This window comes from Streptomyces sp. NPDC026301 (assembly GCF_055567935.1).
On record NZ_JBVHPN010000017.1, the window covers coordinates 57,672 to 114,278 of the forward strand.

Here is a 56,607-nt window from a genome sequence, read left to right on the forward strand (position 1 = left end):
GCCCTCGGACGCACTGTCCGGGGGCGCGAGCGCGGGGAGGTCGTCCAGTACGCGGTGCAGGCGGGCGGCCTCCAGCCGCCACTTGCGGTCGACGACCTCCTCCGGATAGCGGTCCCAGGCGACCGGCGACCAGTCGGGGCCGCTCTCGGCGGGGCCGCCGTGGAAGAGCCGCGCGGCCAGCAGGGAGGCGGCGCGGTCGATGGCGCCGGGCTCCTCCAGCAGGTCACAGGCCGGGCGCTCGCCCAGCCGGGACGCGAAGCCCTCGGCGAGGCGGTCGCGGCGGGAGAGCTCGGTGAGCGCGGAGACCACGCCGGCGTCCAGCCGGGCGGGCCAGCGGCCCATCCGCCAGGCGGGCAGCGCGACGCGGGTCAGCAGCCGGTCCCAGCCCGCGTACGCCAGGCCCACCTGCTCCTGCGCGACGATCCGCAGGCCGTAGTCCACGCCCTGCGCGCGCTCGGAGGCCGCGGCCGCGACGCCGCGCTCCATCTGTGCGGCGTGCTCGCCGCAGCCGCGCAGCAGCAGCCGCGCCACCCGGCCGACGAAGCGCAGCGGTATCCCGCGCAGCGTCCCCCGGGCGCGCGCCGCGACCGCCACGGCGGCGTCCAGGCCGCGGACGAAGCGGCGCGCTGCCGCTATGTCGGGGTGCGCCGAGGGGCCCGTACCGGCGACGACGGGAGCCAGCAGGGCGCGCAGCTCGCCGACCCGCATCCACCACAGGAACGGGGAGCCGATGACCAGGACGGGCGCCGGCACCTGCCGGCCCGCCGCGGCGCCGCGCGACGCGGGCGCGGCGCGCCGGGACGCCTGGGCGCCGCCGGGCGGGGCGTGCGCGCGGTGCGTACGGTCCTCCAGCCAGCTGTCGCAGTCCGGCGTGAGCGCTATCGCGGAGGGCGCGGGGACGTCCAGCCGGTCGGCGAGGTCGCGCACCAGTCGGTACAGATCGGGCGCGGACTCCTCGGCGACCGGGACGGTGGGACTGAGCGCGGGCCTGGCCCGGGCGACCACGGTGGCGACCAGCGCCGCCAGCAGCAGCGCCACCACCGCGAACCCCGCCACGATCCAGCGCGCGAGGACCCAGCCGCCCGAATCCCAGGAGCCGAGCCCACCGGTCGCTGCCCCGGCGAAGAGCACCACGGCCAGCGCGGCCGGCAGCACGGCCGCGCCCAGCGCCGCGCCGCGGATCCGCAGCACCGCGAGCGCCCGGGCGCGCGCTGCCTGTTCGCCTGCCTCCGGACCTGCCACGAGCCTGTACACCCCCTGCTGTCCTGCTTGAACGGGACGGAGAGAACACGGGAAGGAAGAGACCGGGCAACGTGCCCGCGGACGCTCGCGACCGTCGGCGCGCTGCTCACTCCCCACCACTCTGGCACCAGCCACTGACATCGCAATGCCGGTGAGCCACTTGCCGGACGTCGCACGGGCAGCCGGGCCGGGAACCGGAAAGGCCACCGGAACGGGCACCACAGGACGCTTGCGCGGAACCCTAGTTGGGGCACCGTCGCACGTCAGCCGTTAACCGGTTTGGTCACTCGATGGAATGGCTTTGGGTAAAGCAGGGAACCGGCCACACGAAGCGACCGGTTCCTCAGACAGGGGGCCGGCCTCTCGAAGGAGGCGGGCCGGGGCGGGGCGACGCTCAGCCGGCCTGCTCAGCGGCCTTGGCGTCGGCGGCGGCCTTGGCGGCGATGTCCGTCCGGTGGTGGGACCCCTCCAGGGAGATCCGGCCGACGGCGGTGTACGCGCGGTCCCTGGCGGTGGCCAGGTCGGACCCGGAGGCGGTGACGGACAGCACCCGGCCACCGGCGCTGAGCACCCGGCCGTCGGCGTCGTAGCGGGTACCGGCGTGCAGGACGTACGCGTGCGGGGCGTCCTGCTCGGCCACCGCGTCCAGGCCGGTGATCGGGTCGCCCGTGCGCGGCGCTTCCGGGTAGTTGTGCGAGGCGATGACGACCGTGACGGCCGCGCCGTCGCTCCAGCGCAGCGGCGGGAGAGCGGCGAGGTTGCCGGTCGCCGAGGCCATCAGCAGGCCCGCGAGCGGGGTCTTCAGGCGGGCGAGTACGACCTGGGTCTCCGGGTCGCCGAAGCGCGCGTTGAACTCGATCACGCGGACGCCGCGCGAAGTGATCGCCAGGCCCGCGTACAGCAGCCCGGAGAACGGCGTCCCGCGCCGCCGCAGCTCGTCCACGGTCGGCTGCAGCACGGACTGCAGGACCTCGTCGACCAGCTTCGGGTCGGCCCACGGCAGCGGGCTGTAGGCACCCATGCCGCCGGTGTTCGGGCCCGCGTCGCCGTCGAGGGCGCGCTTGAAGTCCTGGGCGGGCTGGAGCGGCACGACGGTCTCGCCGTCGGTGATCGCGAAGAGCGAGACCTCGGGGCCGTCGAGGAACTCCTCGATCACCACGCGGTCGCAGGCCAGGGCATGTGCACGGGCCGTTTCGACGTCGTCCGTCACGACGACGCCCTTGCCGGCCGCGAGGCCGTCGTCCTTGACCACGTACGGGGCGCCGAACGCGTCCAGGGCCTCGTCGATCTCGGCGGGGGTGGTGCATACGTAGCTGCGCGCGGTCGGCACGCCGGCGGCCGCCATGACGTCCTTGGCGAACGCCTTGGAGCCCTCCAGCTGCGCGGCCTCCGCCGAGGGGCCGAAGACCGGGATGCCACGGGCACGCACGGCGTCGGCGACACCGGCCACGAGCGGCGCCTCCGGGCCGACGACGACCAGCTCCGCCCGCAGGCTCACGGCCAGCTCGGCCACGGCCGCGCCGTCGAGGGCGTCCACCGGGTGGAGCTCGGCCACCTCGGCGATGCCGGCGTTGCCGGGAGCGCAGTGCAGCGCGGTGACGTCGGAATCGAGGGACAGAGAGCGGCACAGGGCATGTTCGCGGGCGCCGCCGCCGATGACGAGGACCTTCACAGGTGCAGCCTAGACGCCCTTTGGGCGGAGGCACGAAGTGGGCCGCGCTCGCCCCTTGGAGGGAGGCACGAACGGGGCGGGGGGACGGCCGCGTCCGTAGAGGGCGCGGCCGGGCCTCCGAGGAGGCTGGTCCGGGCGGCGAGTACAGGTGGCCACGCGTCGCGAAAACGTCCTCAGCCTGTGTACCTAAGTGGGGGCCATGGGGTGTAGCAACTCTTTCGAGTGAGGGCGGGAACTGGCCTATACCTGATCCCGCGCCACTTCCGGGCGGAAATAGCTGGATTCTGGCGGCAACGCCAGCCGTTCGGCGGTAGGAAGGGTGTCGCGCGCCACGGCCATCTCATTCGCCTCGCGCGCACCGCACGTATCTTCAACAGGGAGTGCACGGGTGAGCCAGCCGGAGATGCAGCCCGAGAGGCCGCCCGAGGGGCCTCCTCGGGCGGAAGGCGAGGACGCACAAGGGCGGGATCGCGGTGATCTAGCCGGCCGTGCCTTTCCGCTCGGTGACTGGGGGGAGCCGGCCGAGCGCCTGGACGAGCTGTACCAATGGGCCGAGACCGGCGCGCTGCACGTGATCGACTGGTACCTCGCGGACCGCGTCGCCAAGCGGCGCACCGCCCGGATACTGCGGGCCGGCGCCGCCGCCGGGGTATCGGCGGGGGCGCTGCTGCCCCTGCTCGGCGTCAGCGGCGTCCTGGACGGCGGCGCCGAGTACGGCTATCTGGCGCTGCTGCTCGCCGCCGTCTGTATGGGCTGCGACCGGTTCTTCGGCGTGACGGCGGGCTGGATGCGGGACGTGGCCGCCGCGCAGGCCGTGCAGCGGCGGCTGGAGGCGTTGCAGTTCGACTGGGCGTCGGAGAGCGTCCGGGAGGTGCTCGGCCCGACGGAGGGCACCGCCTCGGAGGCGGCCGAGCGCTGCCTGACCGTGCTGCGGCGCTTCCACGAGGACATCGCGGAGCTCGTGCGCTCCGAGACCGCCGACTGGATGATGCAGTTCCGTACGGGCCCGGTGCCGACGGCCGGCCAGACGGCGCCGGCCCCCTGGGGGCCGCCGCGCCAGGAGGCCGCGCCGGACCGCACGGGCCGGATCGTGCTCCCCCCGGGCACCCGCCCGAACATGCCCCGCCAGCGACCGCCGGAGCCGCCGCGGTGAGGGAGCCCGATCAGCGGCGGGGCGACACAGTCAGCGGCGGGTGACTCGGTCAGCTGAAGACGATCATCGAGCCCTGGCCGAGGCTGCGGGTCGCCGCCGCGTGCAGCCCGAGCCAGACATGGCGCTCACGTGCGAACGGGCTGTCGTCGGCCCCCGTCGTCCCCGCCCGCTCCTCCAGCGTCGTGGGCCCTTCCGGCGGGGTCGGTGCGGCGGGCGGGTTGGCCGGGTCGATGCCGATGACCGGCGCGACCACTTCGAGCTCCCGCAGCAGCCCGTGCGAGGAGCCCAAGGGGCCGCCGCCCTCGAGCAGTTCATCGTTTGCGAGCGGGTGCGGGAAGTCCACCGGGACGTACGCGCCCGCGTGGTCGTAGTGCCACACCAGGTGTGATTCCTGGGCCGTGCTCTCGAACATCTCCAGCAACTGTTCGTAGTCGCTGCCCAGTTCGTCCACCGGCGACACGGCGAGCCCGCAGACCTGGAGGAGGTACGCGCGGCGCAGGAAGTGCAGCGCGTCGTAGTCGAAGCCGGCGACCGGCGCGACGTCCCCCGACAGGCCCGGCATGTAGTTGAAGATCGGTACGGGCGGCAGTCCCGCATCGGTCAGCGCTTTGTCGTAGGCGGCGAGCTCTTCGGAGAAGGGATTGTCGGGGCTGTGGCACAGCACGTCGACTAGGGGGACCAGCCACAGGTCACACGCCACAAGTTCTCGCTTCCGTTCGGTTCCGGGAGACCAGGCCATCGAACGCCTGGCGATCGACAAAGCCGATGGTCGGGACAGCGTAGTGCTAGGCGAGGTTCTCGACGAGGGCGAGGGAGTGGGCGTTGTACTCGCGTACCAGGCGCTGCGCGGTGACCAGGTCGCGGTGGACGACCGCCGCCGCCAACTCCTGGTGTCCCTGCCACAGATGTACGCGCAGGTCGGCTTTGTCGCGCAGCATCGGCACGGCGAACACCCAGCCCTGTATCCGCATCCGGTCCAGGAAATCCGCGATGTAGGGGTTCCCCACCAGATTGCCGAACTCGCGCCAGAACCGCAGGTCGTAGCCGATCAGTACGTCCAAGTCGCCGCACCGGGCGGACCGTTCCGCCTCCTCGGCGCGGCGCCGGAGGGAGACGAGCATGTCGGAGGTGACGCTGCGGGCCAGCTCCTCCGCGCTCGTACGGAACACGCCCTCCACGACGAGCGTGCGGGCCTCGACCATGGCGCGGTAATCGGCGGCCGTGAACGTGTGGACGCAGAAACCGCGGTGCTGCTCCACGTCCAGGAGGCCCTGCGCCGAGAGGTCGAGCAGCGCCTCGCGCACGGGGGTCGCGGAGACCCCGTACTGCTCGGCGATCTCCTTGACGGTGAACTGGCGTCCCGCGGGCAGCCGTCCGGCCAGCACCTCGTCGCGCAGCGCGTCCGCGATCTGCTGACGCAGGGTGCTGCGCTGGATGACTCCGCTGACCGGCCCGGCGGGCATCGTGTCCGTCTCCTTCCGCGACCGCACGGCAGGAACGCGGCCCTCGCCCTCACGATAGGCGAGCGCCGCACGAGACGGATGAGGCAGTGGGTACTAAAGGGCGAGTGGAGGGGGTTTGCCCGGTGAAACGACGCGGGGGGGGGGGGAGGGGGGGGTGCTGCCCCCCCCCCCCCCCCCCGCGGCCGGTCGGGCGGTCGGGCGGTCGGTCGGGCGGGCGGTCGAGAGGTCGGCCGGTCCGTCAGTCCGTCAGTCCGTCTACTCGGTCAGACCGTGTACGCGTCTGCCGTGGTCAGGGCCTCGTCGAGGGCTGCCAGGCCCTCCTTCGCCTCCGTCTCGGTGATCGTGCACGGCGGGACGACGTGCGTACGGTTCATGTTCAGGAACGGCCACAGCCCCCGCTCCTTGCACGCCGCCGCGAACTTCGCCATCGGGGCGTTGTCCGCGCCCGACGCGTTGTACGGCACCAGCGGCTCGTGCGTCTCACGGTTCTTGACCAGCTCGAGCGCCCAGAAGACACCCATGCCGCGCACCTCGCCCACCGACGGGTGGCGCTCGGCGATGTCCCGCAGCGCCGGGCCGATGACCTTCTCGCCGATCTCGGCCGCGTTCTCCACGATCCGCTCCTCCGCCATCGCGTTGATCGTCGCGACCGCGGAGGCGCAGGCCAGCGGGTGGCCTGAGTACGTCAGGCCGCCCGGGTAGGGGCGCTGGTCGAAGGTCGCGGCGATCTCCGCCGAGATCGCGACACCGCCCAGCGGCACATAGCCGCTGTTCACGCCCTTGGCGAAGGTCACCAGGTCGGGCACGACGTCGAAGTGGTCGAGCGCGAACCAGCGGCCCGTCCGCCCGAAGCCCGCCATGACCTCGTCCAGGATGAAGACGATGCCGTACCGGTCACAGATCTCGCGGACCCCGGCGAGGTAACCGGGCGGCGGGACCATGATGCCGGCGGTGCCCGGAATGGTCTCCAGGATGATCGCGGCGATCGACTGCGGGCCCTCGTAGGCGATGGTGTCCTCGAGGTGGCGCAGGGCGCGCTCGCACTCCTGCTGCTCGCTCTCCGCGTGGAACGGCGAGCGGTAGAGGTACGGGCCCCAGAAGTGCACCACGCCGGCCGACGCGGTGTCCGAGGGCCAGCGGCGCGGGTCCCCCGTGAGGTTGATCGCGGCCGCGGTGGCGCCGTGGTACGAGCGGTACGTGGAGAGCACCTTGGACCGGCCGGTGTGCAGCCGGGCCATGCGCACGGCGTTCTCGACCGCCTCGGCGCCGCCGTTGGTGAAGAAGATCTTGTCCAGGTCGCCGGGCGTGCGCTCGGCGATCAGCCGCGCGGCCTCGGACCGCACGTCCACGGCGAAGCCCGGCGCCAGGGTGCAGAGCTTGCCGGCCTGCTCCTGGATGGCGGTGACGACCTTCGGGTGCTGGTGGCCGATGTTGGTGTTGACCAGCTGCGAGGTGAAGTCGAGGTAGCGGTTGCCGTCGTAGTCCCACATGTACGAGCCCTCGGCGCCCGCGATCGGCAGCGGGTCTATCAGGCCCTGCGCCGACCAGGAGTGGAAGACGTGGGCACGGTCGGCGGCCTTCACGGCCGCGCCGACGGCGGGGTCTGGTTGCGTCGTGGTCACGGTCACTACCTCGGATCGCTCAGGGCCGCCAGGAAATCAGGAACGCGAGAACGCTGGACTGCGAGAACGCGGTAACGCGGGGCGGCGGACCCTCTCAGCCTAAGGATCACCACGACCGCGCCGGTACCGACAGTGTGTATGGCACTCACCACGCGCTCTGACAGGTTGTCGATCGTCGCTCGCGGCGGTCGGCAGCCGTCGGGCGCGGCCGGGCGCCGCCGGGCGTAGGCGGTTGCCGGTCGCCGTCACCTGCCGCCGGGCGCCTGGGGCTCAGTCGTCATCGTCGTCGTCATCGTGATCGCTGTCGGCTATGGGTACCGCCTTGGGGCGGCCGTCGTCGCACCGGACCGCGTACGTGAGGTCGTCGCCGTCGTCCAGCGGCTCGAACTCGATCGTCGCGACGTCGGAAGGCCCTCGCTTCACGGAGTCCATGTGGTACCCCGACGCCGGGCTCCACACCGTGAGGTACACCGTGCCGTCGGGACGGCATTCGGCGGTGGCGCTGCCGCCGGTGACATTGACGGTCCCCGTCCGCGCGGCGGAGCCGGGGGATGACGCCTCGCTGGAGGACGGCGTGGCGCCGTCGGAGGGCGAGCCGGACCCGCCGGAATCGGGGGCACCGGACTCGGCGGCGCCGCTGCCCGGATCAGAGGAGCCGGGAGGCCGCGCTGACGTACGCGCGGCCGCGAGCTTCTGGCGCACCCCGTCGTCATCGAGTGGCTCGGCCCGGCTGTTCCGCACCCCCATGTCGGCATTGGCCAGCGACCACGCGCCCAGCCCGCCCGCTCCCGCGAACGCGCAGACCCATACGGCGGTCACCACCGCGCTTCGCCACTTCATCGCGCGCCCCTCCCTTCCCGTACTCATCGATGCCTCGTCCCGGCCTCGGTCTTTTCTCACTCTGCCTGCTCGATCCGGCCCGCGTCGGTTTTCCACAGGCCCGATTTCACGTCCCGCCGCGATCATCGGCCTCGATCGGGTGAGCCGGTTGTCCACAGCGCCCGGTCCGCGCCTTCCGCGCCGCAGCGGGGAGGCGCGGACCAGGCACGATCCAGCCTCCCGCAGCTTTCCCTAACGCCCGGTTAAAGCGGTCCCAAAGCCTCCGGCCGACCGCCCGGAGGGAATCATCGCTGGTTACCGTGGCGGCATGTCCCACCTGCTCGTCGTCGAGGACGACCCCCAGCTGCGCAGTGCGCTCGTCCGGGCGCTGCGTGACCGCGGCCATGCCGTGGCCACCGCCGCGACCGGGATGTCCGGCCTCGACGCTGCCGTGACCGACCGCCCCGACCTCGTCGTCCTGGACCTCGGCCTGCCCGACGTGGACGGCGCGCAGGTCCTGCGGATGCTGCGGGCGGTCAGCGACGTACCGATCATCGTCGCCACCGCGCGCGACGAGGAGGGCGACATGGTCGCGGTGCTCGACGACGGCGCGGACGACTACATCGTCAAGCCGTTCGGCGCCGCGCAGCTGGACGCGCGGATCAAGGCGGTACTGCGCCGGCTGGGCACCGCGGAGCCGGAGGCGCCGCTCCGGGTGGGCGGGCTGGTCCTGGACTCGGCGGCGCGCGAGGTCGTACTGGACGGCGCGCCGCTGGATCTCACGCCCCGCGAGTTCGACCTGCTCCTGTACCTCGCCCGCCGCGCCGGCCAAGTGGTCTCGCGCCGGGAACTGCTCGCCGAGGTGTGGCAGCAGCCCCTCGGCGGCGCGGACAAGACGGTGGACGTCCATCTGTCCTGGCTGCGCCGCAAACTCGGCGAGACGGCCCAGAAGCCCCGCTATCTCCACACGGTCCGCACCGTGGGCGTCAAGCTCGCCGCCCCCGAGGAGGGCGTCGGCGAGGACGAGGGTGGCACGGGTGATGCTCGCGGGGCTCAGGGTGCCGGTCGGGCCGGCGGGACCGGCAGCTCGCGGATTGCGGAGTAATCCCGATGCGTCTCCGGATTCTGCTGGTCACGGCGGTGACCACCGCGCTCGTGCTCGCCACGCTCCTGGTGCCGCTCGCCCTGCTCACCCGTAGTCACGCCGCGGACCGGGCCACCGCGGACGCCACCGCCCGCGCGCAGTCACTGGCCGCGGGCATCGGTACCGCGCTGGCGCACCCCGGCCCCGAGGGCAGCCGGGCCACCGCCGCGTCGCTCGTGACGGCCGCCAACGGCGCGGACCTCCCGCGTACGTCGGTGATCCTCGCCGACGGGTCCGTGCTGGGCCCACCGGCGCGTGTCACGGACGCCGTGCGCCTGGCGCGTTACGGGCGTGCGTTCGCGTACGCGCCCCCCGAGGGCGGCCAGACCGTACTGGTCCCCGTACAGGGCACGTCGGGTGGCACCGCCGTCGTCCACGTCGCGCTGACGGACGAGCAGCTGTACGCGGGAACGCTCCCGTCATGGCTGGCGTTCGCCGGGCTCGGCGCCGGGCTCGTGCTCCTCGGGCTGCTGGTCGCCGACCGGCTGGGCGCGCGCCTGGTCGGCTCGACACGGCGGCTCGCGAAGGTCGCCGACCGGCTGGCGGCCGGCGATCTGACCGCACGCGCCGAGCCGGACGGGCCTCCGGAGCTGCGCCTGGTGGCCGGTGAACTCAACCACCTCGCCGGCCGTATCGAGGGGTTCCTCACCGCCGAACGGGAGAACGCGGCGGACCTGGCGCACCGCCTCCGTACCCCGGTCGCCGCGCTCCGCCTGGATGCGGAGGGGCTGCGCGACCCGGCCGAGGCGGAGCGGATCGCGGCGGACGTGGCGGCTCTGGAGCGCAGCGTGGACGAGGTCATCCGCACGGCGCGCAAGCCGCTGCGGGACGCCACGGGGCTCACCGGCGCGGGCGGCCCGTCCCGTGGCGGGGCCGGCGAACCGTCTGCCGACCTGGCCGCGGTGGCCCGCGAACGGGCGGACTTCTGGCGTCCGTTGGCCGAGGACCAGGGGCGCACGCTGGACTTTCGAGCCCCCGATGCGCCGGTGTACGTACGGGCGGACGAAGCGGAGCTGGCAGCGGCGGTCGACGCCCTCATCGGCAACGTCTTCGACCACACCCCGGAGGGCGTGGGCATGCGCCTGTCCGTGTCGGCCGCGGCCGGGCAGGCGTACGGGGGCAGTACCGCGGACGGGGTCGGCGACGGCTCCGCACCCGGGCGCGCGAGCAGGCGTACGGGCCCGGAAACCGGCGGCCGCACGGGCGGACGCACCGGCGGTCTGCTGGTCATCGAGGACGACGGGCCCGGCTTCCCGGAGGGCCACGTCCCGCAGCGGGGCAAGAGCGGCGGCGGCTCCACCGGTCTCGGCCTGGACATCGTCCGCCGTGTCGCGGAGGAGTCCGGCGGACGTACGGAGCTGACCGCCGCGCGGCAGGCGAGCGGCGGGGAAGACACCCCGGGTGACGGCCGGGGCGCCCGCGTGGAGGCCCATCTCGGCGGACCGCCGGCGTAGCGCCGGCGGAGGGGCCGGTGCACGCCATCGCGGCGGCAGCCTGACGGGGGCCCACCGTGCCGCCGCGCCGTCAGGCCGCGTACGGCTCCGTCGGAGTGAAGACCCGCCGCGTGGCGCGGCGCCAGGCGTTCGCGGTCAGGTCAGGGCGGAGGGCCGAGAGCGCGCCGCAGTACTTCGTGAATTCGGCCGGGCGAACGCCATAACCGTGCAGCAGACGGTCGGCCTCGGTCAGACGTCCGTCCGTCTTGGACTCGACGAGCACCAGGCCCCCATCGGCACGGACCGAGCGCCCGGTGCGCGGATCGCGGCAGACCATGCCCGCGTCGCAGGTGATGCGCTGGCCATCGGCCACGAAGGTCGCGCGCTGGTAGTCGGTGACGAGCGAGGTGGCGAGGTCCGTGGGGGCCGCCATGTCGTACGTACGGCGCAGGACCGAGGCGAGGAAGTCGCGCGGGGCCCGGTCCAGCGCGGTGTCGCCGGGCAGCATAGGCTGCCGGAACTTCACGGTCTCCCCGCGCCCGCTCTTGAGCTTGATCTCGAACTGGCGCTCGCCGGTGTCCTCGTACAGCCGCTCCCGGATCTTGAAGCGGAGCCGCCGTCCCTGCCGGTGGTCGTGGAAGGCACGCAGGTCGGGCGTGTCGTAGTACAGGGAGTTGTACCGGAACCAGCGGCGGCCGTTGATGCACAGCGACTTGAAGGGCCCATCGGGGCGCTTCGGGTCGGTCAGCCGGGCCGCGAAATCGGCGAAGATCTCGACCGGTACGAGGTAGCTGTTGTCGTGGCGGGCCAGCAGTTCGGCGCGGGCCTGCACCTCGGCGAGGGGGATGGGATGCGCGGCCAGTGCGGCGCGTCCGATGGCACGTACGGCGGGGTTCACACGGTCTCCTTCGAGGCGTTGGCGGTACGTCCGGAGGGGATGTCGGTGGTGCGGTCGGCGCGGCGCGGGTCGGTGGTGTCCGCGAACACGTTGGGGGATGTCCTGCGGGGCGTTTCGTGGGACGTTTCGTGGGATGTCTCGTGAGGCGTACGAGCGGCAGCGGCGGAACGTTCCATCTCGCGGTAGCGGACGTCCACGACCATCACGTCCCGGACAAAGTCCACCTGCTTGACGGTCCAGTCGAGCGGCTCACCCACCCGGCGGGCCAGATCGGCGCGGAGTTCGGCCGGATCCGGGTGCACGGTGTCGAGCGTGACGACCGTGCGCCGGCTGCGGGTCAGCAGCTTGGGGTGGTCGGCGCACCAGATGACGAAGAGCAGCAGCACGGCGAAGAGCGCGGCGAGCCCCAGCTCCAGCTGCGGCAGCCCGCACAGCAGGCCCAGGACGAGGGTGGTGAAGTAGTACGCCACCTCCTCGTGCTGGATGGAATCCGACCGCAGCCGGATGATCGAGAGCACGCCGAACAGGCCGAAGGCCAGCGCCGTACCGCCGCTCCCGTTGACTCTCGCGAGCGCCGCGACGACCGAGAAGAGGGCGACGTTGAGCGCGAGGTAGGCCGGTACGAGGTCCCGGCGCCGGTGCCGCGGGTAGTAGATGGCGAATGTCAGCGCGCACACCGCGGCCAGGTCGAGTCCCAGATGGGCGGCCAGTTGTCCGAAAGTGATCATTGCTTTCCCTGTCCGGTCACGGGTGGCCGATCTGCCCGGTGGCCACGTTTCCTGCGTTTCGCTCCCCTGGCGTGGCGCAGCGCGGCACGGCGACGGCGGGAGGCACAGGGAAAACGTAGGAACCGGCGGGTTAAGCGCGCCCCTCTCGTGCGTTAAGGAAAGGCGTTAACGGAGTACCGCTGTTTCTTCGGTCTCACCCATCCCGCCTCCCCCTTACGGCTACTCTCACCACACGCAGCTCTGCCGGACGCAGTCAGAGGGGGAGACCGCATGTCCATGAGTCGTCGAGGCTTCGTCGCCGCGGCCGTGGCCGGGTCCGCCACCGCCCTGCTCGCCCCCGGAGCGTCCGCCCGCGCGCTGACGTCCCCCACCGCCCCGGCCGCCGGCCGCCCTTCCGTAGCGGCCGATCCCGCCCGGTGGATGGCCGCGCTGCCCGACGGCACCCCGCTGACCCGGCTGACCATCCCCGGTACGCACGACACCTGCGCCACCGACCCGATGAACGGCACGGAGTGGTCGCACACCCAGAACATGGGCATTCCGGAGCAACTGCGGCGCGGCATACGGTTCTTCGACATCCGCTGCGGCGCGCCGCCCTCGGACGTGCCCGACGAACTCGGCATCTACCACGCGTCGTACTACCAGGACATCACCTTCAACACCGTCCTCCATCAGTGCCGCGACTTCCTGCGGGCTTCCCCGGGCGAAACCGTGCTGATGCGCGTCAAGAACGAGCACGGGCTGACCGATGCGCAGCTCAGTGCCAAGTTCGGCGAGTATCTGGGAGCCAAGGGCTACGGGGATCTCTTCCTCATCGAGCCCGCCCTTCCGGCGCTCGGCGCGGCGCGCGGCAAGGTCGTGCTCATCACGCAGTTCGCCTCCGGGCTGCGTGCACCGGCCTGGCCCACGGGCGACAACGGCACCTTCTCCAACGAGTGGTTCGAGCTGCAGGACCACTACGCGACGTCCGTCGACGCCAAACGGCAGGACATCCTGCGGCACTTCGACGCCGCCGCGGCCCATCAGGACTCCGGCCGGCTCTTCCTCAACTTCACCAGCCTCGCTCCGGACGCGGCCAACGGCTTCCGCTGGCCCAAGCACCTCGCCGACGCCATCATGCCGACCGTCCTGGGCTACCTCGACGGCCATCAGCAGCCCGGCGTCCACCTCGGGGTCGTGGTCATGGACTTCCCCGAATTCCACGCCCCTGCCACCGAATCGCTCATCGCCCGCAATTTCCCCGCGGCTGCGAACTCCTGATCCGGCCTCACCCCGAGCCCCCATGTCATCCCCCGTTCGCGAACCCTCACTTCGCATCGTCACTCACTCTGTGTGACGAACGTGTCGGCGCGATCGTTCCCGCCTCGTGACGCCCCGGCTGCCACCACGCGATCCCCCGCGGCCTACGCTCGGCTGACGATGCCGGCACGGGACGCGACGGCAACGGCAGAGGGAACGGGGAGGGTGCCGCGCATGGACGGCCTCAAGGGACTGACCACCGAGGACCCGAGGACGATCGGCGACTACCGCCTGCTCGGCCGGCTGGGCACCGGCGGCATGGGGCGGGTCTACCTCGCGCGTTCCGAAGGCGGGCGGACCGTGGCCGTGAAGCTGGTCAAGGCCGAACTGGCGGTCGAACAGGAGTTCCGGGACCGGTTCCGGGCCGAGGTCGCAGCCGCGCGGCGGGTGGGCGGCCGGTGGACCGCGCCCGTACTGGACGCCGACACCGAAGCGCAGGTGCCGTGGGTGGCGACCGGATACATCGCGGGCCCGTCGCTGAGCGAGGTCGTGGAGGGCATGCACGGGCCGCTTCCGGAGTACTCGGTCAAGCGGCTCGCCTACGGGCTGTCCAGCGCGCTGCTCGACATCCACGGCGTCGGCCTGGTGCACCGCGACCTCAAGCCGTCCAACGTCCTGCTGACCATCGACGGCCCGCGCGTGATCGACTTCGGCATCGCACGGGCGCTGGACGCGGTGAGCGAGCACACCCAGACGCAGGCGGGCATGGTCGTCGGCTCGCCGAGCTTCATGTCGCCCGAGCAGGTGCGCGGCGACCGGATCACGCCCGCCAGCGACGTCTTCTGCCTGGGTTCGGTGCTCGCGTACGCGGCGTCCGGGCGGATGCCCTTCGGCTCGCTCGTCTCGGGCGTGCACTCCGTGATGTTCCGCGTCGCCGAGTCCGACCCCGACCTCGAAGCCGTACCGGAGTCCTTGCGGGAGCTGATCGGCGGCTGCCTGACGAAGAGCGCGGCGGAGCGGCCGGCCCCGGAAGAGATCATTTCCGCGATCGGGCCGGTGAGCAGCGGTGGAGCGGCCGCTCCCTGGCTGCCGGCCGAGCTCATCGCCCGGCTGGGGCAGCACGCCGTACAGCTGCTGGACACGGACACGCCGCCCTCGGGGCAGCCGGCGCGCCCGGGGCACACGGAGCCGCCCACCACGATCCTGCCGTCGGGATCAGGATCGGTACCGGGCTCCGGACCGCAAGCGAGTACGGAATCCGGTCCGGCAGCGAGTACGGGCTCCGGCAGCACGCCCGCCCCCGCGCCGGCCCGTCGGCGCCGCTGGCCCCTCGTCCTCGGGGCCCTCGCCGTCGTGATCGCCGCCGCCGGTGTCGCGGCGGTCGCCGTGCCCGCGCTGGGCGGCGGCGCGCAGCACGAGGGCGGCTCGGACATCCCGGCCGACTACGTGGGCACCTGGACCGGCGACGTGGAGCGGGACGGGGTGCCCACGGGGCAGCAGCGGCGGTTCGTGATCTCCCGCGGGAGCGTCGGCGAGGTGGTCGCCAACAGCATCAGCCTCGGCGCCACGTACGAGTGCAAGAGCGACGGGAAGCTGGTCTCGGTGTCGGACACCGAAGGGCTGCGGCTGGACACCACCGTGGTGGGGTCCGCGCCCGAAGGACGCTGCTCGGCCCTGGGCGAGCACAGCCTCAAGCGGGGGCCGCGGAAGGACACCCTCGTATGGAGCGCGGCGGGGCGCACGGCGACGCTGCGCCCCGCGGGCCACGAGGTGGTCCCGACGGCGTACCTGGGCACCTGGGAGCGCCCGAACGCCGACGGTGTGGGCACCCAGCGGGTGACGATCAAGCGCACCCCTGTGGGGAGCCCCGCCGTGACGATCGACGTACAGGGCAGCGGCGGGCACTGCACGGCGCGCGCGGACTTCTACTCGGCCGACGGGAAGCTCTCCGTCGGCCCCTCCGTGGTGCAGCGCCGCGCACCGGGGTGCGCGGCCGCCAGTTCGTCCGTCTTCAGGATCGCGGGCGACGGCTCCCTGGTGCGCGAGTTCCGCGGAAACGACAAGCAGCCGCGTACCTACACGAAGGTGCGGTGAACGCGGCTGCTGACCGTCGCGGTCGGCCCCTACGGAGCCTGACGCACGCCTCAGTCCAGGAACGAGTTGATCTGGATCGTCTCGTCGCGGCCCGGGCCGACGCCAATGGCGGAGATCGGAGCGCCGGACATGTCCTCCAGCGCCTTCACGTACGCCTGGGCGTTCTTCGGGAGCTCGGCAAAGGTCTTGGCCTTGGTGATGTCCTCGGACCAGCCCGGCAGCATCTCGTAGACCGGCTTCGCGTGGTGGAAGTCGCTCTGGTTGTGCGGCAGCTCCTCGACCCGCTTGCCGTCGACCTCGTAGGCGACGCAGACCGGGATCTGCTCCCAGCCGGTGAGCACGTCGAGCTTGGTCAGGAAGAAGTCGGTGAGGCCGTTGACCCGGGTCGCGTAGCGCGCGATGACCGCGTCGAACCAGCCGCAGCGACGGTCGCGACCGGTGGTCACACCGCGCTCGCCACCGATGGTGCGCAGCGCCTCGCCGTCCTTGTCGAACAGCTCGGTCGGGAACGGACCGGCGCCGACGCGCGTGGTGTACGCCTTGAGGATGCCGATGACCCGGCTGATCTTCGTCGGACCGACGCCCGCACCGGTGCAGGCACCGCCGGCGGTCGGGTTCGACGAGGTCACGAAGGGGTACGTGCCGTGGTCGACGTCCAGGAGGGTGCCCTGGCCGCCCTCGAAGAGGACGACCTTGCCCTCGTCGATGGCGTCGTTGAGGATCAGCGTGGTGTCGGCCACGTAGCCCTTGATCTGGTCCGCGTAGCCGAGCATCTCCTCGACGACCTGCTCGGCGACCACCGCGCGGTGGTTGTAGAGCTTGGCCAGCACCTGGTTCTTGAAGTCGAGGGCCGCCTCGACCTTCTGCAGCAGGATCGACTCGTCGAACAGGTCCTGCACGCGGATGCCGGTGCGGTTGATCTTGTCGGCGTAGGTCGGGCCGATGCCGCGCCCCGTGGTGCCGATCTTCCGCTTGCCGAGGAAGCGCTCGGTCACCTTGTCGACGGTGATGTTGTACGGCGTGATCAGATGGGCGTTACCGCTGACCAGCAGCTTGGACGTGTCGACGCCGCGCTCGTTCAGTCCGCTCAGCTCGGAGAGCAGGACCGCCGGGTCGACGACGACACCGTTACCGATGACCGGGGTGCACCCCGGCGAGAGGATCCCGGAAGGGAGCAGGTGCAGTGCGTACTTCTGGTCGCCCACGACGACCGTGTGGCCGGCATTGTTGCCGCCCTGATAGCGCACTACATAGTCAACGGATCCACCGAGCAGGTCGGTGGCCTTTCCCTTGCCCTCGTCACCCCACTGAGCACCGAGCAGCACAAGTGCGGGCACAGGCGTACACCCCTTCCGGGCGGGGCATGTCCAACGTGCGAGCGGCTCACTGCCTGGTGCAGCCGCCGCGCGAGCCGTCGAACCGGTGCCCCGGATAGACGAAGCCCCTGGCGCAACAACGACAGGGGCTCTTGCACCGAGAGATTACCGAACATTTCTCTCGGGCGACGAACAGGACAGTCCCGGGCGCCCGGCCACCGCCGGGATACGGGGGCCGGCGGTGGCCGCTACGACTGTTTTGTCCCCCGTCCCGTCCGAGTCCGTTCCCCGAGAGAACGCAAGCCCTAGGAAGGACCGAGGTGTCGGCTCCAGACCTTGCCGGGCGCTCCCTGCTCGTGGTCATCGACCCGGTCGCCCGCCGTGTGGACGGCGAGTCCGTGCGTATCGCCAAAGACGTCCTGTGCGCGGCCGCGACCACGAAGATCTGCTTTCCGGACGACCCCGGGGAATTCGCCCGGGTGCTCGCCCGAAGGGGGCAACGCCGCCCTGTGGTGATCGGCGACGACCGCGCCCTCCTGCGCGCCGTCGAGCTGCTCCACAAGGAGCGCGAGCTGCCTCGCGTGACCCTCTCGATGGTGCCGGTCGGGATGCCCTCCGCCATCGCGCTGAGCCGGGCGCTGGGCGTCCCCACGGACACCGTGACCGCCGCGCGCGCCGTCCTGGACGGCCAGGAACGCATCCTCGACCTGCTCTCCGACGACAGCGACGGGATCGTGCTGGGCGGGCTGCGCATCCCTGGCGGCGACCCGGCCGAGCAGGCCGCACAACCCGCCCGTACGGCCGCTGAGGGGCCCCGGGTGCCCGCGCAGCGTCCCTGGTGGGCCCCGGCCGCCCGGACCGCCAGAGCGGCCCTGTCGCTGCTCACGGCGCCCGTTCCGGGCGGCGGGCGGCGCGACGGGCGGCTGCCGCCGCGGCTCCGTGTGGAGGCGGACGGCGTCGTACTGGCGGACCTGGACCGGCCGGTGCACCGGGTGTCGGTCGCGCCCGTGGGCTGTACGGCGCCGGAGGGCGCGGCGCCGGGCGATGGGGCGGCGTACCCCTCGCAGGAGCCCGAAGGGCTGGCCGAGGTGATCGTGCAGTGGCAGGCCACGGAGGCGCCGGTACGGGTACGGGCGCGGGCCGTGACGGTCTCCGGGCCCGACTTCCGCTACCGGGCGGACGCGGTGATCGGCGGGCCGGTCAGGACGCGGACGTGGACGGTCCAGCCGGCCGCGTGGCGGCTGACGCTGCCCCGGAGGTGAGGCCGCCCGGAGGTGACGCTTCTCACTCTTCGTGAGCGATGCCCGGACGGGGCCGGGACGGGTGATGCCGCATTCATTGTCCACAGCCTGTGGACAATGAATGCGGCTTCGGCTTTCTCAATGCGACTTCGGCTTTCTCAGAGGCCCGGGGTGACCAGGCCGGTCTCGTAGGCGAAGACGGCGGCCTGGGTGCGGTCGCGGAGGCCGAGCTTCACCAGGATGCGGCTCACGTGCGTCTTGATCGTGGACTCGGCCACGACGAGATGGGCGGCGATCTCGCCGTTGGAGAGGCCCTGGGCGACCAGTACCAGGACCTCCGTCTCCCGTTCGGTGAGATCGCCGATGCGTTCCTGGGCGGGCGGCCGGGGCGCGCCCAGCCGGGAGAACTCCGAGATCAGCCGCTTGGTCACGGCCGGTGCGAGCAGCGCTTCGCCGGCTGCCACGATCCGTACGCCGTCGGCCAGCTGACCGGCGGACGCGTCCTTGAGCAGGAAGCCGCTGGCTCCCACGCGGAGCGCTTGGTACACGTACTCGTCCAGGTCGAAGGTGGTCAGAACGAGCACCTTGGCGTCCGCGTCGGCGGCGACGATCTCGCGGGTCGCGTCGAGGCCGTTGACCTCCGGCATACGGATGTCCATCAGGACGACGTCCGGGCGCAGGGCCGCGACCTTTTCGACGGCGTCGCGGCCGTTCACCGCCTCGCCCACGACTTCGATGTCCGGCATGGCGTTGAGGAGGACCGAGAAGCCCTCGCGGACCATGACCTGGTCGTCGACGATCAGGACCTTGATCATGCTTGCGGCCTCTCCGGGGAGACGGGGGAGGTGGTATCGGAGTTCGGTGGCGCGGGGGTGGCCGCCGGGAGGAAGACCGTGACCTCGTATCCGCCGTCGTCCGTCGGGCCGTTGGTCATCTCGCCGTTGAGCATGCCGACGCGTTCGTGCATGCCGAGGACGCCGTGGCCCGCGCCGGGGGACGGCTTGGCCAGGCGGTTCGGGGGGCCGTTGACGATGCGGAGGCCCAGACCGCCCAGTACGTACGCGACTTCGACCCGCGCCTCCGCGCCCGGTGCGTGCCGGAGCGTGTTGCTCAGCGCTTCCTGGACGATGCGGTACGCCGACAGCTCCACGCCCTGCGGCAGCGGCCGTACCGCCCCCGTCACCACAGCCGCGACCGTCAGCCCCGCGCCGCGCACGCTCTCCACCAGCGCGTCCAGGTCGGCGAGGGTCGGCTGCGGCGCCTCCGGACCGGCGAAGGCGTCCGGGTCCTCGGAGCGTACGACGCCCAGGATGCGCCGCAGTTCGTCGAGTGCTGCCACGACGTTCTCGCGGATCGTCGTGAAGGCGATGGCCAGCTCGGGCGGCGTGTCCTGGACGCGGTACGGCGCGGCCTCCGCCTGGATGGCGATCACCGACATGTGGTGCGCGACGACATCGTGCAGCTCGCGGGCGATGGTCGCGCGCTCCTCCAGAAGGGTGCGGCGCGACCGCTCCTCGGCGGTGACCGTACGGGTCTGCACGACCTGCTGCCGTTCCTCGCGCCAGGCACGTACGGCCGCGGCGGCCAACAGGACGACGCCGCTCATGACCGCCAGTTCCGGCAGGCCGGACCCGCCGGCGCCGAAGACGGCGACACCGGGCATGAGGACGACGAACGTCACCACCCACATCTCCGGGGCCAGGCGGGGCCGGGTACGCAGGACGACCAGGGTCATCGTCCCGAGGTGCGCGAGAAGCGCAAGCTGCCAGCTGTCGCCGCTGAGCAGTCCCAAGCCCACGGCCAGCAGCGACACCCAGAACGCCCCGACCGGGCGGACGAGTGTCATCGCGGGCGGGCCCGCGACGAGTACGCCGAAGACCAGCGGCAGCAACGACAGGCCGGAGCCGTCCGAAACGGCGGAGACGGCCAGCAGTACGCAGGCGGCGAAGCCGATGACGAGCGCGTGTGGGAGCCAGCGCAGGCTCCGGCCGATCCGGGACGGCAGCCAGGGCACCCAGCCGGCCGCCTTCTCGCCGTCCAGCGGGGGCATCGGATGGAAGGCGAAGGCGTGGGTGAACAGATCCCGGCGCAGGCCGCGGAGCGCGCCGCTCGCCATCCGGGCTTCAGGGCCGTTCACGTACTGAGGTGTCTCGTTCACGCCCACCACGGTATGTACGGGGGCGGGCGGTGGCGTCCGGCCCAGTGGGGATCTGCGCGGGTCCGTCTCAAGTACTACGCGCCACCGGCCGGCCCTGGTCTCGTCTCCTCAGACCTCGACCAGCAGTTCCTCCAGGCCCCTGATCACGAAGTTCGGCTTCCAGGACGGTTCGGCGGCGAGGCGGAGGGAAGGGGCGGCGCGCAGCAGGGCCCTGAAGGAGGCGGCCAGTTCGAGGCGGGCGAGCGGGGCACCCAGGCAGTAGTGGATGCCGGCGCCGAGGGAGACGTGCGGGTTGTCCGCGCGGGACAGGTCCAGCTCCTCAGGGCGGTCGAAGCGCGCCGGGTCGCGGTTGGCCGAGCCGAAGAGAAGGGCGACCTCCGCGCCCCTCGGGATCACCGTGCCGTCGATCTCGATGTCGTCCAGCACCCAGCGCTCGAAGAGCTGGAGCGGTGTGGCGTACCGGAGCAGTTCCTCGACGGCGGTCGGCAGCAGCGCGTCCGGTGCGGCGCGCAACGCGGCCAGCTGCTCGGGGTGGCGGAAGAGGGCCAGCCAGCCGTTGGCCGTGGTGTTGACCGTCGCCTCGTGGCCCGCGTTGAGCAGCAGGACGCAGGTGGAGATCATCTCCTGCTCGTTCAGCCGGTCGCCCTCGTCGTACGCCGCGATCAGGCCGCTGATCAGGTCCTCCCCCGGCTCCTTGCGCCGCGCGGCGATCAACTCCCGTAGATAGGCAGAGAATTCGAGGGACGCCTGTACCGCGCGCCGCGCCGTCTCCTCGCCCGGCTTCAGCTCGTACATCCCGCAGATCGCCGCCGACCAGGGGCGCAGCAGCGGCCGGTCGGCCTCCGGGATGCCGAGCATTTCCGCGATGACCGCGACGGGCAGGGGTTCGGCGATCGCGGTCAGCAGGTCGCCGCCGCCCGCCGCGACGAAGTCCGCGACCAGGCCGTCCACCAAGTGCTCGACGACGGGCGCCAGTTGCTCGACCGTGCGGGGCGTGAACGCCTTCGACACCAGGCGGCGCAGGCGGGTGTGGTCCGGCGGCTCCAGGTCGAGCAGGCCGTTGTCGTTGAGTACGTGGAAGGGCTCGTGCGCGGGCGGGGGCGGGGTGCGGCCGAACTCCTCGTGGGTGAAGCGGTGCAGATACGTACGGCCGAGGCGGCGGTCCCGCAGCAGCGCGCCGACGTCCGCGTGCCGCGGTACCAGCCATTGGTCGCTGGGCGGGAAGTAGTGCACCCGGCCCGCTTCGCGCAGCCCGGCGAAGCCGGGGTAGGGGTCGGCGACGAACTCGGGCGACCAGGGGTCGAATGCGGCTACGGCTGCCATGGGGGGACGGTACCGCCGGACACCCGTCATGCGTCAGGGGTGGGCCGTGGTTCCGACCGTTCCTCCCGGGACGCCTCCCGCAGCGCGGTCACCAGCGCTCCGCACGCCGCCGTGCCCGGGGTGACGGCCGCGTAGTGCCCGACGCCTGACAGTTCGCGCACGGCGGGCGCGCCGCGGCCGGTGTCGCGGTGCGCGGCGACGTACCGCCGCGACAGCTCGACCGGGACGTCGGGGTCGTCCGTACCGTGCAGGACCGTCACGGGTACGCGGGGCGGCAGCCGTACGGGGTCGACTTCGGCGATACGTTCCGCCACTCCCGCGCCGGTCAGGAACTCCGCCACCGCGCCTTCGCTGAGCCGGAGTTCATGGGCGCGGGCGAGGTCGGCGACGGGGGCGACGGCGACGGCCGCGGTGACCGGGCCCGGCCGGGCGGCCGCCCAGAGGGCCAGGTGGCCGCCGGCGGAGTGCCCGGCGAGGACCACGGACGCGTGTGCGCCGGCCTCCGCGGCCGCGGCCCGTACCGCGTTCGTCACATCGTTGAACGTTTCCGGGAAGCCGCCGCCCCCGCCGGCTCGCCGGTACTCCGCGAGGGCGACCGGCAGGCCCTCCCGGGCCAGCGCGGCGGCCAGCGGGGACAGGTGCGTACGGTCGTATGCCACCCGCCAGAAGCCGCCGTGCAGCAGCACGATCAGCGGGCCGGACCGCCGGCCGGGCGGCGCCTCCGGTGGCCGGTACAGGTCGATCACCTGGTCGGGGTGGTCGCCGTACGCGATCCGACCGTCCGGCGGTACGGGCGCGCACGCCAGCAGCGCCTCTTCCTCATCCGGCTCCCTGCTCACACCGCGCCCCTCACATCGTCGTAGGACCCTGTTCCGCCGCGCCCGCGGCGACCGCGGCGGCGGTGCCGTCGCCCGGTACGTACGCCACGATCTCCGCGAGGACGCGGGCCGCGCGCTCCGCGTCCGCGAAGGACGTGTAGAGCGGCGTGAAGCCGAAGCGCAGCACGTCGGGGCGGCGGAAGTCGCCGATCACACCGTGCCGGATCAGCTCGCCCATCACCTCGCCGGCGCCCGCGCACTCCAGCGCGACCTGGCTGCCGCGCTCGTCGTGCGGCTCCGGCGTCACCGACCGCACCCGGCCGCGCGGCGCGTACGCCCGCACGCACTCCAGAAAGAAGTCGCTCAGCGCGAGGCTCTTGGCCCGTACGTCCTCGATGGCCACGCCCTCCCAGACCTCCAGCGCGGCCTCCAGGGCGAGCAGCGACAGGATGTCCGGGGTGCCGACGCGGGCGCGTTCGATGCCCGCCGCGGGTACGTACTCGGGGTCCATGCCGAAGGGGTCGGCGTGCGAGTTCCAGCCGGGCAGCGGGGAGTCGAAGCGCGGCTGGTGCTCGGCGCGTACGTACAGGTACGCGGGCGCGCCGGGGCCGCCGTTGAGGTACTTGTACGTGCAGCCCACCGCGAGGTCCACGCCGTGCGCGTCCAGGCCGACCGGCAGCGCGCCCGCGCTGTGGCACAGGTCCCAGACGGCGAGCGCGCCCGCTTCGTGCAGCGCGGCGGTGATGCCGGGCAGGTCGTTGAGCCGGCCGGAGCGGTAGTCGACGTGGTTGACCAGGGCGGCGGCGGTACGGTCCGACACCTCGGCGGGCATCCGGGCGGCCTCGACGGGGCGCAGCGTGCGGCCGGTGAGCCGGGCGGCGGACTCCGCGATGTAGCCGTCGGTCGGGAAGGTCGCGGCATCGACCAGGATCTCGTCCCGGGGGACGCCGTCCACCGCGGGGCCGGACTCGTCGGCCATGCGCACGGCGGCGACCAGCGCCTTGAAGACGTTCACGCTGGTGGAGTCGCCGACCACGACCTGCCCGGGGGCCGCGCCGAGGAGCGGGGCGATGCGGTCGCCGATCCGCTCGGGCGCGGTCCACCAGCCGGACTCCGACCAGGAGCGGATGCGCAGCTCGCCCCACTCGCGGGCGACGACCTCGCGGACCCGCTCGGGGACCGCGTGCGGCAGCGCGCCGAGGGAGTTGCCGTCGAGGTAGACCGCCTCGTCGAGCACGAACTCCGCGCGCTTGCCGCTCAGTGGGTCCTTGGCGTCGAGCTGCGCGGCCCGCGCGGCGAGGTCGTCGCGGACGACGGCCGCCGCGACGGTGCGGGCGCTCAGCGCGCCGCCCGCGGCAGAAGTATCGATTCTCTCGGTGGACACGCCGGGGCCGGCGCTCTCGTTCTGCTGCACCTTGTTGTCACCCTCCGCGCGGACAGGGCCGCATCGCTCGGTCGTGAGGGGCCACTCGGACCCGGCTTCCTCGTCGGTCGTGAGTGGCCGCTCCGTCACGAGTGCCCCGTCCGGCGGGACCGAGCGCCCCGGCCGGCCGGACCGGGGACCCCCGTCCGGCCGCTCGGGCACGACGGCCTGCCGCTCGGACATGGATGTCTGCCGCTCGGCCCCGGCTCCGTGCCGCTCAGACATGGCTGCGTGCCGTCCACAGCTCGGGAAAGACGTTTTTGCGGGCCCGCTTCTCCAGCCAGGCCACGCCGGACGAACCGCCCGTGCCCATCTTCGCGCCCATCGCGCGGCGGGTCGCCACCAAGTGATCGTTGCGCCATCGCCAGACCAGTTCGGCGACGTCCGTGAGGGCCTCACCCAGCCGGACCAGCTCGTTCTCCGGGTCGCGCGCCGGATCACCGGCGTAGACCTCCGTCCAGGCCGCCTCGACGGCCGGGTGCGGCTCGTACTTGAGCGTGGGGTCGCGGTGCAGTACGGACACCGGGATCGCGTATCCCCGGCGGTCCAGCAGCCGCAGCACCTCGTCCCACAGGCTCGGCTCGTGCAGCGCCTTCTCCAGCTCGGCGTACTCGCGGGGCGCGCCGCGGTGCGGGACGAGCATCGACGCGGACTTCTCGCCGAGCAGGAACTCCAGCCGCCGGTACATCGCGGACTGGAAGCCGGAGCCCTCGCCGAGCGCCCCGCGGTAGGCGTTGAACTGCGCCGGAGTCAGCCGGGCCAGCGGCTTCCACGCGGCGTTGAGGGCCTCCAGCTCGTACGTGGAGCGGCGCAGCGCGTCCATCGCGACGGGCAGGTCCTCGCTGCGCAGGGCCTGCGCGGCGGTGTGCCACTCGTGGACGATGACGGTGAACCACAGCTCCATGACCTGGGTGGTCACCAGGAAGGCCATCTCTCCGGGATCGTCGGAGAGCAGGTGCTGGGCGTGGGTGAGCATCTCCGCCTGGACGTAGTCCTCGTACGGCGTGGTGCCCGCGAAGTCGAGATTCGGGTCCGCGCCCGCTCCGACCGGGCAGCGCGGTGCCTGCTCCGGGGTCGGGGACGCCTGGGACGCTGATGACGAGTGCGACATCAGAACTCCTCGTGATGCATGCCTCCGGGTAGCGGTCCGCCCCTTCCTGTCGGCATCGGAGCCCCGGTCCCCTCGTCAGGCCCGGCTCACCGGACCTGTTGCGCATCTTCCGCAACTCCCCGGGGTTTGGCAAGGGCCGTCCCGGCCGACCCGAAGGGCCTCCAACGGCTCAGGACCGGCCGGAACACATCGGCCGGCCGGCCCTGAGCGGTCATCTCGGCAGGGGGCTTCCCTCAGGAGAGCGTGTCGGCCGCGGTCGGCGAGGAGTCGCGCAGGAACGCCGTGCAGCGCTCGTACTCCTCCTGCTCGCCGATCGCCTGGGCGGCGCGGGCGAGTGCGTGCAGGGCCCGCAGGAAGCCGCGGTTCGGCTCGTGCTCGAACGGGACCGGGCCATGGCCCTTCCAGCCGGCCCGGCGCAGCGAGTCCAGGCCGCGGTGGTAGCCGGTACGTGCGTACGCGTACGACTCGACGGTACGGCCGGCCTGGAAGGCGTCGTCCGCCAGCTGCGCCCAGACCAGCGAGGACGCCGGGTACTTCGCGGCGACGTCGGCCGGTGCGGTGCCCGCCGCGAGCAGCTCGCGGGGCTCCGGATCGTCGGGCAGATGGGTCGGGGGCGGTCCCCCGAGCAGGTTCTCGTGAATGGCCATGGTTCCAAGTCTGCCTGGTACTCGCCGCCCGCGGCGCCACGGCGGTGGCGCTTCGGCCGGGCGCACGGAGGACCGTGCACGCGCGCGAAGGGCCCCGTACGCGTGATCCTGATGCGTACGGGGCCCTGCGGCGTGCTCCTCCGCTGCGCGCGCCGGTACAGCGCGTGGCGGCGTTACAGCGCGCGCGGCGGCGTTACTTGATCTTGGTGCCCGTGGAGCGCAGGTTGGCGCACGCCTCGGTGACCCGCTTGGCCATGCCGGCCTCGGCCAGCTTGCCCCAGCTGCGCGGGTCGTAGGTCTTCTTGTTGCCGACCTCGCCGTCGACCTTCAGCACACCGTCGTAGTTGCGGAACATGTGGTCCGCGATCGGGCGGGTGAAGGCGTACTGGGTGTCGGTGTCCAGGTTCATCTTCACGACGCCGTTCTCCAGCGCGGTGGCGATCTCCTGCTCGGTGGAGCCGGAGCCGCCGTGGAAGACGAAGTCGAACGGCTGCGACCCGGCGGTCTTGCCGTACTTGGCGCCGACGCCCTCCTGGAGGTCCTTGAGGAGCTCGGGGCGGAGCACGACGTTGCCCGGCTTGTAGACGCCGTGCACGTTGCCGAAGGAGGCGGCGAGCAGGTAGCGGCCCTTCTCGCCCAGGCCCAGCGCCTCGGCGGTGCGCAGCGCGTCGTCGACGGTGGTGTACAGCTCGTCGTTGATCTCGTGGGTGACGCCGTCCTCCTCGCCACCGGTCGGGGTGATCTCGACCTCAAGGATGATCTTGGCGGCGGCGGCCTTGGCGAGCAGCTCCTGGCCGATGGCCAGGTTGTCGGCCAGGGTCTCGGCCGAACCGTCCCACATGTGCGACTGGAAGAGCGGGTTCTGGCCCTTGGCCACGCGCTCGGCGGAGATGTCGATCAGCGGGCGGACGTAGCCGTCCAGCTTGTCCTTGGGGCAGTGGTCGGTGTGCAGCGCGACGGTGACGTCGTACTTCGCGGCCACGACGTGCGCGAACTCGGCCAGGGCGACGGCGCCGGTCACCATGTCCTTGTTGTACTGGCCGCCCAGGAACTCCGCACCACCGGTGGAGATCTGGATGATGCCGTCGCTCTCGGCCTCGGCGAAACCGCGCAGCGCCGCGTGCAGCGTCTGCGTCGAGGTCACGTTGATGGCCGGGTAGGCGAACTTGCCTGCCTTCGCCCGGTCGAGCATCTCGTTGTAGATCTCGGGGGTTGCGATGGGCATCTGTCCGCTCCTTGTGATGTGCGGGTACCGGGTACGTTCTGGGCCCTGACCAGGGGGCGACGTCATCGTCGCGGCCCATCTTCCCAGACTTGCCGGATACCTCCACATCGCGCTTCCACCCGGACGGCGCAAGGGGCGGGCTGTTTCACGTGAAACAGCCCGCCCCTTGGTGAAAGGCCAGGTCAAGGCCGCGAGGGCCGGAGCCTCCGCCCGACGCGCCCGATCTCTCAGCCGAGATCCAGGTCGGTGAGCCGGTAGCCGGTGATGTACTTCAGGCCCGCGTCGGCGATGGCCGATTCGGCACCGCGGTCGACGATCGTGGCGACCGCGACGACCTCGGCGCCCGCCTCGCGGGCGGCCTCGACGGCGGTCAGCGGCGAGCCGCCGGTGGTGGAGGTGTCCTCGACGACCAGGACGCGGCGGCCCGTGATGTCCGGGCCCTCGATGCGGCGCTGCATGCCGTGCGTCTTCTGGGCCTTGCGGACCACGAAGGCGTCCAGCTTCCGGCCGCGCGCGGCGGCGGCGTGCAGCATCGACGTCGCGACCGGGTCGGCGCCGAGCGTGAGCCCGCCGACCGCGTCGAAGTCGAAGTCGGCGGTGGCGTCCAGCATCACCTGGCCGACCAGCGGCGCGGCCTCGGCGTCCAGGGTGATCCGGCGCAGGTCGATGTAGTAATCGGCTTCCTTGCCGGAGGAAAGCGTCACCTTGCCGTGCACCACGGCCTTGTCCTTGATCTGCTGCAGCAGCTCGCCGCGCACGTCGTCACTCATGCGCACGAGCTTAAGGGGAGCCCGGCCCTCCCCTGCGGCTCAGGTCAGGGTGCGCCAGGTCCACGTCGTGGAGATCTCCAGCGGGTCGATGGGGGTGACCAGGCGCGGGTGCGTGTTGAGGCCGTTGGGCGGGCCGGACTGCGGTTCCACGCACACGGCCGCCTCCTGCTCGTCGTACACGACCACCCACTCCGCACGGCTGGTGACCTTCAGCTCCAGGCGGCCCGGCCAGGTCAGCGTCACGGCCACGCCCTGCGGCATCCCGAAGCAGTCGTCCCAGGGGCCGGGGCGCGGGTCGATGCGGCGGCCCGTCGGAAGGTGGTCCTCGCCGCGCTCCTCCTGCCACTCGGGGTCGAAGTCGATGCGTACGCCCTCGCCGCCGTCGCCGAGGTCGCGGAGGAACCAGGGGTGCCAGCCGGCCTGCGCCGGGAAGGAGTCGTCGTACGTCTCGACGCCCATGGTCAGGGTCAGCGAACCGCCGTCCTCGGCCAGCTCCACCAGCTGGCTGACCTTGCCGGGGTACGGCCAGGGGTCGGCCGGGTCGTCCAGGTCGTACGTGAAGGCCGCGGTGGTCCCGGTCGTGCGGGCGGTGCGCCAGGAGAGGTTGCGGCCGTTGCCGTGGATGGCGTGCGGCGGGGAGTTGAGCGGCATCTGATGCGTCTCGGAGCCGTTGCGGAACCGGCCGTTCTCGATCCGGCCGCACCACGGCACCATCGGGAAGCAGCCGTACTTGGCTCCTTGCCGGAGCAGCTCCGTGCCGCCGATGCGGAGGCTCTCGATACGGCAGCCGTTGTCCGGGCGGACGGCCACTTCGGTGTCGCCGGCGGCCAGCCGTACGGTACGCGCCACGCGCGGCTTGCGGGCGGGCTCTGCGGGGTTCTCAGTGCTCACGGATCGACCTTAGCGGTGCGGCACGCGGGCGGCGGACCGGGCACGCTGACCCGGTGGCCGGTCCCGCCCGCCCGGGCGCCCGGCGTCAGCGGCGGCGCAGGCCCGGAGCCTGTGGCGGCGCGGGCCGGCGTCAGCGGCGGCGGCGCAGCGCCCGGCCGACCACCACGGCGGAGGCCAGGACCACGGCGGCCGCGGGGGCCGCCCAGCGGAGGGTGGCCGAGGCGGCGGACGTCTCGGGAGCGGGCACGGGGGCGTAGCGGCCGCGCGGCGGGGCGTGGTCCACCTCCTCCGCGCTGCGGCCGATCATCGTGCGGCGCGCGTGCGCGGCCTCGGCGGGCGGCTCGGCCGGGATGCCGAGGTCGTCCTCGCCGAGCGGGTCCAGCGAGGACGGCGGGATCTCGGTCTCGAAGACCCCGGCCCGCGGCGAGATCTCCGCGAGGTCCTCGGCGCCGTCCACCTCGTCGGTGTCGTCCTCGTCGTCGTCCGTGCCGATGACATCGGCCGGGTCGTCCTCGGCGCCCGCCTCTTTCAGGCCCGCCTCGTCCAGCGCCTCGTCCTCCAGGCCCGCCTCTTCGAGGTCCGCCCCGTCCTCGTCGGCCACGCCCCCGGTGAGTACCGACAGGCCGTCCACCGCCGCGGTCGCCCCCACCGCCGCGTCCGGCCCGTCCTGCTGCCCCGCGACCGGGGCCGTCGTCAGGTCGTCGGTGAGGGTCGTGGCGAAGCGCTCCAGGAGGCGGCGGCCGGCCGTGCGGGCCGCCTCGTCCGAGGCGTCCGCGAGCCGGCCCTCGGCACGGACGACGGCGGTACAGGACAGCGTCGTGCCCTTGCCGCCCGCGTCGGGCGCCACCCGGACGGTCAGGTCCAGCTCGGCGAGGCCGTCGCCGCGCACCTCCGTGCCGTGCGCCGCGGCGTCGAAGGCGTCGGGCTCGCCCTCGCGCGGGGTCACCCGCAGTGACCCGCGGTAAGTGATGGTGGAGCCGCCGATCCGCAGCCGCAGCCGGCCCTCCGGAACTCCGGGAGCGGCGTCCGCGTCGAGCTGGGCGCCCGGGACGCAACGGGCCAGCCGCTCCGGCTCGGCGAGCGCCTGCCGCACCGTGCCGACGGGAAACGGAACGTACACCTCGTGCTCCATGAATCGGAGCCTACCCAGCGGGCCCCGCCCCGTGCCCGCTCCCGCACAACTTTCTCCACATACCGTCACCGTCCGGGCCATGCCCGCCGGCCGCCGCGGCCCCGCCGCCTCACCCGCCGTACCGCGGCCGCACGAGCGTCGACGGCGGGAGGCCGGGAAGGCGCGTACGGGCCAGCGCGCGGTGGCCGGAACGGAGCAGGGCGGGGGTCAGGGAGCGCAGCGGCGGCGCGGCGGACGGGAGCCCCAGCTGCGGCGTGCTGCGGCCCGCCAGGAGGAAGCCCCAGTACCGGACGGTCCGCGGGTCGGCGCGGCCGGTGCCGGACGCGCCCCGGTCGGGCCCGCCCGAGAAGGCGTGCGGGCGGCCCGGCATCCGGTACGGGACGGTGCGCAGGCCCGCGGCGCGCAGCGTCGCCTCGACCGTCCAGAAGCTGCGCGGCCGGACGCGCGGCGGCCCGGCGTGCACCGCGAGCCGCCCGTCCCGGGCCAGCACCCGGGCCGCGAGGCCGTAGAACTCCTGGGAGTAGAACTTGGTGCCGGCGGTGATGTTGGGGTCGGGCAGGTCGGAGAGGACCACGTCGTACGGGCCGTCCCTGCGCACCTCGCGCCGGGCGTCCCGGCGCAGCCAGTCGAAGGCGTCGGCGGTCACCACGCGGACCCGCGGATCGTCGAGCGAGCGGCGGTTGAGCCGGGCGAGGCCGGGGTCGGTGCGGGCCAGCCGGACCAGGCCGCTGTCGCGCTCGACGACGGTGACGGAGTCGACGTCGGGGTAGCGCAGCAGCTCGCGTACGGCGAGCCCGTCGCCGCCGCCGAGCACCAGCACCCGGCCGTGCGGCCCGCCCGCCATCGCCGGGTGGACCAGCGCTTCGTGGTAGCGGAACTCGTCCCGCGCGCTGACCCGCAGCCGGCCGTCCAGATACAGCGCGAGCGGCGCCCCCGTACGCCCGGCGCCCCGGCCCGCGCGCCCGGCACCGCCCGTGCCGCCCGTGCCACCGGTCAGCACGACTTCCTGTACGTCCGTCTGCACGGCGACCCGTGGTTCCGTGCCGTACACCGCCTTGCGCGCGGCCGCCTCGAAGGGCCCTGCCAGCACCGTGCACGCCACGAGGACCACGAGGACGAGCGCGTTGGCCGCCAGCAGTGACCGGCGTGCCCGTATGGAGAGGTCGCGGCGGAACAGGCCGAGGACGAGGGCGCCGCCCGCCACCGCGTTCACCCCGCCCGTGACCAGCGCGCCCGTCAGCTGTCCGAGCAGCGGCAGCAGCAGGAAGGGGAAGGCGAGGCCGCCGACCAGGGCGCCCACGTAGTCCGCCGCGAAGAGGTCGGCGACCGCGCCGCCCGCGTCCTGGTTGCGGACGCGCTGGATGAGCGTCATCAGCAGCGGGACCTCGGCGCCGATGAGCACGCCGATCACCAGCGAGAAGCCGACGAGCGCGGGCCGGGACTGGCCGAGCCACGCGAAGCACGCGTACAGCGCCATCGCCGAGACCCCGCCGACCAGAGCCAGCGCCGCCTCGACCGCGCCGAAGCCGACCGCGGCCCGGCAGCGCAGCCGCTTGGCCAGCAGCGAGCCGACGCCCATCGCGAAGACCATGACGGAGAGCACGACGGACGCCTGCGTCACGGAGTCGCCCACCAGGTAGGAGGAGAGGGCGACCAGCTCCAGCTCGTACACCAGTCCGCAGGCGGCGCAGAGGAAGACAACCGTGAGGACGAGCAGCCGGCCGAGCCCGGCGGGCACCGGCAGCCGTGGTGGCCTGACGATCTCCGGCGGCTTGCGGGGGCCGGAGGTGAGGGCCGCTGGCGGATCGATCATGTTGCGAACGCTACGTGACGGCCCGGTCGCGCCTCGTCACCCACAAGAGCGCATTGGCTTCGCGCGGGGACGACGCCGGGCCGCTTCCGCGCGCCCGCTCACAGCGCCGCCACCGCCCGCACTCCCACGCGCGTACGGGTCGCCACCAGCCGGCCCTCCTGGGGGTAGGCGTGCCAGGTGCGCCAGCGCACCTGGCCGCTCTCCCGTTGCGCAAGCATCGCGGTGAACGCGTGCGGCGCGCCGGGGAACGTGCCGGCGAGTCCGTACGGATGCTCGGCCACCAGTGCGAGCAACTCCTGCGCCCGGCCCGCGAACGAGCCGCGGGAGAGCGTCTCCACATGGGCGGCGAATTCGTACTCCCAGTCGCCGATGCGTTTCGCCACGCCGAGGGGGAGCGGGGTGCTGCTGCCGGGCATGCACGCCACGGTCTCCGAGCAGCTCCCGTGCTCCTCCTCCAGGAGCACTTGATGCGAGGCGCCGAGCAGCCGCAACTGGACCTTGACGTCTTCCAGTTGCAGGTCGAGGACGGCGAGGGCGGGCAGCGGCTCGCGGCCGAGTGCCCAGGCCAGGTCGGCCGCGCGGGTGTCGGTGTAGGCGGTCTTGATGGTGGTGAGCATGGGTCGGCTCCGCAAGCACGCAGTGGATGGTGGGCCGGCCCGCCCCGGAGGAGGACCAGGGATACGACTTACCGGCTGCCGGCTCGTGACCACGTGGGGTCCGAGAACTGGTGGATTCTCACAAGAGAGGGAATCATGAAACTCGCGGGGCCCACAGCCTTTTTACCCATCTTCGTGGGGTTTCCATCCCTCAGAGGGCCTCCCAGTTCAGTTGTTCAACAGGCTTGCGCCCGACGGTTGTTGAGAACCGCCGGGCGCATATGCGAAGAGGCATGGGCCGTATGCATGTTCACCGCCGTGCCGCCGCGCAGAGGGCGCGGGACGCGCGGGAATTCCGCTCAGGAGCCCCCGCCGCCACCGCAGCCGCCACCGCCGCCGCCACCACACGACGAGCCACCGCCGCACGACGAGCCGCCACCGCAGCCCCCGTGATGTCCGCCCCCGTGGTGCCCGCCGTGGTGGTGACCGCTGGGCGAACCCCCGTCGCCGGCCCACCAGCTGCCCCCGGACACCGTGCCGCCGCGCGCCGCCTTCCGCATCCGGCCGCTGGGCGACTCGTTAGCCGCCGCGCGCGACACCAGCCACACCACGGCCGCCACCGCGCCGCATATCACCAGGAAGATCACAAAACCACTCACTGCCTCACGCTCCTTCCGTTCCCCCGAAGCGAGGCACTCCTTACGTCAGAGCCCGCTTTTCAGAGCAAGCTTTCTTGCGTGCGGGTCAGATGCCCGGCCTCGTTGATCTCAAAGCGGAGTTGAGGAACTCCAGAGGTTCGGCGCAGGATGGCGGCCATGGGACGACCGCTGCTCAACCGCCGCCTGGCCGAATTCGGTACGACGATCTTCGCGGAGATGTCCGCGCTCGCCGTACGGACCGGCGCCATCAACCTCGGCCAGGGATTTCCCGACACCGACGGCCCCGAAGAGGTCCGTGAGGCGGCGGTGCGCGCCCTGCGCGACGGCCACGGCAACCAGTACCCGCCCGGCCCCGGCATTCCCGAGCTGCGCACCGCCGTCGCCGCGCACCAGCAGCACTGGTACGGCCTGCCGTACGACCCCGACACCGAAGTACTGGTCACCGCGGGCGCCACCGAGGCCATCGCGGCGTCGCTGCTGGCGCTGCTGGAGCCCGGTGACGAGGTGATCGCGCTGGAGCCGTACTACGACTCCTACGCCGCGTGCATCGCGCTGGCCGGCGCCAAGCGCGTGCCGGTCACTCTGCGCCCCTCTCCCGGGGAGGCTCCACGCGGCGGAGCCGCATATGGACGCTATCGCCTCGACCTGGACGAGCTGCGGGACGCCGTCACCGACCGCACCCGCCTCATCCTCCTCAACACCCCGCACAACCCCACCGGCACGGTGCTCAGCCGCGACGAGCTGGCCGCCATCGCCGAACTGGCCTGCGAGCGCGACCTCCTCGTCGTCACGGACGAGGTCTACGAGCACCTGGTGTTCGAGGGTGAGCACGTGCCGATGGCGTCCTTCCCCGGGATGCGCGAGCGCACGGTGACCATCGGCAGCGCGGGCAAGACGTTCTCCTTCACCGGGTGGAAGGTCGGCTGGATCACCGGCACGCCCGAGCTGGTCGGCGCGGTCCGCTCCGCCAAGCAGTTCCTCACCTACGTCTCGGCGGGCCCCTTCCAGTACGCGGTCGCCGAGGCGCTCGCGCTGCCGGACGGCTACTTCCACGGGCTGCGGGAGGGCCTGCGCCGCAAGCGGGACATCCTGTCCGACGGGCTGGCGCAGGCCGGCTTCCAGGTCTTCCGGCCGAGCGGTACGTACTTCGTCACCACCGACATCACGGCCCTGGGCGAGAAGGACGGCCTGGCCTTCTGCCTCGGGCTGCCCGAGCGCTGCGGCGTGGTCGCCGTGCCGAACTCCGTCTTCTACGACGACAAGGAGGCGGGCCGCAGCCTCGTCCGCTTCGCTTTCTGCAAGAAGGACGAGGTCCTGCGGGACGCGGTGTCACGCCTCCAGCGGCTGTGAGCCGGGTCCGGCCGCGACGATGCGGCGGACCGAAAAGAGAATTCACATTTTTCGTTCAGCGGGACCCCCCTCTCCGGGCTTACCTTTTCATCCTCCAGCAACCACCGATTCTTCACCCGCAATCCTCCTGCGGAGCTCCGCGCTGGCCACCGCCAGCAATTCCCGACGCTCCGGATCCGCGTTCTCGCGCAGTGCCAGGGACATCCGGATGGTGACGGGCGCGCCGTCGAGCGGCAGCAGCGCGATCCGGCGGGAGGAGACGGTGCGGCCGGAGCGGTCGAAGAGCTGGGGGCGCAGTTCGCGCTCCAGCTGGCGCACCTGCACTGGCTCACCGCCGGCTGGCCTATGTGCAGTCGTTCGGCCGCTCTGCCGAAATGCAGCTCCTCGGCCACCGCAAAAGTATTGAATCTGACGCAGTTCCACAGGATCCCCCTTTTCCTGCGGGCGATCCCCGCCGCGTTCATTTATCCGACGGCAGCTTTCTGCAAATCGGCGTCCCGGCCATCCGTAACGGGCTCCATAACGGGCTCCGGTACGACAGCGGATTCCGTCGCCGCCGCCTGCCGCGCCGCCATAGACAAGAAGAACGCGAAGGCCGCGATGCCCACCGCCGAGGCGCCGATGACGAACCATCCCAGCGCGAAGAGGTCACCGGCCGGCAGCCGGCTGGAAAGGAGGATTCCCAGCGAGGCGCCCAGCAACTGGAGCGCGCCCATCAGCCCGGAGGCCGAGCCGGCGGTCGAGCGGAAACTCGTCACGCCCGCGCTCATCGACAGCGGCAGCAGGAAGCCGTTGCCGAAGGTCATCACCGGCATGAAGACCAGCACCAGCAGCCCCCAGGGCCTGCCTGCCCCGCTCAGCCCCAGGGCCAGCATCATCAGCGCGCCGGCGAAGAAGAAGCCGTGCCCCGTCCACAGCAGCCGGTTGACGGGCCGCTTGCGGAGCAGGGTGCGGGAGGTGAGGTTGCCCGCCACTGCGGTCTTCATGACAACGGACAACTTCCTTGTCTCAAGGGCAGGTTCTCAAGGGCAGGTTCTCAAGGGCGGGGTCTCAGGGGCGGGGCCTCGATGGCTCAAGTCCAGCACCGCCCCAGGGGCCGTCCAAGACGCAATCCGATCCGGCACCGATCACGAATCGTGATGCGTCGCCCCGCCACGTCCCGCGCCCCCGCGTCCCCGGTTCCCCGCCGGGACGCCGCGCCCGCATACGGAAGGGCCCCGGAGCGCTGTGCTCCGGGGCCCTTCCGCAGAACCGTCGTAACGGGCTCACGCCTCGTCGTCGGGCTTCTTCGTGTCACCGTCGATGTCGGCCTCCAGGCCGAGCTGCTCGACGAGCCACTTGTCGAACTCGATGGACGCGCGGATCCAGCTGACCGTGCTGGAGACGAAGTGCTCCAGCGAGACGCCGGTGCCGACCAGCATCGATGCCTCACCGATCAGACGGACCGTGCCGTCGTCGTGGGTGTGGGTGTAGGCCTTGGGCCACAGGGTGCGGCGGTTCCAGTCGTCGATCGCCTCCAGCAGCTTCGACTTGAGCTCGATGCCGTGCGGGCGGTCGTAGAACGTCCGGACGGAGAAGATCTGCTGCTCCTCCTCGCCGCGGAACATGAAGTACGTGCGGAACTGCTCCCACGGGGCGGCGAGGTCGCCCTCGTCGTCGACGACGTACTTCAGCTCCATCTGGTCAAGGAGCTGCTTGACCAGGTCCTGATCGGGCACGATCGGCCCCTCAGGCCCGGTCGGCTGCTGTTCGGGCTGGCCCCCGAAATTCGGAATCGAGGACGGGTCGATAGTCACCGTGGAAGTCCCTTCGTATGGTCCCCGCCATCCTCCCCCACACCCGCCCCGTCCTGGCAAGCGGACGGGGCGGGTCAGCAGCTGCGCGTACAGCGAAGGACGGGGTCAGACCGCGGCCGGCTCCCGCTCCGCCGTCACCGACAGGTGGTCGCCGTCCACGTCCACCCGTACGGTGTCGCCGTCGCGGATGTCGCCCGCCAGGATCGCCCGGGCGAGCTGGTCGCCGATGGCGGTCTGGACGAGGCGACGCAGCGGCCGGGCGCCGTAGGACAGGTCCGGCTGCGACTGCTCGGGCTTGTCGATCACCGGCTCCTGGCCGAGCCAGGCCAGCCAGGTCAGCGCCGCGTCGGAGACGTCCAGCGTGAGCCGCCGGTCGGCGAGCCGCTTCTGCAGGTGGGCGAGCTGGATCCGCGCGATCCGCTGGAGCTGGTCCGTGCCGAGCGGGTGGAAGACCACCGTGTCGTCCAGCCGGTTCAGGAACTCCGGGCGGAAGGCGGAGCGGACCGTCTCCAGTACCTTCTCCTTCTTCTGCTCCTCCTTCAGCAGCGGGTCCATCAGGAAGTTCGAGCCGAGGTTGGAGGTCAGGATGAGGATGGTGTTGCGGAAGTCCACCGTCCGGCCCTGGCCGTCCGTGAGCCGTCCGTCGTCCAGCACCTGGAGCAGGATGTCGAAGACCTCGTGGTGGGCCTTCTCCACCTCGTCCAGCAGCACGACGCTGTACGGGCGGCGGCGCACGGCCTCGGTCAGCTGGCCGCCCTCCTCGTACCCGACGTAGCCGGGAGGCGCGCCGACCAGCCGGGCGACGGAGTGCTTCTCGCCGTACTCGCTCATGTCGATGCGGACCATCGCCCGCTCGTCGTCGAAGAGGAAGTCGGCGAGCGCCTTGGCCAGCTCGGTCTTGCCGACGCCGGTCGGGCCGAGGAAGAGGAACGAGCCGGTCGGGCGGTCGGGGTCGGCGATCCCGGCACGCGTACGGCGCACCGCGTCCGACACCGCGCGCACGGCCTCGGTCTGCCCGATCAGCCGCTTGCCCAGCTCATCCTCCATGCGCAGCAGCTTCTGGGTCTCGCCCTCCAGCAGCCGCCCCGCCGGGATGCCCGTCCAGGAGGCGACCACGTCGGCGATGTCGTCGGGGCCGACCTCCTCCTTGACCATCGACTCCTTGGACGCCTCCTGCTCGGCCTCGGCGGCCGCGGCCTCGTCCAGCTCCCGCTCCAGGCCCGGGATCTCGCCGTACAGCAGCTTCGACGCGGTGTCGAAGTCGCCGTCGCGCTGGGCGCGCTCGGCCTGGCCGCGCAGCTCGTCGAGCTTCTCCTTCAGCTCGCCGAGGCGGTTCAGGCCCTGCTTCTCCTTCTCCCAGCGTGCGGTCAGCCCGCGCAGCTCTTCTTCCTTGTCCGCGAGGTCCTTGCGCAGCTTCTCCAGGCGCTGCACGGAGCCCGCGTCGGTCTCGTTCTTGAGCGCCAGCTCCTCCATGCGCAGCCGGTCGACGGACCGCTGCAGCTCATCGATCTCCACCGGAGACGAATCGATCTCCATGCGCAGCCGCGACGCCGACTCGTCCACCAGGTCGATGGCCTTGTCGGGCAGGAAGCGGGAGGTGATGTACCGGTCGGAGAGGGTGGCGGCGGCGACCAGCGCGGAGTCCGCGATCTGGACCTTGTGGTGCGCCTCGTAGCGCCCCTTGAGGCCGCGCAGGATCGCGACCGTGTCCTCCACGGTCGGCTCGGCGACCAGCACCTGCTGGAAGCGCCGCTCCAGCGCCGGGTCCTTCTCGATCCGCTCGCGGTACTCGTCCAGCGTGGTCGCGCCGACCATCCGCAGCTCGCCGCGGGCCAGCATGGGCTTGAGCATGTTCCCCGCGTCCATCGCGGAGTCGCCGCCTGCCCCGGCACCCACGACCGTGTGCAGCTCGTCGATGAACGTGATGATCTGCCCGTCACTGGACTTGATCTCCGCCAGGACGGTCTTCAGCCGCTCCTCGAACTCACCGCGGTACTTCGCGCCCGCGACCATCGCGCCGAGGTCCAGCGCGACCAGCCGCTTGTCCCGCAGCGACTCGGGCACGTCGCCCTTCACGATGCGCTGCGCGAGCCCCTCCACGACGGCGGTCTTGCCGACGCCGGGCTCACCGATCAGCACGGGGTTGTTCTTCGTACGCCGCGAGAGGACCTGCACCACGCGCCGGATCTCCTGGTCCCGGCCGATGACCGGGTCGAGCTTGCCCTCGCGCGCGGCCGCGGTGAAGTCCGTACCGAACTTCTCCAGCGCCTTGTATGTGCCCTCGGGGTCGGCGTTGGTCACCCGCTGCCCGCCCCGGGCCTTCTCGAAGGCGTCCAGCAGCCTCTTGGCCGAGGCGCCCTGCTGGTCCAGCAGCTGGCCGGTGGCCCCGCCCTTCGCGGCGATGCCGATGAGCAGGTGCTCGGTGGAGATGTAGTCGTCGCCCAGCTCCTTGGCGCGCTGCGCCGCGTCCGCTATCACCGCGAGCATCTCGCGGTCGGGCTGCGGCGGGGCGACCGTCGAGCCCTGGATGCTGGGCAGCGCGGCGACCCGCCGCTCGGCCCCGGCACGCAGCGCCGCGGCGTCCGCGCCGACGGCGGCCAGCAGGTCGGTGATGTTCTCGTTGTCCTGCCCGGCGAGCAGCGCGAGCAGCAGATGGGCCGCGGTCATGTCCGCGTGTCCCGCGCTCACGGCCCGCTCATTGGCGGCGCTCAGCGCCTCCCGGCTCTTGTTGGTCAGCTCGGCGTCCACGTGCTCGCGCTCCTCCTCATGCCTCTGGCCTGCACCTACACGGCCCTCGGGGGCCATCCTGCCTAGCTCAACATGCGATAAGTTGAGTCTATTCCACTCAAGCCCAAAACGCCGACCTTTACCCGTCCACCGCCCCTTGGGGTTCCCCCTGACCTGCCGCCCACTCCTGCGAGTACGCCCGACGTACAGTGCGGACATGGCTCAAGATCTGCGGAATCCCGACCCCGAGTACCTCGCCTTCTGGCGGGAGCGGCATGTGTGCACCCTGACCACGATGCGGCCGGACGGGACGCCGCACGTCGTGCCGGTGGGGGTGACGTACGACCACGAGCAGGGCCTGGCCCGGGTCATCACGAGCAAGGGCAGCACCAAGGTCCGCAACGTCCTGGCCAGGGGCGACGGCGGCGCGCGCGTCGCGGTGTGCCAGCTGCAGGGGCGGCGGTGGGCGACGCTGGAGGGGCTGGCGACGGTCCGTACGGCCGAGGCGGAGGTGCGGGACGCGGAGGAGCGGTACGCCGTGCGGTACGAGCGGACGCCGCGGCCCAACCCCGAGCGCGTGGTCATCGAGATCCGGGTGACGAAGATGCTCGGGCGGGCCTGAGAGCGCCGACGGGTGCCGCCGCCCCCGCTCCGTCCACAGGGGTATCGTCACCCCCACAGTCGTCAGGTCCCGGGGGGCACGATGAATGCGGTGCGAGTGACGGCGATCGCGTGCTTGATGCCGCTGTCCGAGCTGGACGACGATCCGTTCCTGGTCGACGACCGAGGCCAGCACGAGATGTGCTCGCAGTGGGCCGCGGACCGCGACTACCGCCTCATCTGGCGGCTGAGCCTGCACCACCTGCGCGCCGATCACTGCGCCCTGTGGCAGGACGTGGAGGCGGGCCTGGTCGATGTCTTCGTCGTACCGAACCGCCGCACCCTGGAGAACGCCGTCGACTCCGCCGAGGATTTCACCGCCCGCTGCGCCGCGGCCGGCGTCCGGCTGGAGACCGTCGACCTCGCCGAGCCGGTCTACACCTCGGCCATGAAGTCCCACGTGCACCGCCGGCTGTCGATGCCCACGGCCGGTTACAACGGCCGCTGAGGCGGCGGGCGTTACTCGGACGTCCGCTTCGGGCGCCACACGACCAGCGCGCTGGTCTGCTGCACGTCCTGATACGGGACCAGGTCACGGCGGTAGCTGGCGTGCACCGCCGCCTCCCGCTGCTGGATGGCGGCGGCGGCGCCCTCCACCGCGCTCTGCAGCTCGGCGACGCGCTGCTGGAGCGCCGCGACCTGGTTCTCCAGTTCGATGATGCGCTTGATGCCGGCGAGGTTGATGCCCTCGTTCTGCGACAGCTGCTGCACCTGGCGGAGCAGCTCGATGTCGCGGGCCGAGTAGCGCCGACCGCGCCCGGCCGTACGGTCCGGTGAGACCAGGCCGAGCCGGTCGTACTGGCGCAGTGTCTGCGGGTGCAGGCCGGAGAGCTGAGCCGCGACGGAGATGACGTACACCGGTGACTCGTCGGTCAGTTCATAGGGGTTACGACTGCGCCGCCCGCCCCGACTGTCCATCATCAAGCTCCCTTCGCGGCCTGGAAGAGCTCCGATCGCGGGTCCTCACCCGCGGTCGCCTCGCGGTACGCCTCCAGCGACTCGCGCGCCTTGTCGCCGAGGTCCTTGGGCACGACCACCTCGATGGTGACCAGGAGGTCGCCCCGGGTGCCGTCCTTGCGCGCCGCGCCCTTGCCGCGGGCACGCATCGTCCGGCCGTTCGGCGTGCCTGCCGGAACCTTCAGGGTGACCGGCGGCCCGCCCAGGGTCGGCACCTTCACTTCGCCGCCGAGCGCGGCCTCCGGGAAGGTGACCGGCACGGTGACGGTGAGGTTGTCGCCCTTGCGGCCGAACACCGGGTGCGTGTCGACGTGCACGACGACGTACAGATCGCCATTGGGCCCGCCGCGCTCGCCCGGGGCGCCCTTGCCGCGCAGCCGGATCCGCTGCCCGTCGGAGACGCCGGCGGGGATGCGCACCTGCATCGTGCGCGAACTCGTCGCGCGGCCGCTGCCCTTGCACACCTCGCAGGGGTCCTCGGCGATCAGGCCGCGGCCCTTGCAGTCGGCGCACGGGTCGGTGAGCGAGAAGCCGCCGCCCGCGCCCCGGCTGACCTGGCCCGTACCCACACAGGTCGGGCAGACCCGCGGGGTGCCGTTCTTGTCGCCGGTACCGGAACACGCCTTGCACGGCGCCGGGCTGGACATCCGCAGCGGGACCGTGGCCCCGTCCACCGCCTCGGTGAAGCTGAGCGTCACCTCGGACTCGATGTCCTGGCCGCGGCGGGGCTGCGTACGCGTGCCCGCACCGCCGCCCCTGTTGAACAGGCCGCCGAAGACGTCCCCGAGGCCGCCGCCGAAGCCGCCGGCGCCCGCTCCGCCCTGGGCGCCCCCGAAGAGGTCACCCAGGTCGAAGTTGAAGCTGCCGCCACCGGCGCCGCCGGGACCCGGACGGAAGCCGCCGTTGCCGAACAGCGCCCGCGCCTCGTCGTACTCCTTGCGGCGCTTGGGGTCGCCCAGGACGTCGTTCGCCTCGGAGATCTCCTTGAAGCGCGCCTCGGCCTTGGTGTCGCCCTTGTTCGCGTCCGGGTGGTTCTCCCGGGCGAGCTTGCGGTACGCCTTCTTGATCTCGGCGTCGGTGGCGTCCTTCGGGACGCCGAGAACCTTGTAGTAGTCCTTCTCGACGAAGTCCTTGGTGCTCATCCCCGACGTCCCTCCTCCCGTACTGTCCTGCTTCTCACGTCAGCCCTCGTCCGGGCCACCGCTCTCCTCGTCCGGCGCCTGCTCCTCGGACTTGGCGGCCTGGGCCCCCGGCTGGGGCTCGGCGACCGCCACCCGCGCGGGGCGAATCGTTCGCTCGCCGATCCGATACCCCGGCTGCAGGATCGCAACGCACGTCGTCTCCGTGACGTCCGGTGCGTACGAGTGCATGAGCGCCTCGTGGATCGTCGGGTCGAAAGGCTCGCCCTCCTTGCCGAACTGCTGCAGGCCGAGCTTGGCCACGACCGTCTCCACCGACTCGCCGACCGACTTGAAGCCGCCGACCAGCTCGCCGTGTTCACGAGCCCGGCCGATGTCGTCGAGGACCGGCAGGAGCTCGGACAGGAGGTTCGCCGCGGCGATCTCCTTGACCGTCACGCGGTCCCGCTCCACCCGCCGGCGGTAGTTCTGATACTCGGCCTGCAGGCGCTGGAGGTCCGCCGTGCGCTCGTTGAGCGCGGTGCGCACCTGGTCCAGCTGTGCCGTCAGGCCGACGTCCTGATTCGCGTCCCCGGCCGGGGCCGGGCCCGCCTTGTCGGCGGACCCGGCGCCCTGCGCCGCATCGTCAGGGGCTGCGGCGTCGGAGGGGACGTCAGGCTTCTCGTCAAAGCCCGGGGTCTCCTCCGTCACGCGGCACCGTCCTTCTTGGGCTTCTCGTCGTCCACGATCTCGGCGTCGACGACGTCGTCCTCGGCCTTGGCCTGCTCGCCGTCGGCGGCACCCTCGGCACCGCCCGCGGCCTGCGCGCCCTGGGCGTCGGCGTACATGGCCTGGCCCAGCTTCTGCGAGACGGCGGCGACCTTCTCGGTGGCCGTACGGATCTCGGCCGTGTCCTCGCCCTTGAGCTTCTCCTTCAGCTCGCCGACGGCGGTCTCGACCTCGGTCTTCACCTCGGCGGGGACCTTCTCCTCGTTGTCCTTGAGGAACTTCTCCGTCTGGTAGACGAGCTGCTCGCCCTGGTTGCGCGTCTCGGCGGCCTCGCGGCGCTTGTGGTCCTCGTCCGCGTAGCGCTCGGCCTCCTCGCGCATGCGGTCGACCTCGTCCTTCGGCAGCGAGGAGCCGCCGGTGACGGTCATCTTCTGCTCCTTGCCCGTGCCCAGGTCCTTCGCGGTCACGTGCATGATGCCGTTGGCGTCGATGTCGAAGGAGACCTCGATCTGCGGGACGCCACGCGGGGCCGGCGGCAGACCGGTCAGCTCGAACATGCCGAGCTTCTTGTTGTACGCCGCGATCTCGCGCTCGCCCTGGTAGACCTGGATCTGCACGGAGGGCTGGTTGTCCTCGGCGGTGGTGAAGATCTCCGAACGCTTGGTCGGGATCGTCGTGTTCCGCTCGATGAGCTTGGTCATGATGCCGCCCTTGGTCTCGATACCGAGGGACAGCGGGGTGACGTCCAGCAGGAGGACGTCCTTGACCTCACCCTTGAGGACACCGGCCTGCAGCGACGCGCCGATGGCGACGACCTCGTCCGGGTTGACGCCCTTGTTGGCGTCCTTGCCGCCGGTCAGCTCCTTGACGAGCTCGGCGACGGCCGGCATACGGGTCGAACCGCCGACCAGGACCACGTGGTCGATCTCGGACAGCTCGATGCCGGCGTCCTTGATGACGTTGTGGAACGGGGTCTTGCAGCGGTCGAGCAGGTCGCTGGTGAGCTGCTGGAACTGCGAGCGCGTGAGCTTCTCGTCCAGGTGCAGCGGGCCCTCGGCCGAGGCGGTGATGTAGGGAAGGTTGATCGTCGTCTCGGTGGAGGACGACAGCTCGATCTTCGCCTTCTCAGCGGCCTCGCGCAGGCGCTGGAGCGCCATCTTGTCCTTGGCCAGGTCGACGCCGTGGCCGTTCTGGAACTGCTTGACCAGGTAGTCGACGACGCGCTGGTCCCAGTCGTCACCACCGAGCTGGTTGTCGCCGTTGGTCGCCTTCACCTCGACGACGCCGTCGCCGATCTCCAGCAGCGAGACGTCGAAGGTACCGCCACCGAGGTCGAAGACCAGGATGGTCTGGTCGTCCTTGTCCAGGCCGTACGCCAGCGCCGCGGAGGTGGGCTCGTTGACGATGCGCAGGACGTTCAGGCCCGCGATCTCGCCGGCCTCCTTGGTGGCCTGCCGCTCGGAGTCGTTGAAGTACGCCGGGACGGTGATGACCGCGTCCGCGACCTTCTCGCCGAGGTAGGACTCCGCGTCGCGCTTCAGCTTCTGCAGAATGAACGCGGAGATCTGCTGCGGGTTGAAGCTCTTGTCGTCGACGTCCACCGACCAGTCGGTGCCCATGTGGCGCTTGACCGACCGGATGGTCCTGTCGACGTTCGTGACCGCCTGGCGCTTCGCGACCTCGCCGACGAGCACTTCACCGTTCTTGGCGAAAGCGACGACGGACGGCGTGGTCCTGGCGCCCTCGGCGTTGGTGATGACGGTGGGCTCACCGCCTTCGAGAACACTGACGACGGAGTTCGTCGTGCCCAGGTCGATGCCGACCGCACGTGCCATTTCGATTCCTCCAGCTGACATTGAGTGGAACTGGCTCAAGGGTGCACCAGAGATCCGGCCCTGTCAAAGGACCTGAGCCATAGCCACTCAACTCTCCTGCCGAAGATCTGCGCACCACAGCGTTTGCGCAGGTCACAGCGGCACGGAAGACCAGGAGGGGAAGCGCCCGGGGTGCGACGGGCACGTCATCGACACCCCCACCCTCCCTCTCACGGGCGGCCGCCGCATCTCCGGCGTGTCGCGTACGCACGGGCGGGGCGGGCTTTACGACACCCTTAGGCGACCCTCAGCGACGCAGATCACCGCCGCACCCGGTACAGCCGGGCTTGAATAGTGGGTAATCTCGGAGGGATTAACTAAGTTACTGCTTAGTAGTACCGACAGACCACCGAAGAACCCGCTCACGCAGGCCCGAGGAGCCACCCATGCAACTCGCCGCGATCATCGTGTCGCTGGTCCTAATCGCGGTCGGCGTCGCACTGTTCGGCCGCGCCATTGTGCAGATCTACCGCTACATGCGGCTCGGACAATCCGTACCCGCCGGTTCACGGACCAATGACCCCACGCAGCGCACCGTCACGGTGGTCAAGGAATTCCTCGGCCACACCAGGATGAACCGCTGGGGCGTCGTCGGCGTCGCGCACTGGTTCGTCGCGGTGGGCTTCTTCTCGCTGCTGCTGACGATCGCCAACGCCATCGGCCAGCTCTTCAAGGCCGACTGGCTGCTGCCGGTCATCGGCAGCTGGCTGCCGTGGGAGATGTTCGTCGAGGGCATGGGCACCTTGACCACGATCGGCATCCTCGTACTGATCGTCATCCGGCAGCTGAGCAAGCCGGGCAAGGCGGGCCGCAAGTCCCGCTTCTCCGGCTCCAACTTCGGGCAGGCGTACTTCGTCGAGGGCGTCATCCTCATCGTCGGCATCTGCATCGTGACGCTGCACGCCCTGGAGGGCGCCCAGCACGGTGTCGAGCACTACGAGGCCGCGTACTTCGCCTCATACCCGCTGGTCGCGGCCTTCAAGGGGCTGAGCGTCGGCACGCTGCAGAACCTGACGTACCTCTTCGCGATGATCAAGATCGCGACGTCCTTCATCTGGATGATCACCGTCGCGCTCAAGACCGACATGGGCGTCGCGTGGCACCGCTTCCTGGCCTTCCCCAACATCTGGTTCAAGCGCGAGGCCGACGGCGATGTCGCGCTGGGCGCGCTGCAGCCGATGACCAGCGAGGGCAAGGAGATCGACTTCGAGGACCCGGGCGAGGACGACCAGTTCGGCGTCTCCCAGATCGAGCACTTCTCCTGGAAGGGCCTGCTGGACTTCTCCACCTGCACCGAGTGCGGCCGCTGCCAGTCGCAGTGCCCCGCGTGGAACACCGGCAAGCCGCTCTCCCCCAAGCTCATGATCATGGCGCTGCGCGACCACGCGCACGCCAAGGCGCCGTACCTCCTCGCCGGCGGCGGCAAGGACGCCGAGGGCAACGAGAAGGCGACCGCCGAGCAGCTGGCCGACGTGCCCAAGTCCGCTCTGGAAGAGGCCGAACGCCCGCTGATCGGCACCCTCGAAGAGAACGGCGTCATCGACCCGGACGTGCTGTGGTCCTGCACCACCTGCGGCGCCTGCGTGGAGCAGTGCCCGGTCGACATCGAGCACATCGACCACATCGTCGACATGCGCCGCTACCAGGTCATGATCGAGTCCAGCTTCCCCAGCGAGGCGGGCACGATGCTCAAGAACCTGGAGAAGAAGGGCAACCCCTGGGGCCTGGCCAAGAAGCAGCGCCTCGCCTGGACCAAGGAGGTCGACTTCGAGGTCCCCGTCGTCGGCAAGGACGTCGAAGACCTCACCGAGGTCGACTACCTGTACTGGGTCGGCTGTGCCGGTGCCCTGGAGGACCGCGCCAAGAAGACCACCAAGGCCTTCGCGGAGCTGCTGCACATCGCCGGCGTCAACTTCGCCATCATGGGCGGCGACGAGAAGTGCACCGGTGACTCGCCGCGCCGTCTGGGCAACGAGTTCCTCTTCCAGCAGCTGGGCGCGGAGAACGTCGCCACGCTGAACGCGGCCTTCGGCGAGGACGACGAGGACGAGTCGACCAAGAAGCCGAAGTCCAAGAAGAAGATCGTCGCGACCTGCCCGCACTGCTTCAACACGATCGCGAACGAGTACCCGCAGCTGGGCGGCGAGTACGAGGTCATCCACCACACGCAGCTGCTGCAGCACCTCATCGACGAGGGCCGCCTCACCCCCGTCACCCCGGTCGAGGGGCTGATCACCTACCACGACCCCTGCTACCTGGGCCGCCACAACAAGGTCTACACACCGCCGCGCGAGATCATCGCCAAGGTGCCGGGCCTGCGGAACGAGGAGATGCACCGCCACAAGGAGCGCGGCTTCTGCTGCGGCGCCGGCGGCGCCCGCATGTGGATGGAGGAGCGCATCGGCAAGCGCATCAACAACGAGCGCGTCGACGAGGCCCTGTCCCTCAACCCGGACATCGTCTCCACCGCCTGCCCCTTCTGCCTCGTCATGCTGACCGACTCGGTCAACGGCAAGAAGAACGATGGCAAGGTCAGCGAGAACGTCCAGGTCGTCGACGTGGCCCAGCTGCTGCTGGACTCCGTCAGGACCCCGGCCGACCCGGCCGGCGAGGCGGAGCCCGCGGACGAGCCGGAGCCGGAGCCGGTGAAGTAACCCGCTGTACGTCCTGTTGACGGCCGGTCCCGCACCCCGCGGGGCCGGCCGTCGTCGTCTGCGCGCCCGTGTCCGGAACCCTCTGTACTCCTGTGTCCGGAACCGGATGGAACCGGACGAACGTGCGGGCCCATGACGTATGTCCGTGCGACCATGAGGCGCCGGATACGGATGGGGCGCTGGGGGGCGAAGTGCGGTACCGGGGATCACGAACGGCACGCGCGGCGGGAGCCGGGCTGTGCTGCGCACTGCTGGCGGCCGGCTGCGGCATGCTCCCGGCGGGCGGCGGCGCGCGGACGACCGCCCACCACGCCGCGTCCGGCCTTCCGGTACGGCCCGTCCCGCACGGCAAGGGCAGCGAGAAGGCCGACGACTTCAACGGCGACGGCCACCCCGACCTCGTACTCGACACGCTGCTCAACACCGACGACAGCCACGACGACGACCCCGGTATCGGCATCGTCTACGGCTCCGATCACGGCCTCGACCCGGCCGTACGACGGCTCCTCACCCCGGCCCGGCACGCGGCGCCCACGGACGGCGTCGTACCGGCCGTTTTCGACGCAGAGGCCGCCTGCGACCTGGACGGCGACGGCTTCACCGACCTGGTCGTCAGCACCGACCCGCCGTACGACGGCCGGGGCCGCCCGCCCGTCCCCGTACAGATCCTCTTCGGCTCCCCGGAAGGACTCGCCGCGCGCGCCGTGAAGCTGCGCATCCCCGACCGCGCGAGATTCGGCAACGAGTGGCCCGACCAGCCGGTCTGCGGCGACTTCGACGGGGACGGCGCGCAGGACCTGGCGGTCACCGCGTCCGGGCCGCGGGCGAGCTTCCTGCGCGGCCCGTTCACGCGCGCGGGCGCGCCGAAGGGAGCCGGCGCGCCGCTGGACATCCCCGGCACGGCGCTCGCCGGGCTGCCGGCGCCCGTCGACGTGGACGGGGACGGCGCCGACGACCTGCTCGTACGGTCCGGGGCGCCGGGCCGCCGCGCGCCGGGCCGGCTCGCGCTGGGCGGCGCGCGGGGGCCGGACGCGGCGGGGGCCGCGCTGCCGGCCGGGTACGACGTGGCGTTCGGGCGGTTCGACGGCGGGGCGGCGGCCGACGCGGTGGTGGCCGGGGGCGACCGGCTCGCCGTCCGGTACGGCGTCGGCACGGCGGCCCCGCGGAGCGCCACGGTTCCGGTGGCGGGGCGGTCGGTGGCCGCCGGTGACGTGACCGGCGACGGCCGTACGGACCTGGTCGTGTCGGGTGATGCGGCGCGCCCCGTGCTCCTCCTGGGGTCGGCCGCCGGCCTGCGCGCGGACCGCGAGCAGGCCGTGCCGAAGGTCCCCGGTATGCCCGCCGCCGCACGCGCGGCGGTGCTCCGGCTGGCCGACTACGACCACGACGGGCGGGCCGACCTGGTCCTCCTCACCCGCTCGGGCGGCCGGGACGCGGTCACGGTGCACCGCGGAACGGCGTCGGGCTTCGCCGAGCGGCCCGCGGTCTCCTTCAGCACGGCGGCTTTCGCCGAGTGACGGCGGCCTTTGCCGAGTGAGTGCGCCGGGGCCCGCGGACGGGAGACGTCCGGCATGCAACCCTCCGGCCCTCTCGCAGGTCTCCTGATCGCCCAACTGCCGCCCAATCCCCGGCGAATGCCCGGTGCCGCGCGGCGGTCGGCACTCATTCGGACGGGATGCGCCCGCATCCCGCATGCAGCAGGAGAACAGCGTGCCCAAGCACCTTCGTACGGCCCTGGCCACTGCGGCGGCGGTGGCCCTGACCGGCGGTCTGCTCACCCTCTCCACCGGCCCCGCGGCCGCCGCCGGCGGCCTGCAGGGCGACTTCAACGGCGACGGCTACCGCGACCTCGCCGTGGCCGCGCCCGCCGCCACCGTCGGGGGCCACAGGAACGCCGGCGCCGTCACCGTCCTGTACGGCGCGGCCGACGGCGTGTCCGCCGCCCGGCACGCCACCTTCACCCAGAACACCGCCGGGGTTCCGGGTGCGGCGGAGACCGACGACATGTTCGGCGAGGCCGTCTCGGCCGGCGACTTCAACTCCGACGGGTACGCGGACCTCGCCGTCGCCGCCCCGTACGAGGACGTCTCGGGCGACACCGACGGCGGCACCGTACAGATCCTGTGGGGCGCCGCCGGCGGCATATCGCGCGCCGCCACGGTCCCCGACCCGGCCCCGACCAAGCACGACCGCTTCGGCATGGCGCTCGCCGCGGGCGACTTCGACGGGGACAAGAAGGGCGACCTGGCCGTCGGTACGAGCGCCGCGACGCTGCGCGTCTTCAAGGGCGGCTTCACCTCGGCAGGCGTCTCCGCGTCGAAGTCGGCGGTCACGCTGCCGATCCTCAGCGGCTCCGACACCGGCATCTTCCAGCTCACCGCGGGCGAGGTCACCGCGGACGGCCGCACCGACCTGGTCGCCAACGGCTATCAGAACGCCGCGGACGACGGCGAGAACTACTACAACGCCAACTACTACCTGCCCGGCTCGGCCGCCGGCCCGTCCGGCTCCGCGGCGCGCAAGCTGCCCGCCGGCTTCATCACCGCCATCGGTGACACGGACGGCGACGGCTACGGCGACCTGGTCACCGGCATGCACTGGGACGCCAGCCCCGCGCCCGGCACCACCAAGGGCGGCAAGGTCAACGTCATCTACGGCTCGGCGAGCGGCCCCACCAGCCGGATGGACACCATCACCCAGGAGTCCGGCGCGGTCCCGGGCGGCTCCGAGAACGGCGACAGCTTCGGTTACGAGGTCTCCCTCGGCGATATCGACGGCGACGGCCGGCAGGACCTGGCGATCGGTGCGGCGGGCGAGGACATCGACGGCGTCACGGACACCGGCTCGGTGACCGTGCTGCGCGGCTCCGCGTCCGGCATCGACACCACCCATGGCGTCCAGTACTTCCATCAGGACACCCCGGGTGTGCCCGGCGCGTCCGAGGACAATGACCTCTTCGGCACCGAGGTCTTCCTCTCCGACATCAACGGCGACGGCAAGGCCGACCTGTCCGTGGGCGCGAGCTACGAGAACGACGGCAACGGCGCGGTCGTCTCGCTGCCGTCCGACGGCACCCGCATCGGCACCGCCGGCGCCCGCTCGGTGACGCCGGGCGCGGTGGGCGTACCGACCACCGGCCGGCCGCAGTTCGGCGCCGTCCTCACGGGCTGACTCCGGACCCCGCTCGGCCCCTGCGCGCGGCCCGCGGCCGCCCCGCCGGGATTCCCCTAGGGGATGTCACAGGTCGGCAGCAATGCCCGTCCTGTCCGCTCTCTCCCGCCTGCGACCCGCCGGGACCAGGTACGTTCGAAGCGTGGCTGGATTCAGGATGGGTCGCGGACGGAACTCCCGCACCGCGCAGCAGGGGCAGCAGGGCCAGGCCCCGTACGGTCAGCAGGCTCCGCACGGTCGGCCTGCTCCGTACGGAGCACCGGCGCCGTACGGTCAGCAGCAGGCGCCGTACGGCCGGCAGGCGCCGCCCCCCGCACAGGGACAGTGGCAGCAGCAGGCTCCCCACGGCGGCGCTCAGGGCGCCGGCCCGCACGGCGAGCCCGAGTACTTCGGCGACCCGGGGCACGCCCCGCAGCAGCCGCCCTACGGCGGCGGCAACGCCCGCGCGGACGCACCGGGCCACACCCAGCAGTTCAGTCTGGGCGACGCGCCGGACGCGTACGGGGACGACCAGTACGGCGGTGGCCAGTACGACAACGGCCAGTACAGCGGTGGCAGTACGTACCACGCCGGCCAGTCGGCGGTCCCGCCCGCCGCTCCGCGCCTGCCGTGGAAGCAGCTGCTGACCGGCATCGTCCGGCAGCCCGACCAGACCTTCTGGCGGATGCGCGACTACGCGGTGTGGGGCCCGGCCCTCGTCGTGACCTTCGTCTACGGCCTGCTCGCGGTCTTCGGCTTCGACGCCGCCCGCGAGGACGTGCTCAATGCCACGCTCTCCCAGAGCATCCCGTGGGTGCTGATCACCGGCGTGATGTTCGTCATCGGCGGGCTGATCCTGGGCGCGGTGACCCACACGCTCGCCCGGCAGCTCGGCGGCGACGGCGCGTGGCAGCCGACCATCGGCCTGTCCATGCTGATCATGTCGATCACGGACGCGCCGCGACTGCTCTTCGCGATGTTCCTGGGCGGCGACAGCACGCTCGTCCAGGTCCTCGGCTGGATGACCTGGCTCGCCGCCGCCTACCTCTTCACCACCATGGTCCGCAGGTCGCACGACCTGCCCTGGCCCAAGGCGCTGGGCGCCTCCGCGATCCAACTGGTCGCCCTGCTCGCCCTGGTGAAGCTGGGCACGCTGTAGCGGGCATCACCGCCCACGCCGGCGACACATCCTGAGGCAGGGCCCCGTTCCGGACGGAACGGGGCCCTGCTGCATATCAACTGGCGCTGATCTCAAGCTGTTTCACGTGAAACGCTGTGTCATCGCGTGCTCACGCGGCTGTTTCACGTGAAACGCTGCGCGCCCGACCCGTCACACTTCTGCAGTCGTACCGCGTCCGTCGCCGAGGCCAGCGTCAGGCACAGCTCCCGGGCCGCCTCCGGCCGGATGGTCTGCGACCCCGCGTCCTTCACGAACCGCTGATTGGCCGCGTCCGAGCAGTTCCACAGCACCACTCCGGCCCCGGCCTCGTACTTCGCCCCGGGCACGTCCAGGCACCGGTCCTGCGTCAGCTCCACATGCACCGACCGCCGGCCGCTGTCGTACCACCAGCCCTGGTTCCGCTGGTCCTTGCAGTCCCAGCCGCCGACGGCCGTGCCGTTGCGCGAACTGCCGCCGGTCGCGTCCACACAGCTTCCCGTGCCGGCGTTCTTCAGCGGCCGGTAGGCGTCGTCCCAGGCCCCCGCGTACAGCTCGGGCTTCCCGGTGCTCGCCGGGTCCGCACAGGACGCCTCACGCAGGCCGGAGGCGTAGAGCTGGGTGAGGCAGGACGCGAACGCGGCGTGCCCGCGCGCGTTCGGGTGGAAGGACTGGCGTACGGAGTTGGCGTCCGGCGGGAAGGGGTGGGAGACGTCGACGTACAGGCCGCGCGCCCAGGGGTCCTCCATGCACACCTCGTGCCCGTGGAAGAGCCGCGAGGTGTCCAGGTACACGGCGCCCGACTCGCGGGCCGCCTTCCGCATCCCCTTCTCGAAGGCGGGGACCGCCGCGTTGCGCCCCCACGCCGAGTCGGAGGTGTACCCGGTGCAACCGCCCGGCAGCTTTCCCGGGTAATTCGGGTTGTCCTCGATGTCCGGCCCGATCGGGCTCGGGTATCCCATCACCACGAGCCGGTAGTCGCCGTCCGCGTACCCGGCGTCCCGCATCACCGTCCGCAGGTCACCGACGGTCTGCTCGACCTTCGGCACCAGCCCGTCGACCCGCGCCTGCCATCCCGGCGCGTACTTGGGCTCGCAGGTCCCCTGCAGCAGCAGCCAGCGCGTGACGCAGTCCGTCATCACCGGCCCGAACTGCAGGTCGTCGTTGGCCCCGGCCACCAGCACGACCATCTTCAGCCGGGTGTTCCTGGCCTTGATCGCCAGGCTGTCGCTCTGCACCAGCTCATCGGCGTACTGCTTGCTGCCGCCGGCCTTGATGTTCCCGGTGTACGCGCCCGAGCACGACACGTTGTACGTCACGTCCGCGGCGATGCCGGTCCGGTGGACGGCCGCGTCCGGCGACCGGTGGCACCAGTTGTCCGGGCCGTTCGTGCCCGGCTCGTACGTCCCGACGCCCTCGCCCGAGATCTCGCTGTCGCCCAGCGAGATCAGCGAGGTCTTGCGCTGCCCCATCGGGCGTTCGGCCGGGTCACCGTAGAGCCCGGTGGCCTCCTGGGCCCTGATCTTCTCCAGCTCGGGCGGCAGCGGCTTGCTGTCCGCAGTGGCCGCCGCGGCCGTGGCCCCGGCCGACGGCCGGGCCGCCACGCTCGTCCCCGTACCGGCGGCGGTCACACCACCGGTCAGCACCATCACGGCGGCGGCCGCGGTCACCAGCCGCCGCCCTCGTCTCGCACGCACCATTGGGCCTCCCCTCCGGTCTGCTGTTACCGCCGGTTCTACTCGTAGGTAGACACCGGCGGAACACCCGGCACAGGATTGGCCCGTTTTCACCCGCGCACCAACTGGCGCACGGACTAAGGAAGTTCACCTCTGGCGTCGAGAACCGTCAGGCGTCGAGAACCTGACCCTCGCGTCGCACGACCGGCGGCTCGACGCTCCACGGGAAGTTGATCCAGTCGTCCGTGCGCTGCCAGACGTACTCGCACTTCACCAGCGACTGCGACTTCTCGTAGATCACCGCGCTGCGCACCTCGGCGACGGTCCCCTGACAGAAGTCGTGCACCAGCTTCAGCGTCTTGCCGGTGTCCGCGACATCGTCGGCGATCAGCACCTTCTTGTCGCTGAAATCGATCGCGTTCGGCACCGGCGCCAGCATGACGGGCATTTCCAGCGTCTCGCCCACACCGGTGTAGAACTCCACATTCACCAGGTGGATGTTCTTGCAGTCCAGCGCGTACGCCAGGCCGCCGGCGACGAACACGCCGCCACGCGCGATGCTCAGCACCACGTCGGGCTCGTACCCGTCGTCCGCGATCGACTGCGCCAGCTCACGGATGGCGGTGCCGAAGCGCTCGTACGTCAGATTTTCCCGCACGTCAGTCACGTATCTCTCTCAGCCCTCTAGCGATTCCCCATCGCATCCGCCGTACGGTCCTCAGACCTGCGTACGGTGGAAGTTCTTGTACGAACGCGAGGGCGTCGGCCCGCGCTGGCCCTGGTAGCGGGAGCCGTACCGCTCCGACCCGTACGGAAACTCGGCCGGCGAGGTCAGCCGGAACATGCACAGCTGCCCGATCTTCATGCCCGGCCACAGCTTTATCGGCAGCGTCGCGACATTGCTCAGTTCCAGCGTGACGTGCCCGTTGAACCCGGGGTCGATGAACCCGGCCGTCGAGTGCGTCAGCAGCCCCAGCCGTCCCAGCGAGCTCTTGCCCTCCAGCCGGGACGCGAGGTCGTCGGGGAGCGAGATGACCTCGTACGTCGACGCCAGCACGAACTCGCCCGGGTGCAGGATGAACGCCTCGTCCCCCTCGGGCACGACCTCCCGTGTCAGGTCGTGCTGCTCGACGGCAGGGTCGATGTGCGGGTACCGGTGGTTCTCGAACACTCGGAAGTACCGATCGAGGCGCACATCAATACTCGATGGCTGAACCATCGACTCGTCGTAGGGATCGATACGCACCCGGCCCGCGTCGATCTCGGCCCGGATGTCCTTGTCTGAGAGAAGCACGCCACGAGGATACGCGCCCGGTACTCCCGCCTCCGCATCCCGCTTCCGCCCCGGCCCCCCGCCCCGCCTCTGCACCGCTCCCGGACAGCCGTGAGGGCCCGGCCCCCTTCCGGGAACCGGGCCCTCACCGCCCTCGCTAGCGCTTCTCCATCTGTACAGGGACCGCGTGGCGCAGCCGCGCACAGCGCGGGCACCGCAGCAGCCGACCGGGGCCGAGCCGGTCGGTGGTCTGCATCGGGAACGAAGCGGTGCTGAACACGTGCCCTTCGGCACAACGGACGACGGTGCGCTCCATCAAGTCCCTCTCCCAAACGCATGGACAACAAAAGCCACATTAGGGGATGAACTGGGCGCACTCCCAAGCGGCACTCCGAACCGGGGAAGAGTCCCCACCGTACGCCTCAACTCCCGCCCTCCGCACCCACTTACCCCCCGCGCGCCACACCCGGACATGACAAAGGCCTCACGGTCGAATACGCCGGAGGCCGGGGATGAGGTACAGTGTGCGACGATGCACCGCCGTGCAAGATCAGGCGGTTGCGCGGGTGTAGTTTAATGGTAGAACATGAGCTTCCCAAGCTCAGAGCGCGGGTTCGATTCCCGTCACCCGCTCCAGCGACTAAGGCCCAGCTCAGGGAACGAATCCCCCGGCTGGGCCTCTGTGTTGTCCAGACCGACTTAAGCGTTCCGTGCCCGCTGCGTGCCCGATCGGGCTTGATCACGGGCAGCCTTCGCCTTCAGCCGCTCAGCACGCACGTGTGCGTCGATGCCGCCAGCGACCTCCTTCTGCCGCTCCACGTCCGAGTGCTGATAGATCAGCGCGGCCCGCTCCGAGGACTGGCCGGCACGAACCATCGTGTCCTTCAAGGTCGCCCCGGAACGCGTCGAGAGCGTGTGCCCGGTGTGCCGGAGGTCGTAGAACCGGAAGTCGTCGGGCAGCCCGACCTTCGCACGGGCCTTGCGCCACTTTCGCCCGAAGGTGGACCGGCGGAACGGCTTGCCGCGCTCCCCCACGAACAGCAGACCGTTCGGCTCCTTCTCCGCGTACCAGTCGAGATGCCTCTCCAGGTCGACCGCCATGAACTCCGGCAGGACGAGGAACCGTTTCCCCGCCGACGACTTGGTGTCGCCCGGCGCACGCCGACCAGTGGTCAGCTCAGGCTCGGCTGTGCGAATCCACACACCGACGTTCTCCAGATCCACATCAAGACGGCGCATCGCGGCCTGCTCTTCTGGACGGGCAGGACCGTACGCGGCGATGTAGACCATCAGCCGCCAGCGCGGGCCCATCGCGTCGGCCAGGGCGTCCACCTGCTCAACGGTGGCAGTGGGACGTTCCTTCGCCGACTCCGTACCAGCACCTTTGATCCGGCAGGGGTTACGGCGGATCAGCTCATCCTCGACGGCGGTCTCCATGACGGCCTTCAGCAACCGGTATGCCTTGGCCACAGTCGTAGCGGCTTCCGTCGCCTTCAGCCGTTCAGCTCGCCAGGTTCGCACTCGGGGCGGAGTGATCTCGTCGAGGTCCAGGCCCTCGAAGGTCGGCAGGATGTGCAGCCGGAGCAGACGGCGGTACAGCTCATCCGTGGTGGCCGCGAGTCCACGTTCATCGACCCACTGCAGGGCGTAGACCTTGAAGTTCACGGCCCCCGCGGCAGGGTCCTGCCAGTCACCGGACCGGAGTTCGCTCTGCCGATCCGCAAGCCAGTCGTCCGCCTCCTTCTTCGTGCGGAAGGTCTCGGGTGCCGGCCGGTCGATCCCATCGGGCCCCAAGTAGCGCGCCTGATACCGCCCCGAAGGCAGCTTGCGCACACGACCGAACGAGCGCTTCTTCCCCGCCATCAGGCCACACCCCGCAGGCGCCGCGTAGAGGGCGCGACGGTATGCGCCGTGACGAAGGCCTCCACGACGCGCTCAGGGATGCGGACGTGCCGACCGATCTTGACGTACTCGATCCGCCGTTCCTCGATCAGCCGACGCGGGAAGCGGACCGTAGTACCGAGCCGGTCAGCGACCTCCTGCACGGTCAACAGCCGATCAGCCATGGTCAGTGCTCCCCTTCGTTGTCGAGTTCGGCGCGGACTTCGCGGGCGATGTCGCGGTTGGCTTGGATCTCGCGGGCGATGTTGGCGGCGAGCCAGGATTCGCCGGGGGTGTGGCCGTGTCCGGCGTAGGCCCAGTGGGCGACGACGCGGGTGGTCGCCTCCGGGTGGTCGTCGGGGTCGGGGAGGCCGAGGGCGGCGCGTTGCTGGGCGGCGCGGTAGTCGGCGCGGACCTGGCGGAGGGCGCCGAGGGTGGTGGAGTAGCGGCGGGATTTGGTGGAGAAGTGGCCGCGGAAGCCGAGCATGTGCGCCCAGGCGGCGAGCTTGCGTTCCGGGTAGAGCGCGGTGAGGTGCAGGCAAGCCGCCATGAGGCGCCGGGTGTGATCGGGGATGGACAGGACGGTGAGGTCCTCGCTCGTTCCACTGCCCTTGCACTTGCTGCACCGGCTCAGCGGCGAGCCGAGGCGGTCGTAGCGGGCGGAACGGCCGGTGCCCTGGCAGGTGCGGCAGTGGACCGGAGTGTCAGTGCCTCCGGCGATTTCGGCGGCCTTGGTGGCGTACTTGGCCACGTAGGAGGCCACGGCCTGCTCGGTGAGATCTTCCCCGGCTCCGAAGGCGCCGATGGCCCGGACGTCGAGCTGGGTGCCCCAGCGCAGGGTGCGGGCGGGCTGGTCTCCGGCCGGGGGAAGCTCGATCTGTGCCCGGGCAGCAGCGGCGCGGAGTGCGTCGGTGAGCAGGTCGATGGTGGCCCAGGCCGGGGGCGCGGTGTCGGGGCCGGTGGGTCCGTCGAAGCG

The 56,607-nt window shown here is 71.6% G+C and carries 50 protein-coding genes, 1 tRNA gene and 1 pseudogene (2 of these 52 running past the window's edge); 14 read left to right on the forward strand and 38 right to left on the reverse strand.

Translation table 11 applies throughout. The features are described from left to right. Both ACZ4MH_RS26955 and purD read right to left on the reverse strand, forming a co-directional pair. Positions 1-1,242 carry the 5' portion of a hypothetical protein gene (locus ACZ4MH_RS26955; protein WP_467754732.1) on the reverse strand. It extends 639 nt beyond the left edge of the window, so 1,242 of the gene's 1,881 nt are visible here — the first part of the coding sequence; it begins with the start codon at positions 1,240-1,242; the stop codon falls past the left edge of the window. 394 nt (positions 1,243-1,636) lie between these two features. Further along, positions 1,637-2,914: a phosphoribosylamine--glycine ligase gene (purD, locus tag ACZ4MH_RS26960; protein WP_351599300.1), complete on the reverse strand. Its 1,278-nt coding sequence runs from the start codon at positions 2,912-2,914 to the stop codon at positions 1,637-1,639. 388 nt (positions 2,915-3,302) lie between these two features. Between purD and ACZ4MH_RS26965 the strand changes: the two genes are divergently transcribed. After that, entirely contained in the window at positions 3,303-4,067 is a 765-nt protein-coding gene (locus ACZ4MH_RS26965) for an SLATT domain-containing protein (RefSeq protein WP_351599299.1), read from the forward strand. Between the two features lie 49 nt (positions 4,068-4,116). On the opposite strand, the gene ACZ4MH_RS26970 is transcribed toward ACZ4MH_RS26965, so the two are convergent. From ACZ4MH_RS26970 to ACZ4MH_RS26985, 4 genes are all read right to left on the reverse strand, one after another. After that, on the reverse strand, positions 4,117-4,767 hold the full coding sequence (locus tag ACZ4MH_RS26970) for a hypothetical protein (protein WP_351599298.1): 651 nt from the start codon (positions 4,765-4,767) through the stop codon (positions 4,117-4,119). 85 nt (positions 4,768-4,852) lie between these two features. Next, on the reverse strand, positions 4,853-5,530 hold the full coding sequence (locus ACZ4MH_RS26975; RefSeq protein ID WP_351599297.1) for a GntR family transcriptional regulator: 678 nt from the start codon (positions 5,528-5,530) through the stop codon (positions 4,853-4,855). A 263-nt stretch (positions 5,531-5,793) separates the two neighbouring features. After that, positions 5,794-7,152 carry an aspartate aminotransferase family protein gene (locus ACZ4MH_RS26980; RefSeq protein ID WP_351599296.1) on the reverse strand — a complete coding sequence of 453 codons (1,359 nt, stop codon included), beginning with the start codon at positions 7,150-7,152 and terminating at the stop codon, positions 5,794-5,796. Between the two features lie 270 nt (positions 7,153-7,422). After that, the gene (locus ACZ4MH_RS26985; protein WP_351599295.1) at positions 7,423-7,992 is read right to left on the reverse strand and encodes a hypothetical protein; all 570 of its coding nucleotides are present in this window, start codon (positions 7,990-7,992) and stop codon (positions 7,423-7,425) included. Between the two features lie 307 nt (positions 7,993-8,299). Between ACZ4MH_RS26985 and ACZ4MH_RS26990 the strand changes: the two genes are divergently transcribed. Both ACZ4MH_RS26990 and ACZ4MH_RS26995 read left to right on the forward strand, forming a co-directional pair. Then, positions 8,300-9,076 (forward strand): response regulator transcription factor, encoded by a 777-nt coding sequence (locus ACZ4MH_RS26990; protein ID WP_351599294.1) that lies wholly within the window; start codon positions 8,300-8,302, stop codon positions 9,074-9,076. Between the two features lie 5 nt (positions 9,077-9,081). Beyond that, positions 9,082-10,569: a sensor histidine kinase gene (locus tag ACZ4MH_RS26995; RefSeq protein WP_351599293.1), complete on the forward strand. Its 1,488-nt coding sequence runs from the start codon at positions 9,082-9,084 to the stop codon at positions 10,567-10,569. A gap of 70 nt (positions 10,570-10,639) precedes the next feature. On the opposite strand, the gene ACZ4MH_RS27000 is transcribed toward ACZ4MH_RS26995, so the two are convergent. Beyond that, a complete protein-coding gene (locus tag ACZ4MH_RS27000; RefSeq protein WP_351599292.1) occupies positions 10,640-11,446 on the reverse strand; it encodes a polyphosphate polymerase domain-containing protein in 807 nt (268 codons plus the stop codon). Then, positions 11,443-12,174 (reverse strand): DUF4956 domain-containing protein, encoded by a 732-nt coding sequence (locus ACZ4MH_RS27005; RefSeq protein WP_351599291.1) that lies wholly within the window; start codon positions 12,172-12,174, stop codon positions 11,443-11,445. The genes ACZ4MH_RS27000 and ACZ4MH_RS27005 overlap by 4 nt, the downstream gene beginning before the upstream one ends. A gap of 276 nt (positions 12,175-12,450) precedes the next feature. Here ACZ4MH_RS27005 and ACZ4MH_RS27010 point away from each other — a divergent pair, with 276 nt between their 5' ends. Beyond that, positions 12,451-13,434, forward strand: a complete 984-nt coding sequence (locus ACZ4MH_RS27010) for a phosphatidylinositol-specific phospholipase C (protein ID WP_351599290.1) — start codon at positions 12,451-12,453, stop codon at positions 13,432-13,434. Between the two features lie 213 nt (positions 13,435-13,647). Next, positions 13,648-15,507: a serine/threonine-protein kinase gene (locus ACZ4MH_RS27015; RefSeq protein WP_351599289.1), complete on the forward strand. Its 1,860-nt coding sequence runs from the start codon at positions 13,648-13,650 to the stop codon at positions 15,505-15,507. Positions 15,508-15,557: 50 nt separating this feature from the next. On the opposite strand, the gene ACZ4MH_RS27020 is transcribed toward ACZ4MH_RS27015, so the two are convergent. Next, the gene (locus ACZ4MH_RS27020; protein ID WP_351599288.1) at positions 15,558-16,844 is read right to left on the reverse strand and encodes an adenylosuccinate synthase; all 1,287 of its coding nucleotides are present in this window, start codon (positions 16,842-16,844) and stop codon (positions 15,558-15,560) included. A 299-nt stretch (positions 16,845-17,143) separates the two neighbouring features. On the opposite strand from ACZ4MH_RS27020, the gene ACZ4MH_RS27025 reads away from it, so the two are divergent. Next, positions 17,144-18,085, forward strand: coding sequence for a diacylglycerol kinase catalytic domain-containing protein (locus ACZ4MH_RS27025; protein WP_351599287.1), 942 nt, complete (start codon positions 17,144-17,146; stop codon positions 18,083-18,085). A 137-nt stretch (positions 18,086-18,222) separates the two neighbouring features. Here ACZ4MH_RS27025 and ACZ4MH_RS27030 read toward each other — a convergent pair whose 3' ends face one another. The 14 genes from ACZ4MH_RS27030 to ACZ4MH_RS27095 all read right to left on the reverse strand — a co-directional run bounded on the left by ACZ4MH_RS27030 (position 18,223) and on the right by ACZ4MH_RS27095 (position 32,630). Then, complete coding sequence (locus ACZ4MH_RS27030) at positions 18,223-18,879, reverse strand: response regulator transcription factor (protein WP_351599286.1); 657 nt, start codon at positions 18,877-18,879, stop codon at positions 18,223-18,225. Next, positions 18,876-20,180 carry a sensor histidine kinase gene (locus ACZ4MH_RS27035; RefSeq protein ID WP_351599301.1) on the reverse strand — a complete coding sequence of 435 codons (1,305 nt, stop codon included), beginning with the start codon at positions 20,178-20,180 and terminating at the stop codon, positions 18,876-18,878. Before ACZ4MH_RS27035 ends, ACZ4MH_RS27030 begins: the two co-directional genes overlap by 4 nt. Positions 20,181-20,330: 150 nt before the next feature. After that, positions 20,331-21,545, reverse strand: a complete 1,215-nt coding sequence (locus ACZ4MH_RS27040) for a cytochrome P450 (RefSeq protein WP_351599285.1) — start codon at positions 21,543-21,545, stop codon at positions 20,331-20,333. A gap of 26 nt (positions 21,546-21,571) precedes the next feature. Beyond that, positions 21,572-22,384, reverse strand: coding sequence for an alpha/beta hydrolase (locus tag ACZ4MH_RS27045; protein ID WP_467754733.1), 813 nt, complete (start codon positions 22,382-22,384; stop codon positions 21,572-21,574). A 10-nt stretch (positions 22,385-22,394) separates the two neighbouring features. After that, positions 22,395-23,705 (reverse strand): kynureninase, encoded by a 1,311-nt coding sequence (gene kynU, locus ACZ4MH_RS27050; protein WP_351601616.1) that lies wholly within the window; start codon positions 23,703-23,705, stop codon positions 22,395-22,397. A 298-nt stretch (positions 23,706-24,003) separates the two neighbouring features. Then, a complete protein-coding gene (locus ACZ4MH_RS27055) occupies positions 24,004-24,897 on the reverse strand; it encodes a tryptophan 2,3-dioxygenase family protein (RefSeq protein WP_351601610.1) in 894 nt (297 codons plus the stop codon). Positions 24,898-25,130: 233 nt separating this feature from the next. Further along, positions 25,131-25,544 (reverse strand): DUF3151 domain-containing protein, encoded by a 414-nt coding sequence (locus ACZ4MH_RS27060; protein WP_351601607.1) that lies wholly within the window; start codon positions 25,542-25,544, stop codon positions 25,131-25,133. 193 nt (positions 25,545-25,737) lie between these two features. Continuing rightward, a complete protein-coding gene (gene fbaA / locus ACZ4MH_RS27065; protein WP_351601604.1) occupies positions 25,738-26,769 on the reverse strand; it encodes a class II fructose-bisphosphate aldolase in 1,032 nt (343 codons plus the stop codon). 227 nt (positions 26,770-26,996) lie between these two features. After that, positions 26,997-27,539: an orotate phosphoribosyltransferase gene (pyrE, locus tag ACZ4MH_RS27070; RefSeq protein ID WP_351601601.1), complete on the reverse strand. Its 543-nt coding sequence runs from the start codon at positions 27,537-27,539 to the stop codon at positions 26,997-26,999. A 39-nt stretch (positions 27,540-27,578) separates the two neighbouring features. Continuing rightward, entirely contained in the window at positions 27,579-28,430 is an 852-nt protein-coding gene (locus ACZ4MH_RS27075) for an aldose epimerase family protein (RefSeq protein WP_351601598.1), read from the reverse strand. A gap of 130 nt (positions 28,431-28,560) precedes the next feature. After that, a complete protein-coding gene (locus ACZ4MH_RS27080) occupies positions 28,561-29,562 on the reverse strand; it encodes an SRPBCC domain-containing protein (RefSeq protein WP_467754734.1) in 1,002 nt (333 codons plus the stop codon). Positions 29,563-29,671: 109 nt separating this feature from the next. Beyond that, on the reverse strand, positions 29,672-31,375 hold the full coding sequence (locus tag ACZ4MH_RS27085; RefSeq protein WP_351593627.1) for a polyamine aminopropyltransferase: 1,704 nt from the start codon (positions 31,373-31,375) through the stop codon (positions 29,672-29,674). A gap of 98 nt (positions 31,376-31,473) precedes the next feature. Beyond that, the gene (locus ACZ4MH_RS27090; protein WP_351593624.1) at positions 31,474-31,992 is read right to left on the reverse strand and encodes a DUF2617 family protein; all 519 of its coding nucleotides are present in this window, start codon (positions 31,990-31,992) and stop codon (positions 31,474-31,476) included. A gap of 338 nt (positions 31,993-32,330) precedes the next feature. Beyond that, a complete protein-coding gene (locus ACZ4MH_RS27095; protein WP_467754735.1) occupies positions 32,331-32,630 on the reverse strand; it encodes a hypothetical protein in 300 nt (99 codons plus the stop codon). Positions 32,631-32,786: 156 nt separating this feature from the next. On the opposite strand from ACZ4MH_RS27095, the gene ACZ4MH_RS27100 reads away from it, so the two are divergent. Then, positions 32,787-33,980 (forward strand): pyridoxal phosphate-dependent aminotransferase, encoded by a 1,194-nt coding sequence (locus ACZ4MH_RS27100; protein WP_351593622.1) that lies wholly within the window; start codon positions 32,787-32,789, stop codon positions 33,978-33,980. Positions 33,981-34,238: 258 nt separating this feature from the next. Here ACZ4MH_RS27100 and ACZ4MH_RS27105 read toward each other — a convergent pair. The 4 genes and pseudogenes from ACZ4MH_RS27105 to clpB form a co-directional block, all read right to left on the reverse strand. Next, positions 34,239-34,403 (reverse strand): annotated as a pseudogene (locus tag ACZ4MH_RS27105) (LysR family transcriptional regulator); the annotation flags it as partial. Between the two features lie 41 nt (positions 34,404-34,444). Further along, positions 34,445-34,966, reverse strand: a complete 522-nt coding sequence (locus ACZ4MH_RS27110; RefSeq protein WP_351593619.1) for an MFS transporter — start codon at positions 34,964-34,966, stop codon at positions 34,445-34,447. A 279-nt stretch (positions 34,967-35,245) separates the two neighbouring features. Next, a complete protein-coding gene (locus ACZ4MH_RS27115) occupies positions 35,246-35,776 on the reverse strand; it encodes a YbjN domain-containing protein (RefSeq protein WP_351593616.1) in 531 nt (176 codons plus the stop codon). A 105-nt stretch (positions 35,777-35,881) separates the two neighbouring features. Continuing rightward, positions 35,882-38,524 (reverse strand): ATP-dependent chaperone ClpB, encoded by a 2,643-nt coding sequence (gene clpB, locus ACZ4MH_RS27120; protein WP_351593614.1) that lies wholly within the window; start codon positions 38,522-38,524, stop codon positions 35,882-35,884. A 196-nt stretch (positions 38,525-38,720) separates the two neighbouring features. Here clpB and ACZ4MH_RS27125 point away from each other — a divergent pair, with 196 nt between their 5' ends. Then, a complete protein-coding gene (locus ACZ4MH_RS27125; RefSeq protein ID WP_351593611.1) occupies positions 38,721-39,125 on the forward strand; it encodes a PPOX class F420-dependent oxidoreductase in 405 nt (134 codons plus the stop codon). Positions 39,126-39,206: 81 nt separating this feature from the next. Next, positions 39,207-39,611, forward strand: a complete 405-nt coding sequence (locus tag ACZ4MH_RS27130) for a hypothetical protein (RefSeq protein ID WP_351593608.1) — start codon at positions 39,207-39,209, stop codon at positions 39,609-39,611. 11 nt (positions 39,612-39,622) lie between these two features. On the opposite strand, the gene ACZ4MH_RS27135 is transcribed toward ACZ4MH_RS27130, so the two are convergent. From ACZ4MH_RS27135 to dnaK, 4 genes are read right to left on the reverse strand one after another with little or no spacing between them, the layout of a single operon-like run. Beyond that, positions 39,623-40,081: a heat shock protein transcriptional repressor HspR gene (locus ACZ4MH_RS27135; protein ID WP_030259115.1), complete on the reverse strand. Its 459-nt coding sequence runs from the start codon at positions 40,079-40,081 to the stop codon at positions 39,623-39,625. Between the two features lie 2 nt (positions 40,082-40,083). Then, a complete protein-coding gene (gene dnaJ / locus ACZ4MH_RS27140; RefSeq protein ID WP_351593605.1) occupies positions 40,084-41,262 on the reverse strand; it encodes a molecular chaperone DnaJ in 1,179 nt (392 codons plus the stop codon). A gap of 39 nt (positions 41,263-41,301) precedes the next feature. Further along, complete coding sequence (gene grpE, locus ACZ4MH_RS27145; protein ID WP_351593602.1) at positions 41,302-41,949, reverse strand: nucleotide exchange factor GrpE; 648 nt, start codon at positions 41,947-41,949, stop codon at positions 41,302-41,304. Continuing rightward, a complete protein-coding gene (dnaK, locus tag ACZ4MH_RS27150; protein WP_351593599.1) occupies positions 41,946-43,802 on the reverse strand; it encodes a molecular chaperone DnaK in 1,857 nt (618 codons plus the stop codon). The genes grpE and dnaK overlap by 4 nt, the downstream gene beginning before the upstream one ends. Positions 43,803-44,227: 425 nt before the next feature. Here dnaK and ACZ4MH_RS27155 point away from each other — a divergent pair, with 425 nt between their 5' ends. The 4 genes from ACZ4MH_RS27155 to ACZ4MH_RS27170 all read left to right on the forward strand — a co-directional run bounded on the left by ACZ4MH_RS27155 (position 44,228) and on the right by ACZ4MH_RS27170 (position 50,804). Beyond that, entirely contained in the window at positions 44,228-46,495 is a 2,268-nt protein-coding gene (locus tag ACZ4MH_RS27155; protein ID WP_351593596.1) for a heterodisulfide reductase-related iron-sulfur binding cluster, read from the forward strand. 191 nt (positions 46,496-46,686) lie between these two features. Continuing rightward, positions 46,687-48,012: an FG-GAP repeat domain-containing protein gene (locus tag ACZ4MH_RS27160; protein ID WP_351593594.1), complete on the forward strand. Its 1,326-nt coding sequence runs from the start codon at positions 46,687-46,689 to the stop codon at positions 48,010-48,012. A gap of 193 nt (positions 48,013-48,205) precedes the next feature. After that, positions 48,206-49,666, forward strand: coding sequence for an FG-GAP repeat protein (locus ACZ4MH_RS27165; protein ID WP_351593591.1), 1,461 nt, complete (start codon positions 48,206-48,208; stop codon positions 49,664-49,666). 157 nt (positions 49,667-49,823) lie between these two features. Beyond that, on the forward strand, positions 49,824-50,804 hold the full coding sequence (locus tag ACZ4MH_RS27170) for a Yip1 family protein (protein ID WP_351593635.1): 981 nt from the start codon (positions 49,824-49,826) through the stop codon (positions 50,802-50,804). A gap of 143 nt (positions 50,805-50,947) precedes the next feature. Here the strand turns inward: ACZ4MH_RS27170 and ACZ4MH_RS27175 are convergent, their stop codons facing one another. The 4 genes from ACZ4MH_RS27175 to ACZ4MH_RS27190 all read right to left on the reverse strand — a co-directional run bounded on the left by ACZ4MH_RS27175 (position 50,948) and on the right by ACZ4MH_RS27190 (position 54,066). Beyond that, a complete protein-coding gene (locus tag ACZ4MH_RS27175; RefSeq protein ID WP_351593588.1) occupies positions 50,948-52,501 on the reverse strand; it encodes a ricin-type beta-trefoil lectin domain protein in 1,554 nt (517 codons plus the stop codon). 145 nt (positions 52,502-52,646) lie between these two features. Further along, complete coding sequence (locus ACZ4MH_RS27180; RefSeq protein WP_351593585.1) at positions 52,647-53,144, reverse strand: phosphoribosyltransferase; 498 nt, start codon at positions 53,142-53,144, stop codon at positions 52,647-52,649. Positions 53,145-53,195: 51 nt separating this feature from the next. Further along, positions 53,196-53,771: a dCTP deaminase gene (dcd, locus tag ACZ4MH_RS27185; RefSeq protein WP_351593582.1), complete on the reverse strand. Its 576-nt coding sequence runs from the start codon at positions 53,769-53,771 to the stop codon at positions 53,196-53,198. 136 nt (positions 53,772-53,907) lie between these two features. Then, on the reverse strand, positions 53,908-54,066 hold the full coding sequence (locus ACZ4MH_RS27190; protein ID WP_169746141.1) for a hypothetical protein: 159 nt from the start codon (positions 54,064-54,066) through the stop codon (positions 53,908-53,910). A 246-nt stretch (positions 54,067-54,312) separates the two neighbouring features. Between ACZ4MH_RS27190 and ACZ4MH_RS27195 the strand changes: the two genes are divergently transcribed. After that, positions 54,313-54,386: transfer RNA gene (locus ACZ4MH_RS27195), tRNA-Gly, on the forward strand. 63 nt (positions 54,387-54,449) lie between these two features. Here the strand turns inward: ACZ4MH_RS27195 and ACZ4MH_RS27200 are convergent. The 3 genes in view from ACZ4MH_RS27200 to ACZ4MH_RS27210 are tightly spaced (at most 2 nt apart) and all read right to left on the reverse strand, a layout consistent with a single transcriptional unit that may run on beyond the window. Next, a complete protein-coding gene (locus tag ACZ4MH_RS27200; protein ID WP_351593579.1) occupies positions 54,450-55,613 on the reverse strand; it encodes a tyrosine-type recombinase/integrase in 1,164 nt (387 codons plus the stop codon). Continuing rightward, entirely contained in the window at positions 55,613-55,816 is a 204-nt protein-coding gene (locus tag ACZ4MH_RS27205; protein ID WP_351593576.1) for an excisionase family DNA-binding protein, read from the reverse strand. Before ACZ4MH_RS27205 ends, ACZ4MH_RS27200 begins: the two co-directional genes overlap by 1 nt. Positions 55,817-55,818: 2 nt before the next feature. After that, positions 55,819-56,607, reverse strand: partial view of a replication initiator gene (locus tag ACZ4MH_RS27210; protein ID WP_351593574.1) — the 3' portion only. 696 nt of this gene lie beyond the right edge of the window; only the last 789 of its 1,485 coding nucleotides appear in the window; the start codon falls outside the window, past its right edge; the stop codon is at positions 55,819-55,821.

Coding starts and splice junctions, on each gene's coding strand:
- dnaJ (WP_351593605.1), bottom strand. CDS start 41,262: ATGAGCACCAAGGACTTCGTCGAGAAGGACTACTACAAGGTTCTCGGC.
- ACZ4MH_RS27135 (WP_030259115.1), bottom strand. CDS start 40,081: ATGGACAGTCGGGGCGGGCGGCGCAGTCGTAACCCCTATGAACTGACC.
- ACZ4MH_RS26975 (WP_351599297.1), bottom strand. CDS start 5,530: ATGCCCGCCGGGCCGGTCAGCGGAGTCATCCAGCGCAGCACCCTGCGT.
- ACZ4MH_RS27015 (WP_351599289.1), top strand. CDS start 13,648: ATGGACGGCCTCAAGGGACTGACCACCGAGGACCCGAGGACGATCGGC.
- ACZ4MH_RS27055 (WP_351601610.1), bottom strand. CDS start 24,897: ATGTCGCACTCGTCATCAGCGTCCCAGGCGTCCCCGACCCCGGAGCAG.
- ACZ4MH_RS27035 (WP_351599301.1), bottom strand. CDS start 20,180: ATGGCGAGCGGCGCGCTCCGCGGCCTGCGCCGGGATCTGTTCACCCAC.
- ACZ4MH_RS27100 (WP_351593622.1), top strand. CDS start 32,787: ATGGGACGACCGCTGCTCAACCGCCGCCTGGCCGAATTCGGTACGACG.
- ACZ4MH_RS27010 (WP_351599290.1), top strand. CDS start 12,451: ATGAGTCGTCGAGGCTTCGTCGCCGCGGCCGTGGCCGGGTCCGCCACC.
- ACZ4MH_RS26985 (WP_351599295.1), bottom strand. CDS start 7,992: ATGAAGTGGCGAAGCGCGGTGGTGACCGCCGTATGGGTCTGCGCGTTC.
- ACZ4MH_RS27090 (WP_351593624.1), bottom strand. CDS start 31,992: ATGCTCACCACCATCAAGACCGCCTACACCGACACCCGCGCGGCCGAC.
- ACZ4MH_RS27125 (WP_351593611.1), top strand. CDS start 38,721: ATGGCTCAAGATCTGCGGAATCCCGACCCCGAGTACCTCGCCTTCTGG.
- ACZ4MH_RS27130 (WP_351593608.1), top strand. CDS start 39,207: ATGAATGCGGTGCGAGTGACGGCGATCGCGTGCTTGATGCCGCTGTCC.
- fbaA (WP_351601604.1), bottom strand. CDS start 26,769: ATGCCCATCGCAACCCCCGAGATCTACAACGAGATGCTCGACCGGGCG.
- ACZ4MH_RS27205 (WP_351593576.1), bottom strand. CDS start 55,816: ATGGCTGATCGGCTGTTGACCGTGCAGGAGGTCGCTGACCGGCTCGGT.
- pyrE (WP_351601601.1), bottom strand. CDS start 27,539: ATGAGTGACGACGTGCGCGGCGAGCTGCTGCAGCAGATCAAGGACAAG.
- ACZ4MH_RS26990 (WP_351599294.1), top strand. CDS start 8,300: ATGTCCCACCTGCTCGTCGTCGAGGACGACCCCCAGCTGCGCAGTGCG.
- ACZ4MH_RS27060 (WP_351601607.1), bottom strand. CDS start 25,544: ATGGCCATTCACGAGAACCTGCTCGGGGGACCGCCCCCGACCCATCTG.
- dnaK (WP_351593599.1), bottom strand. CDS start 43,802: ATGGCACGTGCGGTCGGCATCGACCTGGGCACGACGAACTCCGTCGTC.
- ACZ4MH_RS27005 (WP_351599291.1), bottom strand. CDS start 12,174: ATGATCACTTTCGGACAACTGGCCGCCCATCTGGGACTCGACCTGGCC.
- ACZ4MH_RS26995 (WP_351599293.1), top strand. CDS start 9,082: ATGCGTCTCCGGATTCTGCTGGTCACGGCGGTGACCACCGCGCTCGTG.
- ACZ4MH_RS27190 (WP_169746141.1), bottom strand. CDS start 54,066: ATGGAGCGCACCGTCGTCCGTTGTGCCGAAGGGCACGTGTTCAGCACC.
- ACZ4MH_RS27155 (WP_351593596.1), top strand. CDS start 44,228: ATGCAACTCGCCGCGATCATCGTGTCGCTGGTCCTAATCGCGGTCGGC.
- ACZ4MH_RS27040 (WP_351599285.1), bottom strand. CDS start 21,545: ATGGCAGCCGTAGCCGCATTCGACCCCTGGTCGCCCGAGTTCGTCGCC.
- ACZ4MH_RS27200 (WP_351593579.1), bottom strand. CDS start 55,613: ATGGCGGGGAAGAAGCGCTCGTTCGGTCGTGTGCGCAAGCTGCCTTCG.
- ACZ4MH_RS27170 (WP_351593635.1), top strand. CDS start 49,824: ATGGGTCGCGGACGGAACTCCCGCACCGCGCAGCAGGGGCAGCAGGGC.
- ACZ4MH_RS27085 (WP_351593627.1), bottom strand. CDS start 31,375: ATGATCGATCCGCCAGCGGCCCTCACCTCCGGCCCCCGCAAGCCGCCG.
- ACZ4MH_RS27030 (WP_351599286.1), bottom strand. CDS start 18,879: ATGATCAAGGTCCTGATCGTCGACGACCAGGTCATGGTCCGCGAGGGC.
- ACZ4MH_RS27175 (WP_351593588.1), bottom strand. CDS start 52,501: ATGGTGCGTGCGAGACGAGGGCGGCGGCTGGTGACCGCGGCCGCCGCC.
- ACZ4MH_RS27080 (WP_467754734.1), bottom strand. CDS start 29,562: ATGGAGCACGAGGTGTACGTTCCGTTTCCCGTCGGCACGGTGCGGCAG.
- ACZ4MH_RS27110 (WP_351593619.1), bottom strand. CDS start 34,966: ATGAAGACCGCAGTGGCGGGCAACCTCACCTCCCGCACCCTGCTCCGC.